We start from the raw sequence: 57,332 nt of genomic DNA, 5'->3' as shown, positions 1-57,332 counted from the left end.
TACCTTTAGCTTCTAAAGATTGGTAGCTGCTTCCGCCCATCTGGTCGTTATCAGATCGCATGTCTTTCAGTTGAAGCATGACTGCCTCACCATTGTCTGCACCAATTTGGAATGACTTAGTACCGTGAGTACCGTTAAGCAGCTTGTTACCACCAAAAGAGGTTGTTTCAGCGATACGGTTCAATTCATCATTAAGCGCCGTTACTTCTTCTTGGATTGCTACACGGTCAGCTTTTGTATTTGACCCGTTTGTTGATTGCAGAGATAAGTCACGCATACGTTGTAGAATGTTCGATGTTTCATTCATCGCACCTTCTGCTGTTTGAGCGATAGAGATACCATCGTTCGCGTTACGTACAGCAACATCAAGACCACGACTCTGAACGTTCAAACGGTTCGAGATTTGTAGGCCAGCAGCGTCATCTTTTGCGCTGTTGATTTTAGAACCTGAAGATAGGCGTTCCATTGATGTTTGTTGAGCGCTGTTTGCACTGTTTAGGTAACGTTGTGCTGTCATTGCTGAAACGTTGGTATTTACATTCACTGCCATGGTGATTTCTCCAATTGATTTTCCGGTATAGCGGTTTCCGACGTCTCGGAAAACCAAATAGTTATCTCTAAGTTACTTTTAATAACGGCTCAAAATTCAGAAGCTTTAGAAAAACTTTCAAAAAACCACAAATTAAATATTAAAATCAAATTTATCAGACACTTAAAATCTCACATTTTTTATAACAGTGGCAGCCTTCAATTGAGAATGCATTTAAAAGTGTTCAAAAAACACACTAATCACTATTTGAGTTATCCTATATAGAGAAATGAATAGTCGCCAAAGAGCTCAGATTGGTATGCTTCTTATACAAAGAGTTGAGTTGTTTGTCGTGAAACAGATAAGTGAGATCGAGGTTTTGCGGATTTGAAAGGTAAACTAGACGATCTAAAAGAAAATAAAAGTGTAGAAATAGAAAGGAAAAAGCCCCTTTTCCTGTTAAGGAAACGGGGCTAGTTGGCGTGTCAGAGCCTGTGCGGAGATCATCGAGAAATGAACACATTTCCGACGCGCCGTTGCATTCTTACCGTAAAAATGGATAGCAGGTGAGAGATGAGAGAGCTAAACACCCGATAGTAAGTATGCTTGCCAGTTTCCCTTGCTACGCAGTTCACGTCTGAACACGAGTAGCAAGTTCAACCAATAACTATTGCAATAGTGATATTGCAGAGTTAGGCAACTGTTTTGCTTGAGCAAGTATTGATGTACCTGCCTGTTGCAGAATTTGAGCTTTGGTCATTTGCGTTGTCTCTTTCGCAAAGTCTGTATCTTTGATTCGGCTGTTTGAAGCGTCTACGTTCTCTTGAACATTTGCCAAGTTATTAATACTGTGGCTTAAACGGTTCTGCTTCGCACCCAAATCAGCGCGCTGTGAATCGACATACTGCATCGCAGAATCAATTACACCGATTGCGTTTTGTGAACCAGCAACGGTATTCAAGTCGATATCCTGAACCAATGAAGTTCGACCTTCACTTTTAAGGCCTAGCTCAGAGGCTAAACTGCCCGAGATCGACATCGCGCCTTCTAAATCAGGTTCCGCAACAAATATTTGCATGCGACCTTCATCCGTCACAGACGCATTCACTAGATCAGATTGGCCGTTAATGTAAGTTGCTAGTTCTTCGATATCTTCACCCACTTTGGCGCTTATATCGAGAACAATGGCTTCACCCGCTTTAGTTTTAAATTCAAACTTAAGGTCTTTTGCTGTTGGTGGAACTTCCCAACTATTGTCTTTAGCGTGTTCAGAGTCGAACGTCGTTCCTCCCATGCGGAAGTCATCAGCACGAATACTGGTTAACGCCATGATCATAGCTTCACCAGAGTTTGAACCAATCTGGAATGAAGCTTCACCGAATGAACCATTCAATAGACGACGGCCACCGAAAGCAGTGGTCTCTGCGATACGGTTAAGCTCATCTTGAAGTGCCATTGTCTCTTCGTTTAGCGCTTGACGCTCTGCCGGAGAGTTGGTGCCGTTTGATGATTGAATCGCCAAGTCACGCATGCGTTGTAATACGTTCGTTGATTCATTCATCGCACCTTCTGCTGTCTGAGCAATCGAAATACCATCATTAGCATTACGCATTGCTACATCCAGACCACGTGATTGCGCGGTTAAGCGGTTCGAGATTTGCAGGCCTGCCGCATCATCTTTTGCGCTATTGATTTTATGACCTGATGACAAACGCTCCATAGAAGTCGCTAAGTCATTAGACGATTTATTCAAGTATCGCTGTGCTGTCATAGCAGATACGTTAGTGCTTACATTAATAGCCATATTGCTCTCCTTATGAGTTCGCAAAGTCACTGCGAAGCGGCCAGCTTTACTCTCATATGGATAAGCACTGACCGTGTATTACGCGATAAACCCTAGAGTAAGGTTTAAGATCTGTATTAATCATTTATGAAAATTATAAAAGCATGTTGTGTGCCAACTTTTATTTTAATTCCGATAAACTTAAAATAAACATAAAAAACAAAAACTTAAACCATACCCCCCCCCATAGGAGCTAATTATATCAAGTCGAGAAAATAAGATATTGATATCTCTCGTTGCCGTTTTTTGCCGCTATTTTTCAAACATGCACACTGAACAAAAAAGTGGCAATCCATAGAATTATTCGCACATATGGCATAGCACATACGGCAGAGAATTAACCCCAGATTAACGGCTGTTCATAGCTAAATATAATTAAACAAGGTCAGGTCTTTCGTCTTGCCAAACGCTTGTTGTGAAGCTTGTAGCGCTCGAGAGTTTTCATTGAATTCAATGATGGCTTTCGAATAGTCCAAGTCTTCAAAATTGCTTTTTGCTTTCGCTAAAGACAACTTAAAATCTTCATGTTGCTGCTCTTGAATATCCAATGTACTCAAACGAGCACCGACATCCGTTCTCGCCTTAGTCAAATGAATAAACGCGGCATGAAATTCTTCGGTCATTTGGTGCAACTTTGCCGTTGCCGATGCATCTGATACAGGATTTTCTGCCTGTTCGGCGGTCTCTTTGAACGTATCAAAGATAGAGAATGTCTCTCTCGGCTCTAACGTGATCGAGTCACCTTTCGTGATCTGTCCTTTGAATTGGATATTCAAACCTTCATAAACAACTCCCTTCGAAGGGTCAAAATCTTCTGCAGCAACCACTGCACCGTCTTTTTCAAGCTGATAAGCGAACTTGCCCGTCTGCATATCAACAAAAGTGACTTTATAAGTTGCACTATCGTCAGCTGTATTAGTTGCACGACCTAGCAATAACTCAGAGGCTGGTTCAAGGTCATACTGAGGTTCGTAATCACCGAACGGGTTATCTATTTCCATAAACAACTTACTGCCCGGATCGTTCATTGCCATTTCAAAGCTCGTTGCTACTCGCATCTTTCTTTGATAGTCATCACCTTGATAAGAAACATTCCCTTCATTATCTTGAAAAAATGGCTGGCTCTTGGGCTTGGTTCCTGAAAATGTGTAGTTACCTGACTCATCTTGAGTATTCGCTAAATGTAGAAGATTATTCGATAACTCTTGAATTTCACGTTTCTTCGCTAAGCGGTCTTCCGGAGAAAGTGCACCGTTAATCATTTCCATCACGGTTCGTTTTGCTTCATCCGCGAACCCTTCCGAGTTGGCGACCATGACCTCATGATGTTCAAGGCGGTTTCTAATTAGAGTGATCGCATCGACATACTGTTTAAGTTGCTCAGATTGCTGGCCGATGTTTTGTAAATAATGCGTCGCCAAAGGATCATCACTCGCCGACTGTAATTTCTTACCGGAAGCCAGTTGTGCTTGATTATGATGCACCTTGTTTTCTTGGCGGCGAAAGTCATTTTGTACTGACTGATAATTATGAAAGCTAGAAATACGAGTCAACATTTATCTCTCCTACCTCAAAGCCAAAATAGTATTAAACGTATCATTTGCGGCTTGCATGATGCGTGAAGAAGCCATGTACGCTTGCTGAAATTTCATCATATTTGCCGCTTCTTCATCTAGGTTCACCCCAGAGACTGAAGCAATACGTTCTTGAGCTGACTCTTTTTCTAGCCTAGCAATATCACTCAAGCGATTTGCCGTTGAAGATTTCAAGCCCGTATTGGTATTCAAGTTGTGGTAAAGATCTAAAATAGTAGACTCACCATCATCCAAAACTTTGCCTGTTTGGAGATCTTGCAATTTACGCAAGTTGCCATTGTCACCTTCTGATGGGACAAGGTTTGCCGTAAATTTATCGTTTGCCACCGCGCCCGGTGTAAGTTCAAACGTTGTGCCATTAATTGTCACAGGGCCTTGTGGTGGATACGGTTGAGGCTGCATAAGTATGTTGCCCTTAGGATCGGTAACCGCAAACTGTTCGCCCTTTGGTGACACGATCACTTCAAACTCTCGTAATTGACCTGCCGCCAAAATTTTGAAACCAGCAGTACCTTTGGCAAAGGTAGTTGATGCCTCATAGCTTTGCGCCGCAATATCTTTAGGGTCTTTGGTTTCCATCTGAATCTGCGCGGCAAAGTTGCGGGTTGGGCGTAGTAAGAGCTTCTCACCCAGTTCAGGTGGATTGCGAACTTCCACTCGCATGCCATCTAAATAAAAGGCATTGCCGGTTGAATTGGTGCTAACTTTTACCGTTTCACCATCTGGCTTAATCACCACATAATCGCTGCCATCGTATTTCAGACCATACTCGCCGCCTTTCAGAGCAGAAGTATCATCAATATAGACCGCGACATCCGCTTTTGACTGTCCATGAGCAGTAACACGAGACTTAGCCACTAACTCAGAGTTCACATCGGTAAACAGGTTTTTACCTACATTGCCATTGAGATCCAAACCTTGCGATTGCAGTGCATTGACCTCGTATGAAAACGCGGTCGCCAAACGACCAAGCTCATCCATAACTGCAGGAATATGTTCATCACGCATGTCTAACATCGCGCCGATTTGTCCATCAATATCGCGGTTAGTAATCGCTTTTAATGACTTTCCTTCTACGATAGCAAGACGACGCTGATGTGCATCTGGTACGCCATCGATCATTTTCAGTTGGCTCGCTTCTGTACCAGAAACTAAGGTATGACCATTACCGATGTGGACATTAAACCCTTCATTATTAGCTCGTGGTGTCACCGTCACTTTAGTGTAACCAGAAAGCTCATTAACTAGCTGTTCGTGTTGATCTTGTAGATCATTATGAGGTCCGGGAGTTCGTACCATTAGTCGCTGAAGATCACGGATCTCGTATGCAATTTGGTTAACTCGCTCGATACCCATGTCTAATTTCTTATTCGCAGAATCAGACTGTTGACGAACGGTTTCATGAAATTCATTTAACGTTTTACTTAATAACCCAGCTTTTTCTATGACGACTTTACGTGTACCCACATCATTCGGGGTATCAGCGAGCGTCTTAACAGAATCAAACCACTCATTAAGGTTCTCTGGGATCTTCTTCGAAACAACCGATGACAACATGCTTGACAGCATATCCAGGTTAGCTTCGGTATCCGCTTTGTTAGCGGCATTGGTTGTTGATAAGTTAAGTTCCTTGACGGCAAACTGGTCCCACGAGCGGCGAACATTTTCCACATGCACACCCATACCGTAGGTTTGACCACCGTACTGGCGCGGGTCATTCACACCTTGAACCACAGACTGACGGCTATAGCCTTCTGTGTTGGCGTTAGAAATGTTATGACCTGTGGTGTTTAGCTGTCTCTGAGCAGTAAGAACACTTTGTGCTCCTACATTCAGAAGATCCGACGCCATAATGCCCCCAAAAAACTTAACAAAATCAGCATGAACTGATTAACTACTACAGCTTATTATTAAGATATTTAGCAATATATGTGCCAATAGAAATAACGGAGAGTTAAAAGACAATAATTTATTGAAGTGTAAGGAGAAAACCATGGATGGCGCGTAAGACTGAAGGAGCGGATAAGAAAAGAGCCTGCCGGTGGCAAGCTCTCGAGTGCATTCAATAACGCTATTTCATCTCATCAATCTTAGCTTTAACTCGTAAAACTTTGTCGGCATAGTTAGGGTCGGTTGCGTAACCCGCCTGGTGAATGCCTTTGATGAAATTCTCAGAGTTACCTTGATGCTGCAATGCCGTTTCGTATCTTGGGTTTTCGTTCAAGAACTTCACGTAATCATTAAAGCTATCTTCGAAATTAGAGTAAGAACGGAAAGAAGCAGACTCTTTAACGGCTGTTTTACCATGGAACTCTAGAGTTTGAGTAGCAACCTTATCGCCCTTCCAACTTCTATCGGCTTTGATATTGAATAGGTTGTTGCTGTTGCCCAAAGAGTTCTTAATCATCTTAGAACCCCAACCTGTTTCAAGTGCCGCTTGTGCCAATAGCAGTGATGAATCAACACCGAGTGCGCTCGCCGCTTTTTCAGCGTAAGGCTTCATTGAGGCAACAAACGATTCTGGAGAGTCGAAGGAAACGGGTTGTTTGGCTGATGACACGTCTGTTGCTGACATAGCTTGCGCAGATTGAACATCCGACACTCTATCTTCTGAACGCCCCGAGTATCGCGGTCTTCGCAGTGAAGTATCAAAGCCTTCATTGCGAACCTTATCTTCAGTTGCATCATTTGCTTGGCCAGCACTTAACTGAGCTACGATCATGTCCGCAAGACCGAGTGAACCTGATGCACTGAGTTCACTCGCCATTTGGTCATCTTGCATCTGACGATAAAACTGTTCATTCTGGCTGTTCAACATATCTGACTTAAAGCTCGAGTTCGCATCACGCATCGACTTAAACAACATCGAGGTAAAAATAGATTCAAACTGTTTTGCTGCAGCGGTTAGCGCTTCTTTTTCACTGCCTTCTTCACCGCTTACCGCTTGTTGACGAAGACGGTCTAGGCTACCAATATCGTGAATAAAGCCGATGTCACTGTTATTTTTAATCATGCTTTATCCCTTAAATAATGATCAACTGACCTTCAATTGCACCCGCTTGTTTCAGTGCTTGAAGGATTGCCATTAAATCAGAAGGTGCGGCGCCGACTTCATTGACAGCGCGTACCAAATCATCGAGCGTTAAACCGGGTTCGAACTTGAACATTTTACCATCGGCTTCGGTTACTTCGATGTCCGAATCAGGAACGACTACCGTTTGACCACCAGAGAATGCGTTAGGTTGACTCACGTTTAGATTTTCTTTGATTGCAACTGTCATGCCGCCGTGTGTTACTGCTGCTGCTTTTAAGCGCACATGCTTACCAACAACAATAGTACCGGTACGAGAGTTAACAATGATTTTTGCAGAGCCCTCTGCAGGGTCAAATTCGATGTTTTCGATGGCAGACAAGAAAGCCACACGTTGGCTGATTTCACGTGGCGCACGAACTTTTACAGAAGTCGCATCGACCGCAGACGCCATTTGAGGGCCAAGGAAATTATTAACCGCATCAGCTAAACGCTGAGCCGTAGTAAAATCAGATTGGATTAAGTTGAAAGTGATGTAGTCACCACGACCAAATGGGGTTGGGATTTCTTGCTCTACCGTCGCACCGCTAGAGATGATACCAACGTTAGGGTTGTTACCAACGAGCTTAGAACCATCGTTGCCTTGAGCACTAAAACCACTCACCACCAAATTACCTTGTGCCACAGCGTACACTTGACCGTCCAGACCTTTAAGAAAAGTCTGCAGCAAAGTACCACCACGAAGGCTTTTTGCTGAACCAATAGACGACACCGTTACGTCTACTTCCTGGCCTTGCTTAGAGAATGCAGGAAGTTCAGCGGTAACAATTACCGCCGCTACGTTTTTGGTTTTTGGCTTAGTGCCAGGCGGCAATTGAATGCCAAAATTTTGCAGCATTGCGTTAAACGTTTGATCGGTAAAGGGAGTTGTTTCACCAGTACCCGGCAAACCCGTAACCAAACCATAACCGACAAGTTGGTTACTACGAACACCCGCCACTTTTGCCACGTCTTTAATACGCGCAGCATGGGCACTGGTGGCAAGAAATAGCATGCCGAATAGTACGAGTGTGAGTTTTTTCATTGAGTAACCTGTCTGTATTGCTTTAGTTTATAATAACTTAGCGAAATATTTGTGATTAATGAGGGCTGTCAGTATCCCGACGCCCTATCAAGCTCTACAGAGATACATTAAAGAATCGTGCCAAGAATCCAGGCTCTTGCATATCTTTCTGCACGCCCGTACCTGAATACTGAATTCGTGCGTTAGAAACACGGTTTGAAGCGATGGTATTTTCGAAGTCTATATCATCAGGACGGATGGTGCCGCTTAGGCGGATGTACTCATCGCCCGTATTCAGTGTCATCCACTTTTCGCCACGGACCACTAGGTTACCATTGGCTAATACTTCGATAACTTCAACGGTAATGTATCCGCTGATACTGTTACTTTGGTTGGCTGACGCGTCACCCGCAAAGGTGTTGGTGTTACTCAGATCGTAAGAAAAGTTGTATTTACCAAGTTCTAGATTTTCACCACCTACAGCTAACGGTTCCATCGATGCATCGTTCGATTTAGACATATCTGCATTAGCTTTTTTAGTCGCTCGCGTATTCTCATCTAACGCAACTGTAATAATGTCACCAATACCGCGAGGTTTTGAGTCGTCATACATGCTACCAATGTGGTTAGCATTGAACAGTGAGCCTGTTGCTGCCGCATAATGCTCTTGTTTTTTCTTCGGGTTAATTGGCGCCCATGCAGGATCACCAGCAATAGGGTCCGTTCTATCTCGAAGTGTGTCGATAATACCAGAGCTTTCCTGGGCCGACTTGTCGCCTTCTACGGCATCAACCACTGTGGTTGCGTTCTCTTGCGCCGGAGTTTCAATTGGAGCCAATGGGGCGCAGCCAGTCATAGACAAAAATAGGGCTAAACAAACAATACGTTTCATGGCGACATACTCTCAGCGGGCAATGGTAAACAGAACGATCAAAAGAAATAAGTAAACAGCGAATTAACTAGCTACAGTTGTTGGTTAACGAAGCTCATCATCTTATCTACCGCCGAGATAACTTTTGAGTTCATTTCGTATACACGTTGAGCTTCGATCATGTTAACCAACTCTTCAGTTACGTTTACATTGGATGCTTCAAGCATAGACTGACGAACATTACCTAAGCCGTTCAACCCCGGAACACCCTCTTGCGGGTCACCACTTGCACCTGTAGGCAAGTAAAGGTTTTGGCCAATAGGCTCTAAACCACCTGGGTTTACGAAATCAGTAATGGTGATTTGACCAACCACGACGTTGTTTTGCTGACCACGTAGACGAACCGACACCTCACCATCGTTACCAACCGTTACCGAGATCGCATCTTCAGGAATAACGATTTCGGGTTGTAGGGCATAACCTTGACCCGATGTTACGATCGCGCCGTCACCGTTCAGTGTGAACTGACCATTACGGCTGTAGCCTGTTTCACCATCTGGCATTTCCACTTGGAAGAAGCCATCACCTTCGATCATCATATCTAAGCTGTTCGAGGTTGTTTGTGCATTACCGTGTGTGTGCACCTTTTGAGTTGCTACTACCTTAGAACCAGCACCCAACATCAAACCACTTGGCAGCTCAGTATTCTGAGACGATTGGCCACCTGGTTGGTTAATATTCTGATAGAACAAATCTTCAAACACCGCACGGCTCTTTTTAAAGCCAATAGTTGAGGCGTTGGCAAGGTTGTTTGAAATTGTTGAGATGTTGGTTTGTTGGGCGTCTAAACCGGTTTTACTTACCCATAATGCTGGATGCATAGCAAATTCCTTTAAATTCTATTAGCTCATACGAAGCAGTGAATCAGACGATTTGTCCATTTCCTCTGCTGTGCTCATCATCTTGACCTGCATTTCGAATTGACGTTGTAAGTCAATTAGGCTGGTCATTTCACCGACAGCATTTACATTACTGCCTTCGATGGCACCTTTTAGCAACGTTACCGCTGCATCTGCTTCGTATGCCTGATCTGGGTTTTTCGAACGGAATAAACCATTCGTGTCTTTAAATAAGCTTTGATTATCTGGACGCACAAGTTTGATACGATCAACTACGGCTAATTCTTCAGCTGGAGCGCCTTGAGGAATCACCGAAATCGTACCATCTGTACCAATTTCTACTTTACTGATTGGGATTGGGATCGTGATTGGTGCGTCGTTTTCACCAAGCACTAAATGACCACTTGCGTTGGTAAGCAAACCGTTTTGGTCAACCCTTAGGTTACCGTTACGGGTTAAACCTTCACGACCAGTGTTGTCCATAACTGAAATCCAACCATCACCTTGAATGGTGACGTCTAGATCTCGGCCTGTAGTAACCACACTACCCTGAGCGAAATTATGACCCGGGCGCTCTGTCATGCTGAAAACACGAGTAGGCATACCTTCGCCATACGCTTGCATTGAACGTGCCTGTGCTAAATCAGCACGGAAACCCGTTGTACTTACATTGGCAAGGTTGTTTGAACGCAGCTGCAAAGCCTGCATATTTTGCTTAGCGCCGCTCATGGCAAGAAACAGTGCGCGATCCATAATTTTGCTCCAAAAATCATCTTCTGGAACTAATAAAGCAAACACTATGCCAATATTTTTAACTGTTATTTATCAAAAACTTAAACGGAGAAACAACAAAAAAAACTGATCATAAAGGATCATTGAGGAAGAATTGTTGCCAGAGGCGTTACCGGGCGGCAATAGGGGCGGCAAATAGAGAAGCAAACAGCCATACGTAATTCATCAACAATACCCAATTCAATAACATTGAATTGGGTATTCGCAGATGATTCAAACGCTCGAAACGATTAACGAATCTGAAGAATATTCTGTTGTAGTTGGTTGTGTACTTCTAGAGAACGAGAGTTCGCTTGGAAGTTACGTTGAGCAGAAATCAAATCAACCAATTCTTGAGTCATATCGATATTCGACTGCTCTAGTGAGCCATTGTTGATACTACCAAATGAACCTTTATTTGATTCACCCCAGATTTTATCACCTGAAGCGTTAGTAGAATCCCATTGAGTGCCGCCTTTCTTATCTAGACCATGCTCATTAGGTACACGAACTAAACCTACGCGGCCTAGTATCACATTTTCACCGTTTGAGTAACTGCCTAGGACACTGCCGTACTCATCGAAATCGATTTTCGTTAAGAAACCAGTTGTCGCGCCATCTTCATCAAACCTAGACAGTTCGAATGGAGCGGCAAACTGAGTTGAAGAATCCAGACCAAAGTTAAGTACCTGTGTCGGATCTGCACCGTTCAAATCAATTGCGTTCTCACCAGCACCGATAGGATCAGATAGAATTGGCTGACCACTGTTAAGGCTTGCTAAGGTACCGTCATTGTTGAATTTCATGGTGTGACCAACATGACCTGCTGAATTCGTCGCGTCGCCACCAGTAATGTTTACCGGCTTCTCACCCGTTTCATCTGACATGGTGTAGTACGTTTGCCAAGTATTCGGTTGAGTCTGATCTTTTAGGTAGTAAGTCGTTAACTTGTAAGACTGTCCCATAGAATCGTAGACCGTCGAAGACGTTGCACGGTTGTAGGTATCTGGATCTTTGAAGTCAAATGTTGCCGGGTCTTTAAGATCACCGTTCGCAGGAAGGTTAACCCCTACTTCAATGTTTTCTGTCTGTTTAGGCTTACCAAACTCAGCTGGAATGTCGAGAGGCTTTGGTGCATAAGAAAGAACTTCACCCGAGTTTGGATCGACATCATAACCTAAAAGAAACTCATCATTGGCCGTAACCATGTAGTTGTCTTTATTTAGGTGAAATGCACCATTACGCGTTAGTTCATTGATCTCTGGCACCATACGGTCTTTCGATACTGCAAAGAAACCTGTACCACTTACACGCAAGTCCATTGGGTTATTCGTATAGATACTTGAACCTTCATGGAACTGTTGTGCCACTTGGCTAGCTTGCGCACCGCCTCCTGGCGTCGTTTTTGCGTTAGTGAACAACGAGCTTGAGTAAACATCCCCGAACTCCGCACGAGACTCTTTAAAGCCAAATGTGTTTGCGTTCGCAATGTTGTTACTGGTTGTATTCAGGTCTAACTGTGCAGCGGATAGACCGCTTAAAGATACATATGACATTCCAATATTCTCCTAATCTAGCTAGCATAATCACTCTAAAAAGAGCTACGCTTTACCAACTTCTAGTACTTCAGCAAGTCGTACTGGCGATGTAAAACCAGCCAGATTGAGTAGTACGTTGCCATCGCCTTTACCAAGAAGCACACTGTTCACGTTCGCATAACTCGACACTTGGAACTCTGTGTTCTCACCTTCCAATAAACCCGACGCTTTCACGTTGTATTTACCGGCCGGCAATGGATTACCGTCTTCGTCTTTTCCGTCCCACTCAACACGCGTGTCACCAGATGGTTTTGAGCCGATATCAAAAGTGCGAACCAATTGGCCAACTTCATTCTCAACACGGACCATTACATTGTCCATTGCCTGAGGAAGCTTAACCATTGACGCCATACCGCCATCACCTTGTTTCACACCTGCCGCTCCAGGAACCAATACATCGCGTCCAACCAAAGAAGATGCCTGCAGTGCTTGGTTAGAAGTCATTGATGAATTCAAGCTTTCAAACTGTGTATTCATTTTGCCAATGCCATCTACGGTCGCAAATGAAGCCATTTGCGCAATCATCTGGTCATTGCTAACCGGCTTAAAAGGGTCTTGTTGTGCAAGTTGCTTAGTCAACAACGATAAGAAGTCATCTTGTTTAAGATCTTGCTTACCTGTTGTTTCATCGGGCTTCTTAGCACCATCTTGAAGACTCTTCAGCTGGTCAACATAGGACAAGCCGCTTTGACCAACATTGTTGATTCCAGCCATTTGCTACCTCCTTATCCTTATTGACCCATCTGCAGCGTACGCAGCAGCATTTGTTTACTCGAGTCAGCAACCTGTACGTTTGTTTGATACGCACGTGATGCTGAAATCATGTTAGCCATTTCTTCCATAACGTTAACGTTAGGCTTATAGATGTAGCCTTCGTTGTTCGCTAACGGGTGATCTGGGTTGTACTCCGCATTCAGCGGTTTATCGCTTTCTACGATACCTAATACTTTTACTGGCACAGTGTGACCACTATTACGCGCCTGATTTAACTCAGCGCCAAACACTGCGTGGCGAGCCTTGTAAGTGTCTTTAGCAGAGCTACTTACACTGTCTGCGTTAGCAAGGTTACTTGAGGTAGTATTTAGACGAACAGATTCAGCACTCATCGCAGAACCAGTCACATTGAATACATTAAATAAGCTCATCTAGTTATTCCCCTTTTATCGCTTTAGTTAAATTCTTGAACTTACTTCCTAAGAAGTCGAGAGAGGCTTGATGCCTAATTTGGTTTTGCATGAAAAGATTTCGTTCCAAATCCAAATCAACCGTATTGCCATCTCCAGTATCAGGTTGCGTAGGAATTCGATACTTCGTTTCCCCATTCACCGTTGTTGAGGCAGAAATATGCCGACCGTCTGTTCGGCTAAGACCAATGCTTGCCCCAGAACTTGCCGCCTGCAGTGATTTATTAAAGTCTAATCCCTTTGCTTTATACCCAGGCGTGTTAGCTTGCGCGATATTGGTGGAAAGCACCTCAGCGTTACGCTCACGTACACCAACTGTGTGCTGGTGAATGCCTAAAGCATTGTCAAAAGAAATAGCCATGTAAACCTCAACTCAAGAACTGACTGTTATGAAATAACCTAAGCAATATATATACCAACTTTAAAAACAAAGTGGCCGACCATTACTTTTACAGGTTACTCGTGGGTAAACTTGCAATATACAAGCCAACAAATAGAGTAAATTGGAATGTCACTCTGACTTAAAGATATAGATTAAATTAGAAAAAGAAAACCCAGCACTTGGCTGGGTTTTAAATTTGGACAGTAATATTGCACCTTAAAGTGGTGACACTAATTACTTTAATTTGTAGATGATGCCTGGATTACAGCGAACCATTTCAAAACGATCCGTTAAGCCGGTTAACGATTCAGACGCACCCAATAACAGGTAACCACCAGGGTTCAGGCTATTTGCCATCTGGTTAAGAACTTTTGACTTCATATCCGGAGAGAAATAAATCAACACGTTACGACAAAATATAATGTCGAATTTGCCTAACAGTGCATAACTCTCCATCAAGTTCTGAGGACGGAAGTTTACCATTCGCTTAACGTTGTCTTTCACTTTCATACGACCATCGCCAGCATCTTCAAAGAAAGTGCGACGGCGCTCAGGAGAAAGTCCTCGGCCCAAGGCAAGGTTGTCATAAGCGCCGGTGCGGCACATATCCAACATACTTGCTGAAATATCAGTAGCGGTAATCGATACATTTGGCAACATACCCGGCTTACGTGCTTGGGTCTCAAGTATCGTCATAGCCATTGAGTATGGTTCTTGGCCTGAAGAGCTTGCCGCAGACCAAATCTTGATAGGACGTTTATTTGCCGCTATTTCCGGTAGAAGTTTATCCGCTAGTACAGCAAACGGATAAGTATCTCGGAACCAAAGTGTCTCGTTAGTCGTCATAGCATCCACTGCCGCCACTCTCAACTCACGGTTTCGACCTGTCACTACATCTCTTAGCAAATCAGACAATGAAGCTACATTAAACTTCGTTACTAATGGGCTTAGACGACTGCGCACTAAATACTGCTTACTGTCACCTAATACAATGCCACATTGAGATTCTAAGAAACGGCTGAAATCGCGATACTCTTGATCACTTATTGTTATAGCAGTCATTAATGTCTCTTTTAGTTAGTTAACGCAGCTTTAACCGCGCCACCAAGCTCATCAGGATTGAATTTCGCGATGAAGGAGTTAGCCCCTACACGCTCAACCATGGCTTGGTTAAATACACCACTCAATGATGAGTGCAAAATTACGTATAAATCTTTTAGTTCTGCGTGACGACGAATCTCAGCAGTCAGCGTGTATCCATCCATTTCAGGCATTTCGATATCTGAAATGACCAATGAAATTTGATCGTAAATACTGCCTTCCGATGCCATTTTCATCAGAGTCTCATAGGCTTCTTTACCATCTTTAACAGCAATGACCTCAAAACCAATAGATTCTATAGCACGTTGAACCTGCTTACGAGCAACTGTCGAGTCATCAGCAATCAAGATTCGGCGAACCAATTCTTTCTCTTGTTCAACTTCTGCAATTTCCTCTGCGATTCTGCTATCCATGGTTTCATCAACAGGTGAGATCTCAGCAAGGATCTTTTCAACATCCAGAATTTCAACCAATTCATTATCGATGTTGGTTACCGCTGTTAGGTAATTATCTTTACCTGAACCATCTGGTGGTGGAAGAATAGCTTCCCAGTGCATATTAACAATTCTATCTACAGAGCTTACGAGGAATGCTTGGATAGTACGGTTAAATTCAGCAATCACCACAAAGCACTTATCGATATCAGATGTAGGACGTCCGCCTACCGCTAGGCTCAAATCAATGACAGAAACTGTCTGACCACGAATATGAGCCACACCTTTTACGAGATGATGTAAATTTGGCATTAAAGTCAGACGAGGGCATTGTAAAACCTCCTTCACTTTAAATACATTAATACCGTAACGCTGACGCCCCATTAGGCGAAAGGTTAGTAATTCTAATCGGTTTTGACCGACGAGTTGCGTACGCTGATTCACTGAATCAAGAATACCCGTCATGAGCTCATCTCCATATCAAACTTTTTGGATAGAAAGTGTTAGTCTACTGCAGGCTACGAACCACTAGAGAAATAAAATGACATATCATAAAGCAAACATATATCTTTTTTCCATAGCTATGTGTAGAACTATTTTTAAAACTGTCGCTAAGTTTATCGGCATTCTAACAATATTGTTTAGTTTTTTTACACACGCGGCAACGCCGGAACAAATTGACATGATCCAATCAGCGGCTGAGCAACACATCCTTGACTCGGTGGAGCAACCGCGAGGCGGTGAACTTTTTGTTAATTCCGCTAATGTAGACTCTAGAATCAAAGCCACAAATTGTCCTATCCCCCTCGAGACAAGTGCCTCGACAACAACCAACACTCGTAGCAGCATTACAGTTTTAGTTCGTTGTGTTCCTGATGAATGGCGTGTTTACGTGCCAGTGCGCCTTTCAATGTCAGTACCACTTGTCACAACGACTCGCTCACTGGCGAGAGGCGAAATTGTCGGTCAATACGACGTCACGACTGCGATGATTTCTCTCAACAAATTTCGTCGCCAAGGCTTTACCACCCCACAACAAGTCATCGGTGCTAAGGTAAAAAAGAACCTAAGACCCGGTGATGTTGTCGAAAGAGGCGATATTTGTGTCGTATGCCGAAATGAGAAGGTTATCATACAGGCAGTAAAAGGTGGCATGACCATTACCACCAAAGGTACTGCACTTACCGATGGCTCAATGGGTGATCAAGTTAGGGTGAAAAATGACAAATCACAGCGTATAATCGAAGGTATTGTTACCAGCATGTCTGAAGTCACGGTTTACTTTTAACACTTCACTTTAAAGTGTCGGTATCGTTAGCGCTTTTATTCTCAACTCTAACATCCAATTATAACGGTTGAGGTGTTTGGTTCGTTTTCGACTATTGAGCTAAAAATTGCTAAAGTATTCTCACCCATGGTCGATATTGACTGTACAGGTTCCCATTTTGAAGAAAAAGGCTTAACTATGGCAGGTATTGATAATATTCGTTCAGGGCAAACCCTAGCGAGCACTAACCGCTCAGCAGTGCGCTCTGATTCTAAGTCTGAGGCATCAAGATCTGATGCATCATCTAAATCACCAGCAAGCAAAGATGCGGTTTCACTAAGCCAACAAGGCAAGGCGATTGGTCAACTCCATCAAGAGATGGCAGCACAACCAAGTTTCGATTCAGTGAAAGTCGCGGCAATAAAAGAAGCGATCGCAAATGGTTCATACACTGTTGATCCAGAAAAGTTGGCCGACAACATGATGAAATTTGAAAACGAATTAAAAGGTCTTTAAGCAAACATTAGCTTTAAAATAAAGTTATTATCTTAAAGTACACGAGGTTATTAGTAGGTTACATTATGGCGGCACTAGCAGATTTAGTTAATTTCCAACTTCAAAATGCCAAAGCCTTATCTGAATTATTGAGTTCAGAGAAAATCGCTATTACAAGCCGACAATCAAGCGATATTGAGCGAATAGCCAAAGAGAAAGTGGTTCTTGTTGAACAACTAAAATCAACCGATCAACGAATCGCTGCCCATACTAATATATCTGAACTGACCGAGAACCCTGAACTTGCTCAGTTAGTCACAACCATCAAATCCATAGTGCACGACTGCCATCAAGCGAACTTGGTAAATGGCGAAGCCTTGAATCGAGCACACCTTAGCTTCAAAAAACTCAGCAATATGATGCAGCAAAGTCACGGCAAAATTGGCATGACCTACAATGCCGGAGGCCAAACGCATACAATTTCTACGCTAGGAACCAACGTTAAAGCCTAGTTAGGTAAACCACCGCCCTCTCATATCTGTATCTGTATCTGTATCTGTATCTGTATCTGTATCTGTATCTGTATCTCAGCCTACCCTTCTCGTTACACTAGTCAAATCTCCCACTAAACCTGTGAATGTACTCCCCAAGCCGATAAACAAAAAAGCGGCAAGCACTTTAATACTTACCGCTTTCTTATTCATAACCGTTACTGGTTGCCGTTACGCCATCTGGAAAGCGAATAGCAGCCAATATAACAGGAGAAACCTATAACTAGACGCCCCTTAAACTAGAACAACGTTTGTTGCCTCTTCTCAGGCACTGGCTGAACTTCGCCATAATTACGCAGTTGTTCCATTTTTTGGATGTCTAACCGCAGTTCAGTCACATAGCTGTCGCCAACAGGGTAACTGCGCACCACTTCGGCACCACGGATAACACCATCAACCGCGCCTGAAGTTCTCTCAGTACCAAGACGCTGATCTTCAAGCTCAGCTCGACCACTCACGCGCATACCATACACTTGCTCGGCAAGTTCACGATACGCATCAATTTTAGAGGCTCTCATTGCTCGAATACGTTTCTCTTCGTCATTACGACCTTTCTGCTCGCTGACACTCGCGTAGCCAACCGCAACCAAAAAGTCATTAGGTCTCATGCTTTGTAATGGTTGGCAGCCGACAAGCAATAAAGCGGCAACAACAAATATTAACTTCTTCATCACGAACTCCTAAGGGCGAAGAATAACAGTATGAGGCTGACTGATCGTTGGATCAGAACGAATAATAACCCCATCTTGAGTTCGAATACTGTTCAGAGTATCTAAGTCACGACCAATACGGTCTGCAGGTAAAAAGCCTTGTGCGGAAGCAACAACGATGCGAGTTTGCATTCCGACCACACGAGCATTCACTAGAACACCGCCTTCTTGACGAAGCATAGTTCCAGTCAAAACATACTGGACGTCTTGCTCTTGGGCTAAGTCTTTCCAATCGCGGCTAATAGCAAAATCCCCCTGGTGGGTCACTTGGATAGAGCCTGTGGTTTTAAAATCAACCACTTTAAAACCTCGACGTTGAAACTGATGAATGAAACCTTCTGATACCGAGTTTCCTAACCAACTGGTTGTGTCCATGTGTTGCAGATCGACAAACGAGGTAATGGCAATGGGTGTTCTGGCTGAAATACTCGTATTCGACAAGATCAAATCTTCGGTCATGCTTTCCACGAAAAAATCCATGGTATGACGCGGGCTGTCCATCAACATAAACGGACTACCTGAATACTCAGATTTACCGTTATAGATTGGCGAATAAGCGCATGATGTCATTAACATGACACTCATTACTACGAGCCATTTTTTCATTCTCTTATCTCCAGATATATTTAGTGCTTGCTGTTCCAATATGTTCTCGCCATGACTCTTTTCAATGGATTACAATGTTGGAACAATCTTTGCTTTTCATTAATGGTTCAGATTATGAAAAACGCACTTGAGTCAGCTTTAAGCTTATAGATATTTGTTAAGCAATATTTATACCCAACTGGTAACGAATAGATGAAAAAAATAATTTATTACTTATTTTCAATAAGTTTACTGACAACCATCAGCTTCAGTACTCATGCCTCTTGGTATGAAGTTACCGGTACTGCAACCATCGTATCGTCAGAGGATGCGGCAAGGGTTCATGCCCTAGAGGATGCCGTTTACAAAGCCATACAGTTCTCTGGTGCTGACATCGGCAGTATTGCAAACCTCACCCCCTACTTAGATGCAAAAAAGAAAGAATTTCAATTTACCAATCATGAAGTGCGCTACATCTTAGTAGAAAAAGAGAAGAAACGCGGTGGCAATATAATGGTCACTGCAAGGATAGACATCTACCCTTCGGCAAGTGCTTGCCATGAAAGCCAATATAAGAAGACGTTTTTGGTCGGTAATATTGATGTAAGCTCTCCACAACAAGCTGTGATGGGCCGAATCTATAACATTGGTGATGATTTTGGCCATGTTGTTAACCGACAACTGGCGCAAGAATCTCGCAGTTTTGTCTCTGTTGGCACAACAAATTACGACATTGACAAGCGTCGACCGGAAGTGATCAAAATGATCGCACAAGATACGGGGGCACAGTACATCATAGGTGGTGACATCACCGACTTAACCGCAACCATTGAATCGAAGCTTTTGAAAGACGACATTATCAATCGCCAATTTGCGTTAGAAATGCAGGTATTCGATGGTAAAACAGGTCATCAGGTTTACAACCGAAGCTATCGTGAAGTAGCAAAATGGCCATTTGCGAAGACCAGTGAAATCGACACCCGCAGTGCTCGTTTCTGGGCATCAACCTATGGCAGCATGATGCTTCGTGTCAGTCGTAATATTATGTTGGATTTAGAATCGGAAGTATCTTGTAAAATCACGCTTCCTGAAGTTGCTGCTGTGTTTGGGAATATGGTGACCATTGATTTAGGCCGAATACACGGTGTAGAACAAGGCGACAAACTTCAGCTTTGGCACACAGGTTCATTTATCGACCAAAGAGGCTTGCCACGCAATAAGGTCTCTCAAAGCGATATCACCCTGACGGTTTCTCGCGTTTATGAAAACGAAGCTGAACTCACCATTGATCAACCAAGCCTTGCGGGAAGCATTCAAATTGGTGATGTAATGCAGAAAATCATGTAGTTAGCAGCACCATCAACTCATATTTTCTAATAAAGCCTTAGCAAAAGTACTAAGGCTTTATTTTTTTCATGAGGATTAGTTTCGGTTTCGCGGTATTTGTCGTAATCTTATTAATAACATAATCATCATTTAGCGAACTATGAGCCAGAATAATCTAATTGGTGCTACCGGTTACCGCTTTATCTCGAAAGGTAAGACCGCTTTTAAGATCCACATTCATACACCCGACGATACGGTATTACATCGTTCAGTTGGCTTTGTTCGTATGGGGGAAGACAAAGCACTCAAGAAAACCATCAAATTAAGAGATGAGCTAGGTAGACAGCTTTGGGGCAAGTTTTGGCCAAAGGTCCTCAAAGAACCTTATCTCATGACACGTCTGCCTCATAGTTTAGAGCCTAAAATTGTATTTAAGCCTAATCCAACGCAGAGTGACCCTGAACATCGCGACGAGTGCTACATAGCGAAATGGCGTGTTTTCTCTGAGAATGGTGATTACAAATATAGAACAAAAGTATGCTCTATACGAAAACACGGTCGACTCGCAGCCTACAGCCAAACCAAACGAGCACTGCTTGAAGCTCACAAAGATGTGATTGAGCTGCTTATCTTTATGGGACGATTGAACAGCATTGATCTGAAGTAGTATCAACCTCGATAACTTCGTTAGAAATTTTGGATTCTGACGTACTGGAGTTGGTATTCGAGCTGAGAGGCTGATTATCAGATACAAAAACAGCCGCGCATTGCGGCTGTTTTGATTTATGGCTAACCATAGTGACCATTTAGCATGCTATTACATACTAAATAGACCATCTAGCTTCGGCATATCTCTGCCAGCGTCTTCAATCGACGTTTTGACTCGTTTACATAGGGGTTTCTTTGATCCCATGCGTAGCCCGCCAAAATCGAACATACCATTTGCTTTATCTTCAGGTTTGGTTCTTGATAGAAAATCACATCCTGAAGAGCCCCCGAGTACCACCCTTCAACATACGTTCTAAAAGTATTTACCCCAATCATCAATGGTTCAGCGTATTCACGATCCCAGTCGACTTTCTCACCATTGAGTTGTTTTTCCACACACTCAACCACAAACTGAGCCGACTTCATCGCAATAGTCACTCCCGATGAAAATACAGGGTCAAGAAATTCCCCCGCATTACCCAGTAATGCATACTTATCGGTTGCAAGATGTTTAACGTTGACAGAATAGCCACCAATTTCGCCTGCGGGATTTGGATACTCCGCATTTGCCAAAATCTCGGCCAAGCCCGACTCTTCTGTTGCCAGCTGCTTAATCGCCGAAATCTTGTCTTCTGGGTATGATTCAAAGAATTTAGGTTCCCCTACCACACCGAATGAAGAGACTCCGTTACTGAAGGGAATCAACCAATACCAAACATCAGGATTGGTTGGATGTACCGAGACCAAAATTTTACTGCGATCGTATTCAAGATCAGTATCCGTTGCTGAGATATGATCATTAATATGTGTGAAGATAGCTTTGCGCGGAGGAAGTCGTGATGGCTCTTCTAAATCGAGCATCTTGGGTAACACTCGACCAAAACCACTACCATCAAGGACGTATTGAGCCTCTAGCTGATAACGCTCTCCACCCTGTATTTGTACATCTAGTACAGTACGGTCTTCAGCGAAGTTAATGCCTATCAGTTCATGTTGGTAATCAATGGTAACACCCTGCGCTTCAGCACAGTCTGCCATTACCTTATCAAAAGTACCTCGTTGAACCTGAAACGTCGTTCCCGGCCCAGAAGAGAACTTATCTTCAAAATTAAACGCCGTATAAACACCATTTTTACGAAAAGCCGCGCCATCTTTAAATTGGAAGTTAGCATTAGCCACAGCTTCGCTCATGCCCGCTTGTTCGATCACTTCCATGCACGCAGGTAACAGGCTTTCACCAATAGAAAAACGGGGGAAAAGGCTCTTTTCAATCACTCGAACATCGATGCCTTTTTTATGAAGCAAAGACGCAGCAATAGACCCAGATGGGCCAGCTCCGATGATCACTACTTGAGTTGACAGTTTTTTCATTAATTTAAGCCATGTTTACCATGATTATTTCGCGTTAGCTTTCAGCTCCAGAAGCGTATGCCCAAGACCGATATCGTCGGTACGAGTCACCACATCAAAGCCAGCCTCTTCCACTATCTCTAGGAAATCTTCACTGCGGTAAAAGCGGCTGTTGCCGTTGGCCAAGCAAGTGAAGTAGAGAGACGTCGCATTTAAGCTATAAGAAGCCGCATCGTATTTCTGTGCATCCCAAAACAGTTCAAGGATATAAACAGTCGCGTCTTCTGACATATGAGAGCGAACACGCTTTAATATGCTAAGAATTTCCATTGGCGAGAAACAATCAAGGAACTGACTCATCCACCACACATCCGTACCTGTCGGCAGCGCTTGCTGTTTATCAAGCATGTTAGCGGGGAATGGAGTCACTCGGTCTTGATGACCGTGCTGTGTTGCGTTTGCCATTGCCATTTCTAATTGCTGCGGCAAATCGACAATCGTCACCTCGACATCAGAGTCGTAGTTACAACATTGCATTGCCCACTTACCTGTATTACCGCCAATATCCACCAGCGATTTAGGCTTCTTACTGAAAACTTTCTCAAGTAACACAGGGAACGAACGATCTGAATAGAAATGATCAAACTTAAACCAACTCTCTTTTGCTTTTTCTGGCAATTGAGACAAACCTTGGTAAATCGTTTCCCAGTCACCCAGCTCTTTCAAGCCCGCGGGTGTACCTTCTTCTATTGCTTCGGTTAAATGCATCATCGCGGCGTAACAGACATCAGCCGTGAAATCCATATTTGCGTTGGTCATGCCATCGTGCAATAGATAAAAACCTAGGTTAGCCATTTTATAATGGGGCTTATCCCAAGTAACGATATCAGCACTCAACGCCATATCAAGCAGAACTTTGACACCGTATTCGGATACACCCGTTGCTTGAGAAATAGTTTCAGCGGGTAAACCATCATTGCCCGCGTCATCTAACGCTTTCAAAATACCTAAATCACGAAGTGTACGAGCTGTATGAAAAACAATAGGAGCAAAAGACAATTTTTGCGCTTCTGTTTTTGCTTCTAATGCGTTAAATGGATCTAATTTATATTCCGACACGAAAAACCTAACTTTAAAATAATAGAGAGCTACATAGCAGCCATTTGTGCAAGCTTGCGTTTAATATCAACGTTCAAGTTATTAACCCAACGGTTGTAATTACGGTGTATTTCACCATCGTCGTACTTCAAATTCTCTGATTCGACGTAAAGAATAGAGTAAAACTTATCATTATATGGAATATCAACCACAGCATGATGTGAACGGACATACAGTTCAGCACGGATTAGGCCTGGCTTAATTTCTGAAACCAACCAACCTCGGTTCTCAGCAGACTCATAAATCGCTGATTTCACCTGTTTACTTTGAAGATTCAAAGCAACTGGAGTATCCTCAACATTCATTACAGGTTGGACACGTCCACAGCCTGCAAGAACGAGTATAAATAACATTGAAACGGCTATTTTTAGTAATTTCATTTAAACTCCTTACCCGTGTTTATTTATAAGCATGCATAGTATTAGTTAGACCCAAAGTAAATCAATACTCTATGTCAAATCAATCCCAATTAATGTCGTTTAATATTGAAAAATGGTCAGCAAATTCGCCAGGCCTCTATTCCGTTGCCGAGTGGCAAACGTGGAGCACTCATTTAGATTGGCCGCAAAATGGCTCAACCGAATTTAAAGCCATCCCTCCTATGATGCGTCGCCGAATGAGCCTGCAAAGCAAACTGGCCGTCCAAACCGCATTAACCCTATTAAAAGATACCTCGATTGATTATCTGGTTTTTGCCAGTCGGCATGGTGAGCTCCACCGAACTGTTGCTTTGATTCAATCAATATTAGAAGGTGACGATGCCTCTCCAATGGCGTTTTCCCAATCAGTACACAACACCGCAGCAGGCCTAACAACGATTGCTGCAAAAGCACCGATTCCACTGACCTCTATCGCTTCTGGGCAAGATACCTTTCACAACGCCCTGATTGAAGCTTATCTTTACCTACATCAGTATCCGTCACATCGTGTACTCGTCATTGACTTCGACCAACCTCTGCCTGATGTATATCGAGAATACGAAAATCAGCACTATGCTGACTACGCTCTAGGTTTAGTACTCACTGCAGGCAGTGACTACTCGGTTTCGAGAGCAGTAACAAGTAAACCAATCGCTAGCCCCCCCAAAGTTAGAGACAGCTCAGCCGCTGATTTACCACAAGGCCTACAAACGCTACAACATATCCTATTGGGAACACAGCATTGGACTATTGCTGGTAAGCACCAAAACTGGTCCTGGGTCAATAACGCCCAAGCTGGTGCACAGAAATGAGCAAAGTAGGCCAATGTTGGCGAGTATTCGCGACGGGGCTCTGCTTTACCATCTTTGGTTTGGGAGGCTTAGTCTTAAGCTTCTTAATCTTACCTTCGATCGCCCTAACGACTCGCAACGTCATAGAAAGAGAGCTCAAAGCACAACGATTAATCCGTTTCTCATTCAATGCATTTTGCCAAATAATGAAGTTCACAGGCGCGATTGATTACCGAATTGATGGCGCCGAACTGCTCCGCGAAGATCGCAACTGCATCATTGTCGCCAATCACCCTAGCTTGATTGACTATGTACTGATCGCCTCTCAACTTCCTCAATGTGATTGTCTTGTTAAAGCGGCAATATGGGAAAACCCGTTTATGAAGAGGATTGTCAAAGCAGCGGGATACATACCCAACCAAACCCCTGACGATCTTTTAGAACGCTGTGAAGAACGCTTTTCGCGTGGCAATGTATTGTTAGTTTTCCCTGAAGGAACTCGCACAACGCCAGGAATTGAACCATCCTTACAACGTGGTGCGGCACAAATTGCCACTCGAACACAAACCGACTTACGCGTGATTCATATTACAGTTTCTCCGACATTCTTAACAAAAGAGAAAAAATGGTATCAAGTTCCTGCCACTAAACCCTTTTTTCATATCGCAGTGAAAGGTAAAATAGACGTCGCACCCTTTATTGAGAATTCAAACAACTTAACTTCGGCAGCAAGGCGCCTCAATCAACACCTTGCACAGACTATTTTTCCTTCCGAAGAGAATATTTAGCTCATCAATAAAACAACTGGTGATATCAGCGTTTCGAAAATACATCACATAATGTAGAATCGCCCCCCTTGAAGTAGCATTTAGATAAAGTACTAAGTAGGCCTAAGTGGAAACATTACACAACGAACTAAAACAACTGATTATCGACGCACTGAATCTTGAAGATATGAGCATTGATGAAATTGAAACGGAAGCACCACTGTTTGGTGATGGACTTGGATTAGATTCTATCGATGCCCTTGAGCTCGGCCTTGCTATCAAGAAAAAGTACAACATTGTTATCGATGCCGACGATTCAAACACTCGCCAGCATTTTGCATCGGTTGAAAACCTAGCTAACTACATTTCATCTAAAACAAACAACTAGACAGATCTTTATGACACAAGCTAACCAACAAGAAGTATTCAACCAGGTTAAAGATGCGCTTATCGAGCTGTTTGAGCTTGATGCTGAAGATATCACTCCAGAAGCACACCTTTATCTCGACCTCGATCTCGACAGCATTGATGCCGTTGATTTGGTCGTTCACTTACAGAACGTTACAGGTAAGAAGATCAAGCCTGAAGAGTTCAAAGCAGTACGCACCGTTAATGACGTTGTCGAGTCTGTGGTTGAACTATTGAAGGACGCATAATGCGTCCTCTGCTGACTTTACTGTCGGCAATCATACTTTTCACTTATCCAATAGCGGTTTACTTTGGACTCAACAAGTTTGGCCTACAAACCGTTGGTATCGTCTTAGCCGCTATTTTTGCTGTCCGCATTTTCACCGGTGGTCAGGCTAAAATCAAAGAGCTAAAACACCTAGCTTGGATCAGCGGAAGTGCCGGAATTGTTCTGCTGGCATTAGGGTTAACCTTCAAACAGCACGGCTGGCTAACTTATTACCCCGTCATCGTTAATGTTTGTATGCTGGTTGTGTTCGCCTCGAGCCTATGGCAACCGCAAACGATTATCGAGCGGCTTGCTCGCCTCCAAGAGCCAGAGCTTCCACAAAGTGGCGTTGATTACACACGAACAGTCACCAAAGTTTGGTGTCTGTTCTTTGTTATCAATGGCTCTATTGCCCTTTACACCTGCTTCCAACCTCTTGAAATATGGACCCTATACAATGGCTTACTCAGCTATCTGTTTGCAGGGTTGCTCTTTGCAGGAGAGTGGGTAGTAAGACAGCGCATTCGTCAGAGTTAAATTGTTATGACCCAAACCGTCTCTTACACTTCCTTGTCTGAACTTCTCAGTCAGAACAGATCGCCTGATTCTATTGTCTGCTTTGACGACAATAGCGAGATTTCGTGGCAAACATTTAACGACGACTTATCTCAACTCGTACAGCTTTTATCTTCATCCCCTTTTCAACGAGTTGCGATTTGCACCCAAGACAGCTACCTATTTTCAGTGGCCTTTTTAGCGTGCGCAGCCAGCAACAAACACATCATTTTACCGGGCAATTATCAACCGTGTGCGCTTTCTGAGCTGAGTGAGCATTTTGACTATCTGTTGGTCGATGATGCGATTGGTGCAGTGGAAATAAATGAAGTTCGCAATATCCAAACCTTATTAGACACCGAAATACGAGAACCTCTAACCGATAATCTTCCCGCCATTGAGTTAGCAGCAATCCAATTGACCTTGTTTACTTCAGGCTCAAGCGGTACACCAAAAGCAATCCATAAGACCTTAGAACACCTAGATATTGAAATCGCTCAGCTAGATAAAAACTGGGGCGCCTTGCTTAAAGACAACCAAGTCCACAGCACCGTCTCACACCAACATATCTATGGTCTGTTGTTTCGAATCTTATGGCCGCTTTGTTCTGGAGTTCCATTTTCTCGAAACAATCTTGAGTACCCGGAACAGATCCTGTCTCACGCTAACAAGCAGAGCGTGCTGATCAGCAGCCCTGCGCTACTCAAACGATTAAAACACGAGACAAAGTCTACGCATCTAGCGGGGGTGTTCTCTTCTGGTGGCCCTTTACCTACCGAGTCGGCTCATCAATCACGAGATCTGCTTGGGCATTTACCTATCGAGGTGTTTGGCAGCACAGAAACCGGCGGCATCGCGTTTCGTCAGCAACAGAGCGTTCAAACACCTTGGCAGCTTTTTGACTGTATTAAGGCTAGTCTTAATAGTGAGAATTGCATTAAGTTATTGTCGCCGTACATCGACAAAAACAACTGGTATCAAACCGCAGATGAGTGCGAAATGGTCTCAGAGAATCAATTTATATTGAAAGGCCGAACCGACCGAGTGATCAAGATAGAAGAAAAACGAGTATCACTGGTTGAAGTTGAAAAGCGACTGGAGCAACTACCTTGGATAAGCGAGTGTGTGGTCATTCCCTTTGAAGAGCCTGAACGCTTAATTTTAGCATCGGTTTTGGTATTATCAGAGGAAGGCCAAGTGACTCTCGCAACCATGAGTAAAGGTAAATTCTGGTTAATGTTACGTTCAGAACTCAGAAAATGGTTAGAGCCAATCGCTATTCCAAGAAAGTATCGTGTTGTTGATGAGATCCCCCTCAACAGCCAAGGCAAGCGACTAACCTCTCACATAGAGCAGCTCGTCAAATCATAAAAATCACTGGTCGCATTTTATACTGAGATTATCTTTTATATTTTTGTCAGAAGACCCATTTTAGCCCAAGGATTCTAAGCACACGCTATGGATAAGAGAAAACCAAACGTCATTGCTGTTGACACTGTAGAGAAAGAATCGACCCTGACACTCCATGTTACCGGAGACATCACCGATTTTAAGGGGCACTTTAAGAGCTTCCCTATTCTTCCCGGTGTGACACAAATTGACTGGGCACTTCACCATGCTGTCCAAAAGTTAAATGTCCCTGGTTACTTTAAAGGTATGGAGGTCATCAAATTCCAAGAGCCTATCCTTCCTGACGCCACAATCCAGCTATCACTCAAATGGGATGCTGACAAAGACAAGCTGAGCTTCAGCTACACCTCAAACAACGGTGAACAGACCCACTCTTCAGGAAAAATGAAGCTGGGAGAGAAAAGTGAATAGCGCTCCTGCTGAGGCTGCTTCTCAACACGTAACAAAAGAAAGCGACTACAAAGCTTGCTTCCTAATTCCGTGCTTTAACCACGGCGAAACCATGCCTGCAGTGGTGTCGTCACTCCATCATTTTGAGTTGCCGATCATCATCGTTGACGATGGCAGTGAACTCACCACGAAACAGTTTCTGGCTCCCCTAGTAGAGAATTCGAACGTAACCTTGGTGACGCTAGAGCTGAACCAAGGCAAAGGAGGTGCCGTAAAGGCTGGCATCAAGCGAGCACAGGAGCTCGGCTTTAGTCATGCCATTCAGATTGATGCTGACGGTCAACATGACCTAGACGCCCTACCCGCATTAATCGAAGCGTCACAAGCTAAGCCCCAGCGCCTGATCTCAGGTCAGCCTGTCTATGACGATAGCGTACCGAAGGCAAGGCTCTACGGGCGCTACGCGACACATATTTGGGTGTGGATAGAAACTCTATCTCTCTCAATTAAAGACAGCATGTGTGGCTTTAGAGCGTATCCAATCGATAAGACACAAACAGTACTGAATAAATACGATGTCGGTTCGAGAATGGACTTCGATATCGAGATTCTGGTTCGCTTATACTGGGAAGGTTGCGACATTGACTTCATTGAGACGCGAGTCATCTACCCTGAAAATGGTGTCTCTCATTTCGATGCGCTGTGGGACAACGTAAAAATCAGTTGGATGCATACTCGACTGTTCTTCGGCATGCTGCCAAGAGCCCCTAAGCTGATTGCTCGTCACTTCAAATCAAATTCTGAAGATCACCTAACAAGTTCGACACAATTTTCAGAAAGCAATCAGGCGCAGCAGACACCAAATAGCACTGAACAGCCTCATTGGTCCAGAACTCAAGAGCGCGGCACAGTTCTCGGTATCAAACTGTTGTTAGCTGTGTACTCACTATTAGGCCGAGGTGTATTCAACCTAATTTTGCGCGGTGTGATGCGTTACTACCATTTGACAGGCAAGCGCGCGCGAAACGCTTCTGAGCAATACCTATTCCAGCTTAAGACATACGCAGAGCAACAGAATATTGAGTTACCCGCTGAATTAACCAGTTATAACCACCTGCTTTCGTTTGGCCACACCATGCTAGACAAATTAGCCGCATGGAAAGGTGATTTCTCAGTCGATAACCTGACTATTCATGGTCAAGAGCAATTCGAAAGTATGGTGGAAAACCAGCAAGGTGTGCTAATCCTAGGTTCTCACCTTGGTAATATCGAATTGTGCCGCGCTTTGGGACGTCGACACTCACACATCAAAATCAATGCGCTGGTCTTCACGGAACACGCCGAACGCTTTAATTCGGTGATGAAAGCGGTAAACCCACAGTCTGATTTAAACCTGATTCAGGTGACATCGATGGGCCCTGATACCGCCATCTTGTTGCAACAAAAATTGGAGCAAGGTGAATGGATTGTGATCGTTGGCGATAGAACCTCCACCAGCAAAGAGAGTCGCTCAGTATGGGCAGAGTTCTTGGGTAAAGAAGCTCCCTTCCCTCAAGGGCCATTTATGTTAGCCTCTGTTCTCAAAGCGCCAGTATTCTTATTGTTTGGCCTACGAGATGACTCACAAACCAAACCGCATTTTAATGTCTATTTTGAGCATTTCAGCGACAAGATAGAGCTACCAAGGAAGACTCGCGAACAATCTTTACAGCAAGTCGTGCAGAAATACGCAGACCGACTTCAGCACTACACACTGAAAGCACCGCTTCAGTGGTACAACTTTTTTAACTTTTGGACATTGAGCAAGCACCATGACGAAAAAAAATCCAAATAGCATCACCTTTGGTGCCGAACGCCTCACGATTGAGGATGTTGTCGCTATTTCACAAGGCGCAAAAGCCTCGATGAACTCAAGCAATGAGTTCACATCAAAGATCAACCGCGGTGTCGCTTTTTTAGAACGCCTATTGAAAGAAGAAGGCGTGATCTATGGTGTGACAACGGGCTACGGTGACTCATGTACCGTTGCAATTCCGCCAAACCTTGTTGATGAATTACCACTGCATCTAACGCGCTTTCATGGCTGTGGTTTAGGCGAAATACTGTCTCACGAACAATCTCGTGCAGTATTAGCGACACGTCTTTGTTCATTGTCACAAGGTGTCTCTGGTGTGACTCACGATTTGCTCAACCAGATCGTCACTCTGATCAACCAAGATATCTCGCCGCGCATTCCTCAAGAAGGATCGGTTGGTGCCAGTGGTGATTTAACGCCGCTGTCTTATCTGGCAGCTGCACTGATTGGTGAGCGCGATGTCATCTACAAAGGTGAAGTTCGCCCTACTAGTGACGTTTACAAAGAGCTAGGGATTAACCCTATCAAGCTTAAGCCAAAAGAAGGCTTAGCATTGATGAATGGCACATCAGTAATGACGGCTTTAGCTTGTATCGCCTACAAACGTGCAGAATACCTAGCTCAGCTGTCGACTAAGATCACCGCAATGGTGTCTGTAGGTATGCAAGGCAACGATTTCCATTTCGATGAAGCGCTGTTTGCAGTGAAGCCTCATCCGGGTCAACAGCAAGTTGCTGCATGGCTACGTGATGACTTACAAGCGGATCGTCCGCCACGTAACAGTGATCGCCTACAAGATCGTTACTCACTGCGTTGTGCCCCACATGTGATTGGTGTGGTTCAAGACTCTCTGCCTTGGCTACGCCAAATGATTGAGAACGAGCTTAACAGCGCTAACGATAACCCAATTATCGATGGCGACAATGAGCGCGTACTGCACGGTGGACATTTCTACGGTGGTCATATCGCAATGGCAATGGATACACTAAAAACAGCGGTAGCCAACCTTGCAGACCTACTTGATCGACAAATGGCGCAGTTGATGGATTACAAGTTCAACAACGGCTTGCCATTTAACCTAACCGGTGCTGAAGGCGAACGTAAACCAATCAACCACGGTTTCAAAGCGGTACAGATTGGCGTTTCAGCTTGGACAGCAGAAGCATTAAAACACACCATGCCAGCAAGCGTGTTCTCTCGTTCAACTGAGTGTCACAACCAAGACAAAGTCAGCATGGGCACTATTGCGGCTCGTGACTGCTTACGCGTTCTTGAACTGACTGAACAAGTAGCGGCAGCATCACTTCTGGCGGGGACACAAGCGCTTGAACTTCGTAAACGCCATAATGAGCTTGATGAGCACCACATGAGTGAAAACCTAAAGCACATTCGCGACGAAGTGCTTAAAGAGTTTGAATTTATCGTAGAAGATCGACCACTTGAAGGCGATCTACGCCACTTCATTGCTCGTATTCAAAGTCAACACTGGTCACTTTACTCCTAGAGTAGCTAACCCTTTATGCAATATTGTTGAGAGCGATTTATGTCTGAAATCCTTCATCCATTAAAATCAGAGGTTACTTTAGTAACCTCATTCCAAGATGCCGACCCAATGGGCGTGATCTACCATGGCAACTACTTCCGATTTTTTGAAGAAGTTAGGCGCATCATGATGGATAAGATTGAGTACAACTACCATGAGATGAAGAATTCGGGCTACATGTGGCCGATCATCGACACGCGCGTAAAGTACATCAAAGCGATACCGTTTAATCATCAGATCACGGTATCCGCTAAGTTAACTGAATGGGAAAACCGCTTGCGTGTTGACTACGAAATTCACGATGCCAACACCGGTGCTCGTATGACACGCGCTCACACCATGCAGGTTGCAGTAACCATTGAAGAACAAGATATGTGTTTTGCTTCGCCGAAAGTGTTTACCGATAAAGTCGAACACTGGCATCAATTTGGCTGCTTACCCCAATCAATTGAGCAGCAATCAAACGATCACCAATCAGAGCAACCGCAAGTACCTAACACACAGCAGCAGGTGAAACATGAGTCTGTTTAAACACGGGCGTAAGCAAATCAGTATCGCACTGCTAGGGCTTGCCTCAATGATGGCGAGTCACTTGGCTGGCGCTAGCGAGAACACGAATGCTGTCGGTTCTATTACAGAACTACAAGCCGTGTTAAGCGAAAATAGTATCGTTCGTGGTCAATTTACTCAAACGCGCAACATGGAAATGTTCGCCCAACCTCTAACATCACAAGGTACTTTCCTGTTAGACAAGTCGCATGGTTTGCTTTGGACACAAGTGACCCCCTTTCCTGTGAGCTTGGTGCTAACCGATAACAAACTGAGCCAAAGGTTTGCCGATCAACCCGCTAAGATCATTACCGATAAAGAAAACCCAATGGCATTTTATTTCAGCCATATATTCCTGTCGGTGTTTCACGGGGACACGCAAAAACTTCAAGAGCAATTCTCACTGTCATTTGAACCAACGACTGCGACAAATTCTGATGAAAGTGCAAACTCAAGTTCACAAGACACACGATGGACTCTCACTCTAAAGCCAAAGAATGCGCCAATGAACGCGGTGTTTGAAGCCATCACACTGCAAGGACAAGGTGACATTGAACGTATCGAACTTAGAGAAGTTCGTGGGGACAGCACAGTGATCGAATTTAGCCAGTTAAGTCATCTACCGGAAGTATTATCAGATGCTGAAGCGCAACAATTCCAATTCTAGCCTAGCCCTTGCTTGGCTTGTTGTCGTAATACTGTTTAGCGGATTGTTGATCAAACAATTCGCTTTTTCTTCGTCGGTACCCATTGAAAGCAACATCATGAAATTGCTGCCAGAAAACCAGCAAGATCCCATGGTAGAGCAAGCCTTTCAGCAAATATCCAGCTCGATGAGCGAGCAAGTGGTCTTTATCATAAGTGCCTCCGACGTCGAACAAGCCATGACAGCGACTGACGCTTTTGAAAAAAAACTTAACCAAAGAGCTTTCTCAAGCCAGCCAACTCTGTTTAAGCAAGTTCAAGGAAAAATCAACGCCAGTACTCAAAGCCAGTGGAGCGACTTCTATTTTCGTCACCGAGCTCAACTGCTGACCCAACAACAAAAAGAGACGCTGACACACTCGCCGGATTCGCGAGCTCAATATGTCATTCAGTCTCTGTACAATCCGTTTTCAGGCGTCACTGCAGCAGAGCTATCTCTCGACCCATTTCTGCTATTTCGCGACTACATCAGTGCAGTTGGCGTTCAATCAAGCAACTTTGTTCTGAAAGAAGGCTACCTCACAGCCCAGTCTAATGAGCAAACTCATATTTTGGTGACGGCGACTCTGGCAGGTTCGCCTTATAGTTTAGCGATTCAAGAGCAACTTCCCGATCTTGATTCAATTGAGCGCGAGATCGAAAAGCAGTTTGGTGTCAAAGTGAAGCATACCGGTGTGGTGTTCTACGCCAATTACGGTACCGAAAGTGCGAAATCAGAAATCAGTACCATTGGTTTGGGCTCATTGGCAGGTGTAATTTTATTGGTGTGGCTAACATTTCGTAGCGCCCTCCCACTTGCCTTATCCTTACTTTCCATCAGTACTGGATTATTGGTTGCGCTGGCAAGCACCGTCGCTATCTTCGGCAAGGTTCACCTGTTTAGTTTGGTGTTCGGTGCCAGCTTAATTGGCGTATCCATCGACTACTCCTTTCACTACCTGACTGATCGCTTGGCGGCAGGTAATCAATGGCAAAGCGACAAAGGGTTGAAACATATTATCGTTGCGATCACCTTGGGTCTGATCACCAGCTTGATTGGCTACCTAGGCTTGTTGGTGGCGCCTTTCCCGGGGTTACAGCAACTTGCTCTTTTTTCGTCGATTGGACTGATCGCAGCTTACGCCAGTGTGGTGTGTTGGTATCCGGTTTTAGCGGCAAAACCAAGCCAAGAACGCCCTCTTCCTCTGTCGAAGCTTTGGCATACTTGGTTAAGCCTCTGGAGCAACCAAAAATTTAAAATTGGCTTACCGTTAGCTGTGACTGTCTTGAGCCTGATATCAGTCAGTCAAATTCGCTACGACGACGATATTCGTCAACTTCAAGCGATGCCTGATCAACTCAAACAGCAAGAACAAGCCATTACTGAGATATCAGGATTAGGCAGTGGTCAAAATATGCTTCTGGTGACTGCCAAGAGCGACCAAAAGCTACTCAAAAAACTGGCAGAAATCACCACAAGCTTAGATTCTTTGGTCGATAGCCAAGGTATCTCTGGATATCGCAGCATCAATCAACAGTTGTTAAGCAAACAACAACAGCATGATAACTATCAATTGGTTAAACAACTTTATAGCCAGCAAAGCCATATCTTACAGAACACTCTTGGTTGGCCTAGCTTTCCAGATCTTCCTAAGTTCGAGGCAATCACGGTATCTGTATTTTTAGAATCACCAGTGTCAGAACCTGTTCGACCACTTTGGTTAAAACCGATCGATGGGCAAGCCGCGTCGGTCATTTTGATCAAAGACGTCACAGATTCAGAACAGTTCTCTCAATGGCTCGATTCAAGCTTTGCTCAGCAACAAGGTGTTAAATACCTTAATAAAGCCGATGAAATCTCTGCTCTCTTTGCGGAATATAGAGTCAAGATCACCGAGTTGTTATTGATAGCATTAGCGGCTATTGGCATGGTGTTGGGTTGGCGTTATGGTGTGAAGCAAAGCCTATTAATGCTGTTGCCTTCATTAATTGCCGGAGTCGCTGGTTTAGCGGTCACGGGAATTTTAGGCTCGACACTGAATCTGTTTAACCTGCTTGGACTGATTCTGATTCTAGGGATTGGTATCGACTATACCCTGTTCTTTGCTGAGCAGAAGAAATCACTAAGCACCTTATTGGCGATTACTTTGTCAGGCCTCACAACGCTACTCTCATTTGGCTTATTGTCACTGAGTCAGACTCATGCCATTCATAGCTTCGGTGTTACCGTCCTAACTGGTATTTTCGTCGCGTGGTTGCTTTCGCCACTTGCAATCAACAACCAACAAGCAGCGGAAAAATCAAACTCTCGAGAGGCTTTTAGATGAACAAAACAATCAAGATAGCGCTCGCCGTTGGATTGGGCTTACTACTCAGCGCTTGTTCGATGGTGTCTCAACAGCCTACAGGCGCAAGTGTCGCAATCGACAAAGACACAGAGCTCGCCTTGCCGCTGCCTGCTGAACTGGGATACTCATTTACGGCAAGTCAGCTGATCAGCGCAACATGGCAAGATGATACGCAGCAACTTCCTGTTCAAGTCGAAGTCACATCAGACAAAGTCGTGTTGGCGGGTTTCTCCTCTTGGGGTACTCGCATTCTATCGCTGCAATACCAAAACCAAACGATTGATACTCAAGTTCTATCTGGTCTTGGCGCTACCCTGCCGCTACCCGAGCAAGTACTATTTAATTTGATGCTGACTCTATGGCCAGTTGAAGCATGGGCTCAACCTTTACAAGACATCGGTTGGTATTTGGTCGATACCGAAAACAGCCGCACCGTATTTGATGAAAACCAACAGCCAATCATTAAAATTGATTACCAAGCAGAGCCCGGAACACACAAAACCGCAGGCAACATTGTTTTCAAGCATTTGATTCAAGGCTACACCATCACGATACAAACGTTGAACTCAACGATTGTCGATAACCCAAGTAAGAGCTAAACATTATGCCTATTTATATCCAAGACTGTGGTTTCCACTCCGCATTAGGCTCAAGCGTTGCTGACATTCATGGCTGCCTCAAAGGCGAGCATGAATCAAGCATGGTTGAAGTGAGCGACATGCTAAACGACGGTAAGCCGACGGTTGTTGGTAAGGTCGCAGGTGATTTACCGGAAATTCCATCAGAACAAGCGGAATACGCCACTCGTAACAATCAACTGGCGTTATCGGCTGTTAATCAAATCAAAGACTCTATCGAGCAAGCAAAATCACAATTTGGTGCCGATAGAATTGCTGTAGTTATCGGCACAAGCACCTCGGGAATTTCTGATGGTGAAACGGCATTTAAACACAAACTCGAACATGGCTCTTTCCCCGAAGATTTCCACTATTCCAAACAAGAGCTAGGGAACACCTCTGAGTTTGTTAGTCAATATTGCTCATTAACCGGGCCAAGTTATGCGATCTCGACCGCTTGCTCATCAAGTGGCCGTGTATTTATTACTGCCCAACGTTTGTTAGATTCAGGAATGGCTGATGCTGTGTTGGTTGGAGGTGTCGATACACTATGTAAACTGACACTCAATGGCTTTCATGGTCTTGAAGCGCTATCAACCACACATTGTAAGCCCTTTAGCGCCTCTCGTGATGGCATCAACATCGGAGAAGCTGCGGCATTTATGTTGCTTAGCAAGACAAAACCAACCGCTACCAATACAACTCAAAGCACTTCGAATATAGCCCTATTAGGCTATGGCGACAGCTCCGACGCACACCATATTTCCGCGCCCCATCCAGAAGGGAACGGTGCAGAACAAGCAATGAGAAAGGCGTTAGATTCTGCACAGTTACGAGCAAAAGACATCGGTTATATTAATGCCCATGGCACCGCAACTCCACTCAATGATTCAATGGAAAGCAAAGCCATCCATCGCATTTTTGCAAACAAGGTTCCCGTCAGTTCAACCAAGCCTCTAACAGGACATACTCTTGGAGCGGCAAGTGCGATAGAGGCTGCAATTGCGTGGCATATTCTAAAATATGACTTACCACTCCCCTTACAAAAATGTCAGTATAAAGCTGAAGATATTGAGATTGATTTGGTAAACTGTTCCCAGAAACTTAAAGTAAAGAACATCTTAAGCAACTCGTTCGCTTTTGGTGGCAACAACATTAGCCTGATTTTTGGTGTAGTAAATGACTGATATCCCTTCTGTAGACCAACTTCTCCCACACGATGACCCGATGATATTAATCGATCGAGCTATCAACGTTGAGGCATTGTCGATTCACTGCCAGGTCGATATTGGCGCGCACAACCTATTCTTTGACGTCGAATCTCAAACGGTCCCAGCTTATGTTGGCATCGAGTTTATGGCGCAGTCTGTTGCAGCTTGGTCTGGATACCATGCGCTGAAAAACGGCACTACTCCTCCAATCGGCTTCTTACTCGGTTCTCGTCGCTACAAGTCACTGTGTGATGAATTTACTCAAGGTCAAACCCTTGATATCTATGCTGAACAACTCATGGAAGACAGTGGCATGGCCGTGTTTACCGCCCGAGTCGAAGACCAAGGCGAGTTAGTGGCTCAATGCCAACTCAACGTCTACGTGCCGACCGAACAAAAATTACAAGAAATGAAAACTAGGAGCCCATCATGAGCCGTCAGGTTTTAGTCACTGGTGCCAGTAAAGGCATTGGTAAAGCGATCGCTATTCAACTCGCGAAAGACGGTTTTGAAATCGCCGTTCATTACATGGGTGACAAGCAAGGTGCTGAAGACACATTAAAGTCGATCACTGAGCTCGGTGCTGCAGGACGTCTGATCCAATTTGATATCAGCAATCGCAGCGAATGTCGCGAAACGCTTGAGTCAGATATTGCCGAACACGGCGCTTACTATGGTGTAGTGAATAATGCGGGCATTACTCGTGACACGGCATTCCCAGCTATGACTGAAGAAGAGTGGGATGGTGTTATCCATACCAACCTCGACAGCTTCTACAACGTACTTCACCCGTGCGTGATGCCAATGGTTCAAAAACGCAAAGGCGGTCGAATCGTTACTCTGGCTTCTGTATCCGGCATCATGGGTAACCGCGGTCAAACCAACTATGCCGCAGCAAAATCAGGTGTGATTGGCGCAACTAAGTCTCTGGCTCTAGAGCTCGCAAAACGCAAGATAACGGTAAACTGTGTCGCACCAGGTCTAATCGATACCGGGATGGTTGATGAGCATGTAAAAGAGCATGCGCTGCCTCAAGTTCCATTACGCCGCATGGGTGAACCAGAAGAAGTAGCAGGCCTAGTCAGCTACCTAATGTCGGATATTGCCAGCTACGTAACTCGCCAAGTGATTTCAGTTAATGGAGGCTTAGTATGACCCGCCGCGTTGTTGTAACTGGCATGTCAGGCGTTACCGCTTTTGGCAACGATTGGCAGCACATCGAGCCAAAACTAAAAGCATGTGAAAATGCGACCCAGTACATGCCTAGCTTTGAGCAGTACGATGGCCTCAACACAAAGCTTGCCGCACCTATTGATGACTTCCAACTACCTAAGCACTATAAGCGCAAACAGGTTCGTGGCATGGGCCGCGTGTCTCGCCTAGCAACAGTGGCGACCGAAAATGCACTAGAGCAAGCAGGACTGATTGGCCACGACGTTTTGACTAATGGCGAAACAGGCATTGCCTATGGTTCTTCAACCGGCAGTACTGATGCGGTTGGTGCATTTGGCGTGATGCTTAACGAGAAATCGACACGAGCTATCACCGCAACGACTTACGTTCAGATGATGCCACACACCGCAGCGGTCAACGTCGGGCTATTCTTTGGCTTACGTGGACGTGTGATTCCCACCAGCAGTGCCTGTACTTCAGGTAGCCAAGCGATTGGCTACGCCTATGAAGCAATCAAACACGGTTACCAAACCGTGATGGTTGCCGGTGGTGGTGAAGAGCTATGCCCAACCGAATCTGCCGTTTTTGATACCCTTTTTGCTACCAGTTTAAAAAACGACACGCCAGAAAAATCCCCTAGCCCTTACGACAGTGAGCGCGATGGCCTGGTTATCGGTGAAGGTGCTGGTACGCTTGTTCTTGAAGAGTATGAACATGCGGTTGCTCGCGGTGCAAAGATCTACGCGGAAATCATCGGTTTTGCCAGCAACTGCGATGCCGCCCATGTGACCCAACCTCAAATGGAAACCATGCAAATCTGTATGGAGAAAGCGCTGAAAGATGCACAGCTTCCTGCTGAAAAAATTGGTTACGTTTCGGCGCACGGAACGGCAACAGATAAAGGCGATATTGCAGAAAGTAATGCGACCGCGAACATTTTTGGTGAAGTGCCAATCAGCTCATTAAAAAGCTACTTTGGTCATACGCTTGGAGCGTGTGGTGCCATTGAGGCTTGGTTGAGCCTAGAAATGATGCATTCCGGTTGGTTCAGCCCAACATTGAACCTTGAAAACATCGACGAACGCTGCGGTAAACTCGATTACATTACAGGTTCTGGTCGCGAATTGGATGTTGAATACCTGATGAGCAATAACTTTGCCTTTGGCGGGATCAACACCTCCATCATATTCAAAAAAATCTAGGATAGAGAATGAAAAACTGGCTAGCTGTTGCTGTTGTCGTTTTACTCGCAGGTTGTAGTGCTCCGAAATACTCGGGCAATGCACTTCCAGAAGCAAATAACATTGAAAATATCACTATCGTGGAAGACGTGAAAACTCGCAGTATCTTCCTCGATTCAATGCTCGATTGGTGTCTGAACAATCAGGTCAAATGTAAAGTCGTTGCAGACGGTTCAGAACATAAACCAGAAGATATTACGTTCGATTATGTCTCTCGTTGGAGCTGGGATTTCAGAACCTTTGTTGCAGACGCTAAGATCTCGGCTTATCAAGATCAACAACGCGTAGGCAATGTCGAATTCAAAGCGCCAAACAGCGGAAACTTTTCTAAGTTTGGTGACGATATGGAACGCATCAAAGCAATGATGGATATCTTGTTCGATAAGAAAACAGCCGCGCAAGCGACTCAAATGATTGCTGAAGATAAGCTTTAATCAACCAAGATCAAAACAAATAAAAAGGGTCAGTAACCAAGTTACTGACCCTTTTTTGAATCTAGCATTCGCTCAATTAAGCGTTAGCTTCACGCTCAGCGATGAACTCAAGAGCCATCTTGATACGAGCGATTACGCGCTCTTTACCAACAAGCTCCATCACAGCATCAACAGAAGGAGACTGGCCGCCACCTGTTACTGCTACGCGAAGTGGCATACCGATTTTACCCATGCCGACCTCTAGCTCTTCACATACTGCTGCAATCACACCATCTTTGATGTTTGTAGTAGTGAAATCTTCAAGCGCTTCAACCTTAGCAAGAGCAAGCTCTAGTGGGCCTTTAGCAACACCACGTAGGTGCTTCTTCGCTGCGCCAGCTTCAAACTCAGAGAAATCTTCGTAGAAGTAACGAGACTGTTCAGCAAGTTCGATAAGCGTATTACAACGCTCGCCAACTAGCGTGATCACTTCAGTGATAGCCGGGCCATTTGTTGTATCGATCTTTTGTGCATCTAGGTGCCATTGCAGGTATTTAGCAACGTACTCAGGCTCAGAAGTCTTGATGTAGTGGTTGTTCAACCAAAGTAGCTTATCAGTGTTGAATGCAGAAGCAGACTTGCTGATAGCGTTCAGGCTGAAGAATTCAATCATCTCTTCTTGAGAGAAGATCTCTTGGTCACCGTGAGACCAACCTAAACGAACTAGGTAGTTGTTTAGTGCATTTGGTAGGTAACCTTCGTCGCGGTATTGCATTACAGAAACAGCACCGTGACGCTTAGAAAGTTTCGCACCGTCATCACCAAGAATCATTGCACAGTGAGCGAAAGTTGGAACTGGCGCGCCTAGTGCTTCATAGATGTTGATTTGACGAGGTGTGTTGTTGATGTGGTCTTCACCACGTACAACGTGTGTAATACCCATGTCCCAGTCATCCACTACAACAACGAAGTTGTATGTTGGTGCACCGTCTGTACGACGAATGATTAGGTCATCAAGTTGGCTGTTAGAAATTTCAATGCGACCACGAATTTGGTCATCAAATACTACGCTGCCTTCTTTAGGGTTACGGAAACGGATAACGCACGCATCACCTTCTTTTGCTGCTTCGTTTGCTGCAACAATTTTAGGGTGGTTCGCATCGTAACGAGCCATCTCTTTGTTTTCTTCTTGCTCTGCACGAATTTCGTCAAGCAGCTCTTTAGACGCATAGCATTTGAAAGCTTTGTCTTCAGCAAGTAGCTTATCAACCATTTCATTGTAACGGTCAAAACGCTTAGATTGGTAGTAAGGACCTTCATCCCATTCCATACCCATCCATTGCATGCCTTCTAGAATTGCATCAACCGCTTCTTGAGAGTTACGCTCAAGGTCCGTGTCTTCGATACGCAGAACGAATTCACCACCTTGATTCTTAGCGAATAGCCAAGAGTAAAGTGCAGTACGTGCACCACCAACGTGAAGATAGCCAGTTGGGCTAGGAGCAAAACGAGTTTTAACCGTCATTTAAATACCTTGATTATGTAGGTGATTCTTTTAGTGATTGCCATTACAAAGCCTGCAACAGAAAAATATCACTAAATTTTGGGCGCTATTTTATCACCACCGCTTAAATCTACAATCAGTAGTGAATGATTAATGCGCTGATCTTGTACGAAAGCTATCGTAGAAGGAGCAAACCAATAGCTCAAGCACATGTCAAATGCTCTAAAACGGCAAATTCTCGCCACGCTCGCGATAAACCTCATCTATTCCATCACTCAATATTCCAGCAAATATCAAATTCTTGAATTTATGTTTGACCTTACCCTTACGGGAAGGTTTATGTTAGGCGTAGATGAGAATTGGAGTATCGATATGAACTATTACACAGCTATGCTCAACGGCCTAAATTGCATGGGTTGTGCGAAGAAAGTTCGCACACTGTTTGGCGAATTCGACAACACGACGATCAATGATATATCGCCGACCCACATCGATATTTCTACTCCTTTTAATTACGTTCAACTCAACCAACAGTTAGCGACGCTTGGTTATAGCATGGGCAATAAACTGCACCTTTCGTTATCCGGTCTTAGCTGCGGTAAGTGCGTGAACAAGCTGACACAAGCGCTTGAGCAGACCGAGCAAATCTCAGACCTAGAAGTCAGCAAACATGAATTGTCCTTGGTTACTCTGCTTTCAGAATCCGAGCTTATTGAGCTAATCGAAAGTGTGGGTTATCACGCGGCTCCCTACTCTGAGGTTAATGAGCCTTTATCTAATTCAGAAGACGATAAAAAAACAGCGCCAGTGGAGCAGACACAAGATAAACCTGCTGCTAGCCAATATACCTATCACCTTGTTCTTGAGGGAATGACGTGTGCGAGTTGTGTTTCTTCGGTAGAGAAAGCGCTGAAAAAGAATGAGTTCGTCGACCAAGCTCAGATCAACCTCGCTGAACAGACAGCCTTGGTCTTCACATCTGAAACACGTGACGTCATCGAGAGCGCGCTAATAGAATCGGTGAAAAACGCAGGTTACGGTGCCGAGTTCGTTGACGACGCGGCAACTCAACAACAAAAACAGCAAGAACAACAACTTCGTACCCAAAAAGCTTTCCTAAAGAATTCAGTAAGCGCGCTGCTGATCGGTGCTCCACTGATGGCGTGGGGTCTGTTCGGTGGCAGCATGACCATTGCTACATTTAACGACCAATTGGCTTGGGGATTGGTCGGTGTCGTCTGTTTGGTACTGCTAGCCACTTCAGGACGCAGCTTCTTTACTAACGCTTGGCAATCACTGATGCACAAGCGTGCAACCATGGATACCTTGGTCGCTCTAGGCACTGGCGCCGCGTGGTTCTACTCAATGCTGGTTGTGCTAATTCCATCATGGTTCCCAGAACCATCGCGCCATGTCTATTTTGAAGCGAGCGCCATGATTGTTGGCCTTATATCTTTGGGTCACTACATTGAAGCCAAAGCCAAGGCACGCACCACCAAATCTTTGCAGGCACTGATTAATTTACAACCTCAAAAAGCCGTGGTTATCGTCGATGGTAAAGAACAAACCATCGCCCTCGAAGCTATTCAAGTCGGTATGCAAGTTCGAGTGAAACCGGGAGAAAAAGTCCCTGTCGATGGTGTCGTGGTATCTGGCGAATCTTATATCGATGAATCGATGCTGACTGGCGAACCGCTTCCTAACGTTAAATCGATTAATGATGGCGTTTCAGCAGGTACCATCAATGGTGATGGCAGCCTGATCATTGAAGCCACGGGAATCGGCTCAAGCACCATGTTGGCTCGAATCATTCAGATGGTTCGCCAAGCTCAAAGCAGCAAGCCTGCGATTGCGAAGCTTGCCGACTCTATCTCTGCCGTTTTCGTACCAGTTGTGGTCGCGATCGCAGCCATTGCCGCCCTAGTTTGGTTTTTTGTTGGACCACAACCGAGTGCAAGTTACATGCTCGTGGTATCAACCACTGTACTGATCATCGCCTGTCCATGTGCCTTGGGCTTAGCGACACCGCTCTCTATTACTGTCGGCGTGGGCAAAGCCGCTGAGTTTGGTGTTCTGATCAAGGATGCCGATGTGTTGCAATCTGCAAGCAAAATCGATGCTGTCGTATTTGATAAAACAGGCACCCTAACCCAAGGTAAGCCAACCGTTCAGCAGGCCTTTTATGGCGACTTATCAGAACAAAAACTGCTGGCTTACGCCTATTCGGTAGAGGTAGGCTCAGAACACCCATTAGCGAAAGCCGTTTGCCAATATGCTGAGAGCTTACAAGTTTCAGCGCTCCCCCAAAGCGAATTCGAAAACCAAAGAGGGCTTGGAGTACAGGCAATAATTAGCGGCAAAAACGTTCAAGTAGGCTCACTTAAGTACCTCACCCAACTCGGCATCAATACAGACATTGGCGCGGACTTTATCGAGCTTTGTCGAACACAAGCATGGACACCCATCTTCGTTGTAATCGATCAAAAACTGGAAGGCATATTTGGCATTTCAGACGCGTTAAAAATAGATAGCAAACAAGCCATTACTCAACTAAAATCCGCCGGAATTCACACGGTGCTATTAACGGGCGACAACGACTCTGTGGCTCAAGCAATAGGTAAAAACGTCGGTATCGACGAGGTTATCTCGGAAGTACTACCAGAGCAGAAAGCTCAGCATATTGTTCAGCTTCAACAACAATATAAGAGCGTTGCCATGGTAGGAGACGGTATTAACGATGCACCAGCTCTTGCTCAAGCGGATATAGGAATCGCAATGGGTAGCGGCAGCGATGTGGCGATTGAAAGTGCGCAAATGACGCTGCTGAACTCGTCGCCACTGTCTGTGAGTAATGCGATCGAGCTATCCCAGGCAACCGTGAGAAATATGAAGCAAAACCTGTTTGGTGCCTTCATCTATAACTCGTTAGGTATTCCAATTGCGGCTGGTGTGCTCTACCCATTCTTCGGATTTTTACTTAGCCCTGTCGTTGCAGGCGCTGCGATGGCGATGTCATCAATCACCGTAGTCAGCAATGCCAACAGATTAAGATTGTTCAAACCCACTCATTATAATATCAACAAAAACCATATTCATGAGGTTCACCATGATTCGTAAAGTTATGACTCTTACTGCACTCGCTGCAATTTCAGGACAAGCTCTCGCTACTAATGTACTAAACCATAAGTCTCCATATTGTGGCTGCTGCACAGAATGGACAGAACACATGCAAGACGCAGGTTTCGATGTCACAGAGAAACTCCATGATGACATGAACCCAATCAAGCAGAAGTTAGGAGTAACGCCAGAACTGGCTTCTTGCCATACGGCAGAGATCGACGGTTACGTATTTGAGGGGCACATTCCTGCAGAGGACGTGAAAGCCTTTTTAGAGAACCCACCACGCAATGCGATTGGCTTGGCGGTTCCAGGCATGCCAATGGGCTCTCCGGGCATGGAGTATGGCGATAAGAAAGACGAGTATTCTGTGTATGCGTTTAACGAGAAAGGTCAGGTGTTTGAATACCGTCATTACAACGGAAAATAGAGCGTAATTAGACCTACGAACAGCAATAAAAATAGAGCCTAGCATTAAGCAAACCCAAGACTCTGGTTTACTTACTAGGCTCTTTGCTTTTGGACAGTAAAGCAAATCTTGTCGCGGCACCAACCGGGCTGTTAGTACCACTATGTTTTCGTCGCTAGTTAGCAAAAACTCTATTTAACAAAAAAGCTAATTAGCGAAGAAACTCACTTGGCTAATAATCTAATCGATTAAGCAGCCAAGTGAATCAGCTTAGAAGCCGTAAGATGCACCGAATACGAATGCGTTGTTTGTTTTAGACGCGCCGTTCGCGAAATCAACTCCGTTAGCTTGGCTACGGAATTCGAAGTAAGGTTGAACACCTTGACGAGTCCATGTTGCACGAAGCTCGTGATCCATAGCTTCAGCATCAATCATGTATACGTTGTTGTAGCTAAGCGCTAGGTCTTCGTTTACAGAGTAAGCAATGCGGTTATCCATGCGGTAATCAGTGTCAGCATCTGCAGAAGTGTCATCGATGTGTGCACGAGTACGGTTACTAATAGAGATACCGTTGTCGAAGTTGTAACCAATTTTAACCAGTGGACGGAACTGAATGCTCTCGCCAGCAGAGAAGACATGTTGGTAACCCGCTGCAACCCATAGGTTGTCAGTGATATTGAAAGCTTGCTCACCACCAACAGTGATGAATGCATTTGCTTGACCAGTTGTTGCGTCGCCACCAGTTTCAGCAGCAGTTAGACCTTCAAGGTCGCCAAGTTGGATGCCATCAAACTCAGTGTAAACAGTTAAACCGCCTAGAGAGTTGTCAAACGTGTGGCCAGCTTCTAGAGTCGAAGTCATATCAGAACCGTGGATACGGCCATCGTCGTGAAATTGGATATTACCTGTAACGTAAGATGAACCAGCGAAAGCACTAGAAGCGAAAGCAAGAGAAAGTGCACTTAGAGCGATAATTTTTTTCATAGTAAACTGCCTTAGTTTAAATTTTTCAGCGACATATCTTCGGTATATCATTCACCTTCGCCGCTTGAGTAATTGGTAGCCTCCCTGGCATGAAATCTATCTTGCTCGATTTAATTTACGTTTCAAAATAAAAGGACAAACAGAGTGATCTCTCTCACCATCAAAAAAAGGAAAGTTATTTAACCCAAACAAATCAATAGCTTAAAAACATAAAAATAGATAAAAAAAGAAACCCAATAATCAAAACGGATCAAGATCACGTTATTTCACGGCATAAAATTAGATTCAGTTGTTTCAATCACACCTGATTTATAGTTTTTTATGGCGGACTTATTTTTTTAAGAGAAGAATGAGAAGTGCGTCACTTTTTTGATGAAGCTCACCTTATGTGCATTGTTGACGTTATAAACAAAGGTTATTTCTATATGTTTCAGTTTAACGAATGTACCGAACTTAGTTTGGACGAAAAAAAAGCTCCCACTTTTATCTGAGTAAGATAATAGTTAGGGAGCTCATCTATTAATGTTGCTTATCGATTATTTCACCGAAGTCACTCGACTTACTTTCTCGCCACTTTCAGAGATAGAGCGGATGTAAGTTTCGCCTGAAACCGAAGGACGTTGTTGCTCATCGTACGTTAACCAGTTTTCACCATCCGCTGAGTATTGAAGCTCTACGCCAGGGAATTGAACGTTCATCGCTAGCTTGCCATCAATAACTTTTGCCCCCGGAACTGGTAGTCGGTAATCAATACCCGCTTTCTCAAGCTTAGCCAGTTCACGTTGACCAACAATATTCGCGAAGCGATTAAAGTCGTTGTTTAAAGACTGCTTATTTACTAGGTCGGTATCTTGAGAGTATTCAACGCCCACTTTGTAGTCGTTTTCCCAATCAGCTCTGTGCCATGCGCGCTCTGCTGCTGCAAGTACGCGAGGGAACACCATGTATTCATACTGCTCGTCGGTACGTACTGTTTCAGACCAAAGCTGTGCAGACAAGCCGTAGAAAGGTTTTGCTTCAATCTCGCCTTTACCAGTGAAGCCATTGCCGTCACGGTCTAATGAGGTTTCCGCGTTTTGTGGCATGTTTTCTGGTGCGAAGCCAAACATCTTACGAGTATCCGTTGCACGCGTTGCCCAGTAGTAACCGCGCTCTGCTGCGTCAACTTCGTATGGCATATCCATGTATACGTAATCTGGGTTAGAGACAATCACGTCATAACCTTTCGCTGACCAGTCGTACACTGATGAAGTGCCGCCCCAGTAAAGAACGTCCCAGAAGTTAACGCGAGTAGTTTCAGTAGCGAAGCCAGATTCACCCTCTTCCACATACTTCAAGCCATCTTGCCAAGCTTGGAAGTGAGGAATGCCTTTGTCTGCAACAATTTTTGATACTTCTTTTGCAAAGTAGCCAGGCAGGTGACCAAAATCACTCACTGAACCATCAGCAATCAAAGACTGACATTGTGGAGACTGTTGGAATGGCTTGTCTTGCTTGTCTAGCTCAATGTTACCTTTCCATGCCACTTTGTCTTGAGCATCAACATCTTGAAAGCCTGCGCCTAGCTTGATGTTTTTCGCTTCATCACCACCAAAGTGCCAAGTCGTTAGCGGCATACCCGCTTCATTGTGCATTGCTGCAATTTCAGTAATCACTTTATCAACAAAGCGAGTCGATGATTCCATACATGGGTTGATGAAGCTGTGCTTATCGTAGAACTGAATAGTCGTCACGTTTGAAGTATCTTGTGGATCCATCAAGCGATATTCACTTGCTTCAGCTTCTTTGCCTTCCGCCATTAGGCGAGTGTAACGCGCTTCCATTGATACCACAGCAGAACGAGCGTGTGCTGGCATATCAATTTCTGGAATTACTTCGATGCTGCGCGCTTTTGCGTAGCTTAAGATCTCGACGTAATCCGCTTTACTAAAGAAACCAGAGCCAAAGTTGTCTGTTGTTGGACCTAAACCTAGCTGAGGCAGTAAACAGCTTTGCTCTTCCAAATCAAAACAACGATTAGACCCTACATCCGTTAGCTCTGGTAAACCTGGGATTTCTAAACGCCAACCTTCATCATCAGTTAAGTGAAGGTGAAGTTTATTCATCTTGTATGCAGCCATTTGATCTAGCGTCGCTAGGATGGCATCTTTTGAGTGAAAGTTTCGAGCAACATCCACCATCACACCACGGTAATCAAAGCGTGGTGCATCTTTGATCGACAGTTGTGGTAGTGATTCAGCGTTCTGACTGTCTATTAGGCCAAAAATAGACTGAACTGCGTAGAAAGCACCTGTTTTATCAAACGCTTTAATCGCAATCCCCTCTTCCGAGATGCTTAGTTCATAAGCGCCAGATTTTGCTAAATCACCCGTAAACTGAGTAGGAACAACGGCAACACTAACAGGTAGGTCGCCACTCACATCTACGTTTACCACATCTGCACGTTCTTCAATTGCAGCGAACTGCTCAGCATCGAATGCCTCTTTCGGTAATGCAATACCACCAGCAATGCTCACTGAACCTTCACCCGCTTCTACCGACATTGGGGTTGGTAAAAGCGTTGTTGAAACGTCTTGCGTTGCTAGATCCGCATTCTTTTCGAAACGCGTAACAGCAGTCGCCATGACATTGTTGTCATCAGGTGTACGCTTAAGGTTGTTTCCTTCCAAACCTGTTACGAACGACGCGACATCTTCAGTATTCAATGAAGCAATCATCTTAGGTTCTGCGTTTGGCGCAGTTACGAATGCACCCGGCATAAAGTCAGTTTCAAACAGTTGCCAGTACTCACTCGTTAACGGAAGAATCACTTCTTCACCAGCGGCAAAACCATCGAACTTATCTGTTGGTTCTAGTTTGTGTAGGTCACCTGTTACACGAGTGATTTTAAATTGTTCGTTATCAACATCTAAAATAAGGCGAATACTATGGAAGTAGATAGTCCAATCTTTCGAATCAATCGCTTCACCGTCATTGGTCAGAGTCATGTTCACTTTATTACATGACGCCCACTCAGCACCTAGGTCCTGACAAGCCATGCCTTCATTCGCACCGTGATTGGTTAGAATTTCATATTGCACATCAAGGTTATCAGCCAGTGCATTAACCACCTGTTGCTCAGGTGCTTGCGTTACAGCACAACCCGTCAAACCAGCCAGTACCGCTACAGATAGTAAGTTTCTCTTCAACATCGTATTCACCCATAAATTTAAAATTGAGTCAGAAGCAAAGTGGAGCGCTTCGAAAGTTAGATAAACTATATGGGCTTATTTTTTGCCGTGAATTAAATCAGGTTAATAAAGTGATCAGCTTCAAATCTCAAAAACACTGATAAAATTAATTATATTAAAATCATTAAGTTACAACCTACGGCACTTCCGTCATTTTTATTTTGACGTAAAAACTGAGAATTGAATCACAATCTTTTTAAAGGATTTCATAAAATCGTGTTGTTGGTAGGGAGAAAGGTTTAAGAGTTTATTCGTGTTGTTATACTTTTCGTACAAACAACGTGACATCGTTCTCAAAAAAAACCGTTAAAAAACGCCGTCAAAATCAATTTTAACGAGTTCATATCTTTTAATAGGAGCTTTCCTTGCGCACATTTTTGTACGTAACTTTATTCGTTCTCGCATTTTCAGCCAAACAAGCTGCGGCCGAGCCTCTTTATTGGCAAGCCAAAAAGGATGATCTGACGCTTACTATCTTAGGTTCTGTGCACGTTGGGGATAAAAGTATGTACCCACTTCCTTCGGCAATCACCGACGCGCTAAAAAACAGTGATGGCTTAGTTATCGAAACGGATATAAGAAAGACAGAGGGTGTCGTTTATCCGACGACCAAAGTGACCACCGCTGATGTATTAAACAAACAACAAAAACAATTATTAACCGACATATCAAAATCATTGGGTATGCCAACGCAACAACTGCTTAACTCACCGCCTTGGGCAACCTCTCTATCGATACAGATGCAGCAGTTAAAAAAACTTGGTTATGGCTCCGCCGGCGGCGTTGATGCGACGCTAGCTTACAAAGCGACTATCCAAGATGTTCCCGTTATCAGCTTAGAGCCGCTTCAATTCCAAATAGACCTGATGACAAAACAAAAGGACGACGGTAAGGAGTGGTTAGTCAGTAGCCTTGAAGAGTTTGACCAAACTGATCGTGTGGTTCATTGCTTAATCGAAAGTTGGAAAGCGGGTGATTTAGCGAAGCTGGAAGCTTTCGCAGAGCTGTCTGAGATGTCACCTGAACTAGAGAAAGCATTTTTAACCGATCGCAATATAGACTGGGCAAACAAACTATCCGCCAATGATTGGAAACTTGACTCGAAAGAGAGCTACTTAATTGTGGTTGGCGCCTTGCACCTAATAGGAGAAGGTAACTTATTGCAGTTGTTAGAAGAGAAAGGTTTCAATGTCACTCAACAATCACAAAGCCAACAGGCCCGGTGTCAATTTGAGACTAGTGACGACAACTAACTAAATTCGATACCATGACCTTCTCATAATATAACCATTACCTAATAACTGAATCATTACACTTAATCGCACCATAACGGTGTTATTATCTTTCGCTCTTTTTATATACGGTGTTGTTCTCATGAAACTAGTACTCTTTGCTTTACCTTTAGCCCTAGCGATCCTCATGCCTACGGTAGTGACGGCTAAAGAAACTTGTACCATCGAACAGTTTCAGGCGATAGACATTCAACCGGATACAAAAGGCGGTGTGTTAGATAAAGAAAGCGGCCAGTTTCTGATCACTGAGAAGCCACCGATGCGCTGCGCCAATATTACGTTCATTACATCGACGACACGCAACCGTATCGCGAGCCAAATGAATAGAAAATTTGAAGCGAGCTTTTACGATGGCCAAACGAGTAACTCTCACTCGGTGACGTTTAATGAAGATGAAATACAGGCGGGTTACATTCGAATTGGTCGAAATAACCCTGTTGAAGCGTATGTTTGCTTTGTTACTTCAGAGACGCCAATCAAGAACATCACGTGTGATGTGAAGTAAACAGATTTTCGGCTGGCTTATTGAGTCAATCCTTTCTCTATGCGGGATGTTTAGAACAACAAGAGATTTCCGACTCACTCCTTCGTCGCTCTAGGGAATGACACATATACCAAAATGCAAAAAAGCCGTAGCCCCCTCTATTACGAGAGTGCTACGGCTTTCTTCAATGTGGCAGTGAAGATCTTATTTTGAACATCAGGCGAACCCGTTGACCAAGTGATTATCTTTATCCTGAAATGCAAAAAAGCCGTAGCATTTCTGCTACGGCCTTCTTTAATGTGGTCGGTGAAGAGGGATTCGAACCCCCGACCCTCTGGTCCCAAACCAGATGCGCTACCAAGCTGCGCTATTCACCGAGATATCTAACTGGCTGATTGCCTGTCGATGAAGCGTATAATACGGATTCTGAGTTTATCCGCAAGGGCTTTTTTCACTCTTTTTTACAATATCGAATCGTTCGAACAAAAGACGTACAAGTGAAATGCCAATGTGACGAAAAACACACAGTTACCAACAAGTATTTAACTTATGAAACAGGATTGATCCAGATCAGTGAATTGATAACACCAGTTAATACACTAACTCGTGTCATATAACTTTGAGGTATACACATGGACTTTTGGCTAGAACTCCTATTTGGTAATGCGGTGGGGCTATCTTCAATGATAGTAATATTCGGGGCTCTGGGTCTCATGATGTTCTATGGAGGCTTCTTCATCTACAAAGTTATGACTGAAAAATCTCCTCACTAGAATCGCTCAGCCTAAATCATCTACTTTTAAGTATCATTTTCTTTAGGTAGATGTAAAAACGCTTTGCACCGGAGCCGACTTATTGTCTTCTCCGGTTTTTTCATTTTTAAACCCGGCCTCAACTTAGGTATACTTACCTTATCCTTATCCAACTTGAGATACACACTATGTCTCATGATGACGACTTAGATCTATTCCAAGAAATGATGGGCGATGTTAAACGTATCGACCATAACACCGCCGAACACCAGAAAGTACACCGAGTCACAGAATCTCACCTTGCTAAGCGTGAAGCCGCTATGTGGCTGTCTGACGACGAGAAAGACTACTTATCATTAGACTACTCTCCAATGATCAAACCTGACGATGTCATTGCTTATAAGAAAGATGGTGTACAAGAAGGCGTATACAAAAAGCTGCGCTTGGGCAAGTATCCAATTCAAGCCAAACTCGACCTTCACAGGAAAACACTGAAAGACGCTCGTAACGAAGTACTCTCATTTTTACGCCAGTGTTTAAGAATGGATGTTCGCACCGTTATCATTGTCCACGGTAAAGGTGAGCGTTCGAATCCACCAGCAATGATGAAAAGCTACGTGGCAAATTGGCTAACACAAATTAACGATGTTCAATGTGTTCATTCAGCTCAGCAATTTCACGGTGGTACAGGCGCGGTCTATGTCATGCTCAGAAAGAGTAATGACAAAAAACTAGAAAACAGAGAGCGCCATCAAAAGCGCAGCAGTTGATAAGTTGAGATTGATAAGTAAGTTGATAGGTGTCTTGCATCAAGAGCGATATTTCGTGCCTAGACTCACACCAAGTGCTAAAATTGTCCTCAGTTAACGAATCCCAACTCAAAGCAACTATCCAAAGGTTGCTTTTTGTTTATCTATATTTCCGTTGTGAAACGCTAAGAGAATATCATGTCACAAGAATCCCAAGCTAAACGCCTTAATAAATACATCAGTGAAACTGGTTTTTGCTCACGCCGTGAAGCCGACAAACTCATTGATGCAGGCCGAGTTACTATTAACGGTAAGATCCCTGAAATGGGTACTAAAGTCTTGCCCGGTGATGATGTTGAGATCGACAATAAACCTGTTCGCTCAAAAGAGAAGCCGATCTACATTGCTCTTAATAAACCAACAGGCATTACCTGTACTACTGAGCGTGATATTCCAGGCAACATCGTCGACTTTATCGGCCACCACAAGCGTATCTTCCCAATTGGTCGCCTAGATAAACCCTCTGACGGCCTTATCTTCTTGACCAACGATGGCGACATCGTCAATAAGATTCTGCGTGCAGGTAACAATCACGAAAAAGAGTACGTGGTTCGTGTAGATAAGCCGATTACTACTGAGTTCTTGAAGCAAATGGGCGCTGGCGTTCATATTCTCGATACTGTTACCTTGCCATGTAAGGTAGAGAAAGAGACCAAGTTCTCGTTTCGCATCACATTAACGCAAGGCCTTAACCGTCAGATTCGCCGTATGTGTGAAGCGCTCGGTTACGAAGTATTTAAGCTACGCCGTGTTCGTATTATGAACATCTCATTAGACGGTATTCCTAACGGAAAATGGCGCTACCTGAGCGACGAAGAGATTACTGAAATCTTGGCGATGTGTGAAGGCTCAGTAAGTACTGAAGATGCGTCAAAAATGAACGCGAAAGGTCAACGCATTCGTAAAGCGACTGACGCGAAACTTTTTGATAGCCGTGAAGAGAACCAAACTTCAACAGCGCGCCGTAATCAAAACGAGAACCGTACTCGCACTTATCGCGGTAACAATGCGGATGAATTCCGTCATGCGCCTAACTCAAAGCGTGGCCGTAACTCATCGAACGGTGAAAGCGGTGGCGGTGGCAATACCGAGAACTGGAAATCAAACTCTCGTTCAGAGCGTTCTAATTCAGATAAAAACCGTTCGGATCGCAATCGCACAGATCGCGACAATAACGAACGTAGAAGCGGTAAACCGACAAACCGCAGTCCAGATTCAAACAGACCGAACAAGCCTGTAACGAAACGTGTTGGTGGTACTTTAGGTTTGAAAAAGTAGTCAGAACCCTTTCAAACGGGACTGTCGATAAAGAAACGCCCGCTAGATTAGTCTAGCGGGCGTTTTATTTATGATCATGTACGTTTATCGTTATGGAAAGCACAAGCTACAGGCATAGTTCAGCAAACTGACCACGCGTAAGTAGTACTAAGTCTTTCGGATCTAGCTCGATCTCTAACCCTCTCTTCCCTGCACTCACACATATCGTTTCAAAATCGGTAGCACTGAAATGAACAAAGGTAGGCAATGCTTTTTTCTGACCAAGAGGACTGATTCCTCCCACCACATAACCTGTCGTTTTCTGAGCAATATCTGGATCAGCCATCTCTGCTTTTTTACCTTTCGCCGCTTTTGCTGCAAACTTTAGATTTAGCTTCTTATCGACGGGAATAACGGCAACCGCCAAATCTTTCGCCACACCATTCAAGCTGAACAAAAGCGTTTTGAATACACGTTTGGGATCTTGACCAAGCGCTTCGACAGCCTCTAATCCATAATTCGTGTTATTTGTATCATGATGATACTGATGCACACTGTGAGCGATTTTCTTTTTCTTGGCGAGATTGATTGCAGGGGTCATAACAAATCCAAACGATAGATAAACAAAAAGCGACGCCGAGGCGTCGCTTTAGTTAAATTTATCATGGTGCTAGAGTCAATCTAATTTAGCACCTAATGATTCAATTAACTGGATTCAATTACTTGTAAACCATTTGACCTGAAGGCGCGTACTTGTTCACATCAACAGGGCTGTTTGCTTCTAGGTACTCTTTTAGTACTTCAGCGTCAACAAAACCTGTGTTCACAAAGCCAGGGTGATCAGACAGTTTAGGGTAACCGTCACCGCCAGCAGCGTTAAAGCTTGGTACCGTAAAGCGGTATGTTTCATCTAAACGAAGCTGCTTGCCACCGATGAAGACATTCGATACTTCACCGTCAGCGACAGTCATAGAAATACCTGCAAACTGTGCATAAGCACCTGAATCAACAGGTTTAGTCGCCACTACGTTTAGGTAATCTAGAACTTCTTTACCAGTCATATCAGTGTAAGTCAGGATGTTTGCAAAAGGCTGTACTGTTAGTACATCTTTGTACGTCACATCGCCGGCTTCAATTGAGTCACGAACGCCGCCGGAGTTCATCACAGCGAAGTCTGCTTTTGCACGCTCCATGTGAGAAGTCGCAATCAAACGACCCAGGTTAGTTTGTTGGAAGCGAACTACGTTGCGGTCACCTTCAAGCTTGCCATTTGTCTCAGCGATTTGAACTTCTAACTGAGCTTGGCCCTGTTCTTGGAAAGGACGTAGGAATTCAAGCAGCTCTGGATCTTGTGCGATTTCATCTTGAATAAGAACGCGTTGCTTCTTGCCGTCAATCTTAACTTTCTTCTTAAGGTTAACGGGAACCAAGTCGTAGCTCACCATCTCTAGTTCGCCGTTACGGAATTCGTAATCAGCACGGCCTACGTACTTGCCCCACTCGTGAGCTTGAACGATGTAAGTACCGTTTTGAACGTCTGGTTTACACTCATCACCCGGCTTGAAGTTTTGCTTCGCAACGTTAGGGCCTTCCATACATACAGGCTCTTGAGAGTGACCACCAACGATCATATCTAGATCGCCTTCATTTAGGTAACGAGCTAGTGCTACATCACCCGGAGCATTAACACCACGCTGACCATTTTCGTAGTGACCCATGTGAGTCACAGCGAAGATTAGGTCTGGTTTTTCTGTTTCTTTAAGTTCAGCGATCAGTTTCTTCGCTTCTTCTTTAGGATCACGAAAATCGATACCAGCAATAAATTCTGGGTTACCAATTTTCGCAGTATCTTCAGTCGTTAGACCGATAACAGCAATCTTGATACCTTGCTTTTCAAACATCTCGTAAGCTTGGAATTTACGCTCGCCTGTCGCTTTGTCGTAGATGTTTGCAGATAGCATTGGGAAGTTTGCCCAGTCGATCTGTTTTTGCAGTACGTCTAGTGAGTTATCGAACTCGTGGTTACCTAATGCCATTGCATCGTAACCAATTTTATTCATACCTTTAAAATCAGGTTCTGCATCCTGAAGGTCTGACTCTGGTACACCAGTGTTGATGTCACCGCCAGATAGAAGCAACACGCTACCGCCTTCTGCTTCAACTTCTGCACGAAGTTGGTCAACAAGCGTTTTACGTGCAGACATGCCGTATTCGCCGTATTTGTTCTGCCAAAAACGACCATGGTTGTCGTTCGTATGCAGGATAGTTAGCTTATAAGTTTCGTCTTGGTTCCAATCATGAGCTGATTGAGACGCACATCCAGCCAAAGTAGCTAGGATTGCAGCACTTAGTGCTGTCTTTAGAATAAGGCGTTGCTTCATTGTCATACCTTTGAACTTTTTAGGGGAATCCACTGCTTTCTATAATCCATTGCGACTCCTTGTCTGGAGTTCGAACAATAAGACTTCAACATGACTAATCTTAAATTAACATTCTAAATGTAACACGACGATTTCATATTTATGTCGAATTGGTCACGCATAGATCAACAGTTAAGTGTAACAAAATTATGAGATTACACTCAAACTTCCCCTGCATCACAGGCAATCGTTTACTTATAAAGTGTGATGAACGTCAGCAATTCACTACAAACAGGACAGACCTCACACACCTATACCGCTTTCTTAGGGAATCAGAGGCTCTGTTAACAAGGATTTAATCGCCTATCGTAGATTGACGCACTGCAAAACAAGTTCGTGAACAACCAGACAGCTTAGTCATAGCCCAAATAGGCCGAGGCTTCGGTGAACTAAACGGATGTTCCATTAAAAAACGCCCAACTCTAAGAGTTGGGCGTTTGTCTATTACAATCAAATAACGAGTTAATACTAGTGACTTAACATCAGATAAAACTATTTGATTTCGATGTGCTCGAAGCCTTTGATAAGGTCATCAAGTGCTTTCATCTGCTTCAAGAACGGCTCTAGCTTATCTAGTGGTAACGCTGATGGGCCATCACAACGCGCTTGATCTGGGTTCGGGTGTGCCTCAAGGAATAGACCAGCAATTCCAGTAGCAATACCCGCTTTAGCAAGCTCAACAGTTTGCTCACGACGACCGCCAGATGCAGCACCTGAAGGGTCACGCATTTGAAGCGCGTGAGTCACATCAAAGATGATTGGGCTGCCGTTTGATGATTTTTTCATTACACCAAAACCAAGCATATCAACAACTAAGTTGTCATACCCCATGCAAGAACCACGTTCACAAAGAATGATGTTGTCGTTGCCGCACTCAGCAAACTTATCAACGATATTACCCACTTGATCTGGGCTCATGAACTGAGGCTTCTTCACATTGATAACCGCGCCAGTCTTAGCCATTGCTTCAACAAGATCAGT

At 44.3% G+C, this 57,332-nt stretch carries 54 protein-coding genes, 1 tRNA gene and 3 pseudogenes (1 of these 58 running past the window's edge); 31 read left to right on the top strand and 27 right to left on the bottom strand.

The features are described 5' to 3' along the window. The 15 genes and pseudogenes from AB6D07_RS02820 to AB6D07_RS02750 all read right to left on the bottom strand — a co-directional run. Positions 1 to 550: pseudogene (locus AB6D07_RS02820) on the bottom strand (flagellin); the annotation flags it as partial. Between the two features lie 646 nt (positions 551 to 1,196). Further along, on the bottom strand, positions 1,197 to 2,333 hold the full coding sequence (locus AB6D07_RS02815; protein WP_017100665.1) for a flagellin: 1,137 nt from the start codon (positions 2,331 to 2,333) through the stop codon (positions 1,197 to 1,199). Positions 2,334 to 2,737: 404 nt separating this feature from the next. Further along, complete coding sequence (gene flgL, locus AB6D07_RS02810) at positions 2,738 to 3,928, bottom strand: flagellar hook-associated protein FlgL (protein WP_017100666.1); 1,191 nt, start codon at positions 3,926 to 3,928, stop codon at positions 2,738 to 2,740. Positions 3,929 to 3,937: 9 nt separating this feature from the next. Next, positions 3,938 to 5,818, bottom strand: a complete 1,881-nt coding sequence (gene flgK / locus AB6D07_RS02805; RefSeq protein ID WP_009848566.1) for a flagellar hook-associated protein FlgK — start codon at positions 5,816 to 5,818, stop codon at positions 3,938 to 3,940. Positions 5,819 to 6,038: 220 nt separating this feature from the next. After that, positions 6,039 to 6,980, bottom strand: a complete 942-nt coding sequence (flgJ, locus tag AB6D07_RS02800) for a flagellar assembly peptidoglycan hydrolase FlgJ (RefSeq protein WP_017103997.1) — start codon at positions 6,978 to 6,980, stop codon at positions 6,039 to 6,041. A gap of 10 nt (positions 6,981 to 6,990) precedes the next feature. Further along, positions 6,991 to 8,082, bottom strand: coding sequence for a flagellar basal body P-ring protein FlgI (locus AB6D07_RS02795; protein WP_017056857.1), 1,092 nt, complete (start codon positions 8,080 to 8,082; stop codon positions 6,991 to 6,993). A 94-nt stretch (positions 8,083 to 8,176) separates the two neighbouring features. Then, positions 8,177 to 8,953 (bottom strand): flagellar basal body L-ring protein FlgH, encoded by a 777-nt coding sequence (gene flgH, locus AB6D07_RS02790; RefSeq protein WP_009848569.1) that lies wholly within the window; start codon positions 8,951 to 8,953, stop codon positions 8,177 to 8,179. A gap of 71 nt (positions 8,954 to 9,024) precedes the next feature. Further along, positions 9,025 to 9,813: a flagellar basal-body rod protein FlgG gene (flgG, locus tag AB6D07_RS02785; protein WP_017103996.1), complete on the bottom strand. Its 789-nt coding sequence runs from the start codon at positions 9,811 to 9,813 to the stop codon at positions 9,025 to 9,027. Positions 9,814 to 9,834: 21 nt separating this feature from the next. Further along, positions 9,835 to 10,584, bottom strand: coding sequence for a flagellar basal-body rod protein FlgF (flgF, locus tag AB6D07_RS02780; protein ID WP_017103995.1), 750 nt, complete (start codon positions 10,582 to 10,584; stop codon positions 9,835 to 9,837). Between the two features lie 269 nt (positions 10,585 to 10,853). Then, complete coding sequence (gene flgE, locus AB6D07_RS02775; RefSeq protein ID WP_009848572.1) at positions 10,854 to 12,158, bottom strand: flagellar hook protein FlgE; 1,305 nt, start codon at positions 12,156 to 12,158, stop codon at positions 10,854 to 10,856. Positions 12,159 to 12,203: 45 nt separating this feature from the next. Beyond that, positions 12,204 to 12,914, bottom strand: coding sequence for a flagellar hook assembly protein FlgD (flgD, locus tag AB6D07_RS02770; protein WP_009848573.1), 711 nt, complete (start codon positions 12,912 to 12,914; stop codon positions 12,204 to 12,206). A gap of 17 nt (positions 12,915 to 12,931) precedes the next feature. Next, entirely contained in the window at positions 12,932 to 13,345 is a 414-nt protein-coding gene (flgC, locus tag AB6D07_RS02765; protein ID WP_009848574.1) for a flagellar basal body rod protein FlgC, read from the bottom strand. A gap of 4 nt (positions 13,346 to 13,349) precedes the next feature. Next, positions 13,350 to 13,745 (bottom strand): flagellar basal body rod protein FlgB, encoded by a 396-nt coding sequence (gene flgB, locus AB6D07_RS02760; protein ID WP_009848575.1) that lies wholly within the window; start codon positions 13,743 to 13,745, stop codon positions 13,350 to 13,352. A 255-nt stretch (positions 13,746 to 14,000) separates the two neighbouring features. Beyond that, on the bottom strand, positions 14,001 to 14,828 hold the full coding sequence (locus tag AB6D07_RS02755; protein WP_009848576.1) for a protein-glutamate O-methyltransferase: 828 nt from the start codon (positions 14,826 to 14,828) through the stop codon (positions 14,001 to 14,003). Between the two features lie 11 nt (positions 14,829 to 14,839). Then, positions 14,840 to 15,766 (bottom strand): chemotaxis protein CheV, encoded by a 927-nt coding sequence (locus tag AB6D07_RS02750; protein ID WP_009848577.1) that lies wholly within the window; start codon positions 15,764 to 15,766, stop codon positions 14,840 to 14,842. 76 nt (positions 15,767 to 15,842) lie between these two features. On the opposite strand from AB6D07_RS02750, the gene flgA reads away from it, so the two are divergent. From flgA to AB6D07_RS02735, 3 genes are all read left to right on the top strand, one after another. Then, positions 15,843 to 16,589 carry a flagellar basal body P-ring formation chaperone FlgA gene (gene flgA / locus AB6D07_RS02745; RefSeq protein ID WP_012603426.1) on the top strand — a complete coding sequence of 249 codons (747 nt, stop codon included), beginning with the start codon at positions 15,843 to 15,845 and terminating at the stop codon, positions 16,587 to 16,589. A gap of 177 nt (positions 16,590 to 16,766) precedes the next feature. After that, entirely contained in the window at positions 16,767 to 17,084 is a 318-nt protein-coding gene (flgM, locus tag AB6D07_RS02740; protein WP_029223115.1) for a flagellar biosynthesis anti-sigma factor FlgM, read from the top strand. A 65-nt stretch (positions 17,085 to 17,149) separates the two neighbouring features. Further along, positions 17,150 to 17,575, top strand: coding sequence for a flagella synthesis protein FlgN (locus AB6D07_RS02735; protein ID WP_017103993.1), 426 nt, complete (start codon positions 17,150 to 17,152; stop codon positions 17,573 to 17,575). Positions 17,576 to 17,853: 278 nt separating this feature from the next. Here the strand turns inward: AB6D07_RS02735 and flgP are convergent, their stop codons facing one another. Both flgP and AB6D07_RS02725 read right to left on the bottom strand, forming a co-directional pair. Further along, on the bottom strand, positions 17,854 to 18,285 hold the full coding sequence (flgP, locus tag AB6D07_RS02730) for a flagellar assembly lipoprotein FlgP (protein WP_012603423.1): 432 nt from the start codon (positions 18,283 to 18,285) through the stop codon (positions 17,854 to 17,856). 9 nt (positions 18,286 to 18,294) lie between these two features. Continuing rightward, entirely contained in the window at positions 18,295 to 18,930 is a 636-nt protein-coding gene (locus AB6D07_RS02725) for a FlgO family outer membrane protein (RefSeq protein WP_012603422.1), read from the bottom strand. A 192-nt stretch (positions 18,931 to 19,122) separates the two neighbouring features. Here AB6D07_RS02725 and AB6D07_RS02720 point away from each other — a divergent pair, with 192 nt between their 5' ends. Further along, positions 19,123 to 20,256, top strand: coding sequence for a flagellar assembly protein FlgT (locus tag AB6D07_RS02720; RefSeq protein WP_017099160.1), 1,134 nt, complete (start codon positions 19,123 to 19,125; stop codon positions 20,254 to 20,256). A 139-nt stretch (positions 20,257 to 20,395) separates the two neighbouring features. Beyond that, positions 20,396 to 20,902: a hypothetical protein gene (locus AB6D07_RS02715; RefSeq protein WP_009848584.1), complete on the top strand. Its 507-nt coding sequence runs from the start codon at positions 20,396 to 20,398 to the stop codon at positions 20,900 to 20,902. A 170-nt stretch (positions 20,903 to 21,072) separates the two neighbouring features. Here AB6D07_RS02715 and AB6D07_RS02710 read toward each other — a convergent pair whose 3' ends face one another. From AB6D07_RS02710 to AB6D07_RS02700, 3 genes are read right to left on the bottom strand one after another with little or no spacing between them, the layout of a single operon-like run. After that, positions 21,073 to 22,314, bottom strand: a complete 1,242-nt coding sequence (locus AB6D07_RS02710) for an NAD(P)/FAD-dependent oxidoreductase (protein WP_017103992.1) — start codon at positions 22,312 to 22,314, stop codon at positions 21,073 to 21,075. Between the two features lie 24 nt (positions 22,315 to 22,338). Further along, positions 22,339 to 23,412 carry a methyltransferase gene (locus AB6D07_RS02705; RefSeq protein ID WP_017103991.1) on the bottom strand — a complete coding sequence of 358 codons (1,074 nt, stop codon included), beginning with the start codon at positions 23,410 to 23,412 and terminating at the stop codon, positions 22,339 to 22,341. 29 nt (positions 23,413 to 23,441) lie between these two features. After that, positions 23,442 to 23,831 (bottom strand): hypothetical protein, encoded by a 390-nt coding sequence (locus tag AB6D07_RS02700; RefSeq protein ID WP_017103990.1) that lies wholly within the window; start codon positions 23,829 to 23,831, stop codon positions 23,442 to 23,444. Between the two features lie 71 nt (positions 23,832 to 23,902). Here AB6D07_RS02700 and AB6D07_RS02695 point away from each other — a divergent pair, with 71 nt between their 5' ends. The 19 genes and pseudogenes from AB6D07_RS02695 to AB6D07_RS02605 all read left to right on the top strand — a co-directional run bounded on the left by AB6D07_RS02695 (position 23,903) and on the right by AB6D07_RS02605 (position 40,114). Then, entirely contained in the window at positions 23,903 to 24,682 is a 780-nt protein-coding gene (locus AB6D07_RS02695; RefSeq protein ID WP_017103989.1) for a beta-ketoacyl synthase chain length factor, read from the top strand. Beyond that, positions 24,679 to 25,449: a 1-acyl-sn-glycerol-3-phosphate acyltransferase gene (locus AB6D07_RS02690; RefSeq protein ID WP_009848589.1), complete on the top strand. Its 771-nt coding sequence runs from the start codon at positions 24,679 to 24,681 to the stop codon at positions 25,447 to 25,449. The genes AB6D07_RS02695 and AB6D07_RS02690 overlap by 4 nt, the downstream gene beginning before the upstream one ends. 106 nt (positions 25,450 to 25,555) lie before the next feature. After that, complete coding sequence (locus AB6D07_RS02685) at positions 25,556 to 25,816, top strand: phosphopantetheine-binding protein (RefSeq protein WP_009848590.1); 261 nt, start codon at positions 25,556 to 25,558, stop codon at positions 25,814 to 25,816. Positions 25,817 to 25,826: 10 nt separating this feature from the next. Further along, positions 25,827 to 26,084: an acyl carrier protein gene (locus tag AB6D07_RS02680; RefSeq protein ID WP_009848591.1), complete on the top strand. Its 258-nt coding sequence runs from the start codon at positions 25,827 to 25,829 to the stop codon at positions 26,082 to 26,084. Then, positions 26,084 to 26,641, top strand: a complete 558-nt coding sequence (locus AB6D07_RS02675; protein WP_017103988.1) for a septation protein IspZ — start codon at positions 26,084 to 26,086, stop codon at positions 26,639 to 26,641. Before AB6D07_RS02680 ends, AB6D07_RS02675 begins: the two co-directional genes overlap by 1 nt. 6 nt (positions 26,642 to 26,647) lie before the next feature. Then, entirely contained in the window at positions 26,648 to 28,030 is a 1,383-nt protein-coding gene (locus AB6D07_RS02670; RefSeq protein WP_017103987.1) for an AMP-binding protein, read from the top strand. Positions 28,031 to 28,117: 87 nt separating this feature from the next. After that, a complete protein-coding gene (locus AB6D07_RS02665; protein WP_017103986.1) occupies positions 28,118 to 28,480 on the top strand; it encodes a 3-hydroxyacyl-ACP dehydratase in 363 nt (120 codons plus the stop codon). Further along, a pseudogene (locus tag AB6D07_RS02660) lies at positions 28,473 to 29,265 on the top strand (glycosyltransferase family 2 protein); the annotation flags it as partial. The gene AB6D07_RS02665 and the pseudogene AB6D07_RS02660, both read left to right, overlap by 8 nt. A gap of 62 nt (positions 29,266 to 29,327) precedes the next feature. Continuing rightward, a pseudogene (locus tag AB6D07_RS02655) lies at positions 29,328 to 30,293 on the top strand (glycosyltransferase family 2 protein); the annotation flags it as partial. Next, a complete protein-coding gene (hutH, locus tag AB6D07_RS02650; protein WP_017103984.1) occupies positions 30,271 to 31,818 on the top strand; it encodes a histidine ammonia-lyase in 1,548 nt (515 codons plus the stop codon). The pseudogene AB6D07_RS02655 and the gene hutH, both read left to right, overlap by 23 nt. A 39-nt stretch (positions 31,819 to 31,857) precedes the next feature. Next, positions 31,858 to 32,388, top strand: a complete 531-nt coding sequence (locus AB6D07_RS02645) for a thioesterase family protein (protein WP_017103983.1) — start codon at positions 31,858 to 31,860, stop codon at positions 32,386 to 32,388. Continuing rightward, on the top strand, positions 32,375 to 33,073 hold the full coding sequence (locus AB6D07_RS02640) for an outer membrane lipoprotein carrier protein LolA (RefSeq protein ID WP_017103982.1): 699 nt from the start codon (positions 32,375 to 32,377) through the stop codon (positions 33,071 to 33,073). The genes AB6D07_RS02645 and AB6D07_RS02640 overlap by 14 nt, the downstream gene beginning before the upstream one ends. After that, the gene (locus AB6D07_RS02635) at positions 33,045 to 35,417 is read left to right on the top strand and encodes an MMPL family transporter (RefSeq protein WP_017103981.1); all 2,373 of its coding nucleotides are present in this window, start codon (positions 33,045 to 33,047) and stop codon (positions 35,415 to 35,417) included. Before AB6D07_RS02640 ends, AB6D07_RS02635 begins: the two co-directional genes overlap by 29 nt. Beyond that, the gene (locus AB6D07_RS02630) at positions 35,414 to 36,037 is read left to right on the top strand and encodes a DUF3261 domain-containing protein (protein WP_017103980.1); all 624 of its coding nucleotides are present in this window, start codon (positions 35,414 to 35,416) and stop codon (positions 36,035 to 36,037) included. Before AB6D07_RS02635 ends, AB6D07_RS02630 begins: the two co-directional genes overlap by 4 nt. A 5-nt stretch (positions 36,038 to 36,042) precedes the next feature. Continuing rightward, positions 36,043 to 37,242, top strand: coding sequence for a beta-ketoacyl-[acyl-carrier-protein] synthase family protein (locus AB6D07_RS02625; protein WP_017103979.1), 1,200 nt, complete (start codon positions 36,043 to 36,045; stop codon positions 37,240 to 37,242). Beyond that, positions 37,235 to 37,699 (top strand): hotdog family protein, encoded by a 465-nt coding sequence (locus tag AB6D07_RS02620; protein WP_017103978.1) that lies wholly within the window; start codon positions 37,235 to 37,237, stop codon positions 37,697 to 37,699. The genes AB6D07_RS02625 and AB6D07_RS02620 overlap by 8 nt, the downstream gene beginning before the upstream one ends. Next, entirely contained in the window at positions 37,696 to 38,421 is a 726-nt protein-coding gene (locus tag AB6D07_RS02615; protein WP_017103977.1) for a 3-ketoacyl-ACP reductase FabG2, read from the top strand. The genes AB6D07_RS02620 and AB6D07_RS02615 overlap by 4 nt, the downstream gene beginning before the upstream one ends. Next, positions 38,418 to 39,641, top strand: coding sequence for a beta-ketoacyl-ACP synthase (locus tag AB6D07_RS02610; RefSeq protein ID WP_017099147.1), 1,224 nt, complete (start codon positions 38,418 to 38,420; stop codon positions 39,639 to 39,641). Before AB6D07_RS02615 ends, AB6D07_RS02610 begins: the two co-directional genes overlap by 4 nt. 8 nt (positions 39,642 to 39,649) lie before the next feature. Further along, entirely contained in the window at positions 39,650 to 40,114 is a 465-nt protein-coding gene (locus AB6D07_RS02605) for an Sbal_3080 family lipoprotein (protein WP_017103976.1), read from the top strand. Between the two features lie 76 nt (positions 40,115 to 40,190). On the opposite strand, the gene gltX is transcribed toward AB6D07_RS02605, so the two are convergent. After that, entirely contained in the window at positions 40,191 to 41,618 is a 1,428-nt protein-coding gene (gene gltX / locus AB6D07_RS02600) for a glutamate--tRNA ligase (protein ID WP_017099633.1), read from the bottom strand. Between the two features lie 318 nt (positions 41,619 to 41,936). On the opposite strand from gltX, the gene AB6D07_RS02595 reads away from it, so the two are divergent. Together AB6D07_RS02595 and AB6D07_RS02590 are read left to right on the top strand one after the other, a co-directional pair. Then, positions 41,937 to 44,714: a copper-translocating P-type ATPase gene (locus AB6D07_RS02595; protein WP_029223114.1), complete on the top strand. Its 2,778-nt coding sequence runs from the start codon at positions 41,937 to 41,939 to the stop codon at positions 44,712 to 44,714. Continuing rightward, positions 44,704 to 45,144: a DUF411 domain-containing protein gene (locus AB6D07_RS02590; RefSeq protein ID WP_029223113.1), complete on the top strand. Its 441-nt coding sequence runs from the start codon at positions 44,704 to 44,706 to the stop codon at positions 45,142 to 45,144. The genes AB6D07_RS02595 and AB6D07_RS02590 overlap by 11 nt, the downstream gene beginning before the upstream one ends. Positions 45,145 to 45,393: 249 nt before the next feature. Here the strand turns inward: AB6D07_RS02590 and AB6D07_RS02585 are convergent, their stop codons facing one another. Then, a complete protein-coding gene (locus AB6D07_RS02585; protein WP_009848608.1) occupies positions 45,394 to 46,107 on the bottom strand; it encodes an oligogalacturonate-specific porin KdgM family protein in 714 nt (237 codons plus the stop codon). A gap of 536 nt (positions 46,108 to 46,643) precedes the next feature. After that, the gene (locus AB6D07_RS02580) at positions 46,644 to 49,298 is read right to left on the bottom strand and encodes a beta-N-acetylhexosaminidase (protein ID WP_372092055.1); all 2,655 of its coding nucleotides are present in this window, start codon (positions 49,296 to 49,298) and stop codon (positions 46,644 to 46,646) included. Positions 49,299 to 49,702: 404 nt separating this feature from the next. Here AB6D07_RS02580 and AB6D07_RS02575 point away from each other — a divergent pair, with 404 nt between their 5' ends. Further along, a complete protein-coding gene (locus AB6D07_RS02575; protein WP_017103973.1) occupies positions 49,703 to 50,590 on the top strand; it encodes a TraB/GumN family protein in 888 nt (295 codons plus the stop codon). Positions 50,591 to 50,711: 121 nt separating this feature from the next. Further along, complete coding sequence (locus AB6D07_RS02570) at positions 50,712 to 51,134, top strand: hypothetical protein (protein WP_017103972.1); 423 nt, start codon at positions 50,712 to 50,714, stop codon at positions 51,132 to 51,134. Positions 51,135 to 51,413: 279 nt separating this feature from the next. Here AB6D07_RS02570 and AB6D07_RS02565 read toward each other — a convergent pair. Beyond that, positions 51,414 to 51,490 (bottom strand) — tRNA-Pro (locus AB6D07_RS02565). A gap of 255 nt (positions 51,491 to 51,745) precedes the next feature. Here AB6D07_RS02565 and AB6D07_RS02560 point away from each other — a divergent pair. The 3 genes from AB6D07_RS02560 to rluF all read left to right on the top strand — a co-directional run bounded on the left by AB6D07_RS02560 (position 51,746) and on the right by rluF (position 53,952). Next, a complete protein-coding gene (locus tag AB6D07_RS02560) occupies positions 51,746 to 51,886 on the top strand; it encodes a DUF3149 domain-containing protein (protein WP_004736246.1) in 141 nt (46 codons plus the stop codon). A gap of 167 nt (positions 51,887 to 52,053) precedes the next feature. Then, positions 52,054 to 52,635 carry a DNA endonuclease SmrA gene (smrA, locus tag AB6D07_RS02555; RefSeq protein ID WP_017103971.1) on the top strand — a complete coding sequence of 194 codons (582 nt, stop codon included), beginning with the start codon at positions 52,054 to 52,056 and terminating at the stop codon, positions 52,633 to 52,635. Positions 52,636 to 52,812: 177 nt separating this feature from the next. Beyond that, on the top strand, positions 52,813 to 53,952 hold the full coding sequence (rluF, locus tag AB6D07_RS02550) for a 23S rRNA pseudouridine(2604) synthase RluF (RefSeq protein ID WP_017103970.1): 1,140 nt from the start codon (positions 52,813 to 52,815) through the stop codon (positions 53,950 to 53,952). A gap of 106 nt (positions 53,953 to 54,058) precedes the next feature. On the opposite strand, the gene ybaK is transcribed toward rluF, so the two are convergent. From ybaK to kdsA, 3 genes are all read right to left on the bottom strand, one after another. Continuing rightward, positions 54,059 to 54,532 carry a Cys-tRNA(Pro) deacylase gene (gene ybaK, locus AB6D07_RS02545; protein ID WP_017103969.1) on the bottom strand — a complete coding sequence of 158 codons (474 nt, stop codon included), beginning with the start codon at positions 54,530 to 54,532 and terminating at the stop codon, positions 54,059 to 54,061. 118 nt (positions 54,533 to 54,650) lie between these two features. Beyond that, entirely contained in the window at positions 54,651 to 56,312 is a 1,662-nt protein-coding gene (gene ushA, locus AB6D07_RS02540) for a bifunctional UDP-sugar hydrolase/5'-nucleotidase UshA (protein WP_029223112.1), read from the bottom strand. Between the two features lie 531 nt (positions 56,313 to 56,843). Then, a protein-coding gene (kdsA, locus tag AB6D07_RS02535) for a 3-deoxy-8-phosphooctulonate synthase (RefSeq protein ID WP_017103968.1) crosses the window boundary here: on the bottom strand, positions 56,844 to 57,332 show its 3' portion. Its footprint extends 366 nt past the window's final position; the window shows 489 of its 855 coding nt (coding positions 367-855); its start codon lies off the right edge, out of view — the gene reads right to left on this strand; it ends in the stop codon at positions 56,844 to 56,846.

The sequence above is a fragment of the Vibrio sp. 10N.239.312.C11 genome, from assembly GCF_041466065.1.
In the GTDB taxonomy this organism is placed as follows: Bacteria; Pseudomonadota; Gammaproteobacteria; order Enterobacterales; family Vibrionaceae; genus Vibrio; species Vibrio tasmaniensis_A.
The sequence above is the reverse complement of the archived record's forward strand: the minus strand, read 5'-3'. Positions and strand labels throughout refer to the sequence as shown.

What these genes read in the sequence shown, in the direction of transcription:
- AB6D07_RS02700 (WP_017103990.1), bottom strand. Translation starts at nt 23,831, where the DNA reads ATGAAATTACTAAAAATAGCCGTTTCAATGTTATTTATACTCGTTCTT.
- flgG (WP_017103996.1), bottom strand. Translation starts at nt 9,813, where the DNA reads ATGCATCCAGCATTATGGGTAAGTAAAACCGGTTTAGACGCCCAACAA.
- flgB (WP_009848575.1), bottom strand. Translation starts at nt 13,745, where the DNA reads ATGGCTATTTCTTTTGACAATGCTTTAGGCATTCACCAGCACACAGTT.
- AB6D07_RS02585 (WP_009848608.1), bottom strand. Translation starts at nt 46,107, where the DNA reads ATGAAAAAAATTATCGCTCTAAGTGCACTTTCTCTTGCTTTCGCTTCT.
- AB6D07_RS02605 (WP_017103976.1), top strand. Translation starts at nt 39,650, where the DNA reads ATGAAAAACTGGCTAGCTGTTGCTGTTGTCGTTTTACTCGCAGGTTGT.
- flgJ (WP_017103997.1), bottom strand. Translation starts at nt 6,980, where the DNA reads ATGATTAAAAATAACAGTGACATCGGCTTTATTCACGATATTGGTAGC.
- AB6D07_RS02635 (WP_017103981.1), top strand. Translation starts at nt 33,045, where the DNA reads ATGCTGAAGCGCAACAATTCCAATTCTAGCCTAGCCCTTGCTTGGCTT.
- flgA (WP_012603426.1), top strand. Translation starts at nt 15,843, where the DNA reads ATGACATATCATAAAGCAAACATATATCTTTTTTCCATAGCTATGTGT.
- flgK (WP_009848566.1), bottom strand. Translation starts at nt 5,818, where the DNA reads ATGGCGTCGGATCTTCTGAATGTAGGAGCACAAAGTGTTCTTACTGCT.
- AB6D07_RS02595 (WP_029223114.1), top strand. Translation starts at nt 41,937, where the DNA reads ATGTTAGGCGTAGATGAGAATTGGAGTATCGATATGAACTATTACACA.
- AB6D07_RS02710 (WP_017103992.1), bottom strand. Translation starts at nt 22,314, where the DNA reads ATGAAAAAACTGTCAACTCAAGTAGTGATCATCGGAGCTGGCCCATCT.
- AB6D07_RS02665 (WP_017103986.1), top strand. Translation starts at nt 28,118, where the DNA reads ATGGATAAGAGAAAACCAAACGTCATTGCTGTTGACACTGTAGAGAAA.
- AB6D07_RS02670 (WP_017103987.1), top strand. Translation starts at nt 26,648, where the DNA reads ATGACCCAAACCGTCTCTTACACTTCCTTGTCTGAACTTCTCAGTCAG.
- flgL (WP_017100666.1), bottom strand. Translation starts at nt 3,928, where the DNA reads ATGTTGACTCGTATTTCTAGCTTTCATAATTATCAGTCAGTACAAAAT.
- AB6D07_RS02570 (WP_017103972.1), top strand. Translation starts at nt 50,712, where the DNA reads ATGAAACTAGTACTCTTTGCTTTACCTTTAGCCCTAGCGATCCTCATG.
- rluF (WP_017103970.1), top strand. Translation starts at nt 52,813, where the DNA reads ATGTCACAAGAATCCCAAGCTAAACGCCTTAATAAATACATCAGTGAA.
- flgE (WP_009848572.1), bottom strand. Translation starts at nt 12,158, where the DNA reads ATGTCATATGTATCTTTAAGCGGTCTATCCGCTGCACAGTTAGACCTG.
- AB6D07_RS02720 (WP_017099160.1), top strand. Translation starts at nt 19,123, where the DNA reads ATGAAAAAAATAATTTATTACTTATTTTCAATAAGTTTACTGACAACC.
- flgM (WP_029223115.1), top strand. Translation starts at nt 16,767, where the DNA reads ATGGCAGGTATTGATAATATTCGTTCAGGGCAAACCCTAGCGAGCACT.
- AB6D07_RS02610 (WP_017099147.1), top strand. Translation starts at nt 38,418, where the DNA reads ATGACCCGCCGCGTTGTTGTAACTGGCATGTCAGGCGTTACCGCTTTT.
- flgF (WP_017103995.1), bottom strand. Translation starts at nt 10,584, where the DNA reads ATGGATCGCGCACTGTTTCTTGCCATGAGCGGCGCTAAGCAAAATATG.
- flgD (WP_009848573.1), bottom strand. Translation starts at nt 12,914, where the DNA reads ATGGCTGGAATCAACAATGTTGGTCAAAGCGGCTTGTCCTATGTTGAC.
- AB6D07_RS02755 (WP_009848576.1), bottom strand. Translation starts at nt 14,828, where the DNA reads ATGACTGCTATAACAATAAGTGATCAAGAGTATCGCGATTTCAGCCGT.
- AB6D07_RS02675 (WP_017103988.1), top strand. Translation starts at nt 26,084, where the DNA reads ATGCGTCCTCTGCTGACTTTACTGTCGGCAATCATACTTTTCACTTAT.
- AB6D07_RS02690 (WP_009848589.1), top strand. Translation starts at nt 24,679, where the DNA reads ATGAGCAAAGTAGGCCAATGTTGGCGAGTATTCGCGACGGGGCTCTGC.
- AB6D07_RS02815 (WP_017100665.1), bottom strand. Translation starts at nt 2,333, where the DNA reads ATGGCTATTAATGTAAGCACTAACGTATCTGCTATGACAGCACAGCGA.
- AB6D07_RS02750 (WP_009848577.1), bottom strand. Translation starts at nt 15,766, where the DNA reads ATGACGGGTATTCTTGATTCAGTGAATCAGCGTACGCAACTCGTCGGT.
- AB6D07_RS02620 (WP_017103978.1), top strand. Translation starts at nt 37,235, where the DNA reads ATGACTGATATCCCTTCTGTAGACCAACTTCTCCCACACGATGACCCG.
- AB6D07_RS02560 (WP_004736246.1), top strand. Translation starts at nt 51,746, where the DNA reads ATGGACTTTTGGCTAGAACTCCTATTTGGTAATGCGGTGGGGCTATCT.
- AB6D07_RS02615 (WP_017103977.1), top strand. Translation starts at nt 37,696, where the DNA reads ATGAGCCGTCAGGTTTTAGTCACTGGTGCCAGTAAAGGCATTGGTAAA.
- AB6D07_RS02680 (WP_009848591.1), top strand. Translation starts at nt 25,827, where the DNA reads ATGACACAAGCTAACCAACAAGAAGTATTCAACCAGGTTAAAGATGCG.
- AB6D07_RS02625 (WP_017103979.1), top strand. Translation starts at nt 36,043, where the DNA reads ATGCCTATTTATATCCAAGACTGTGGTTTCCACTCCGCATTAGGCTCA.
- AB6D07_RS02695 (WP_017103989.1), top strand. Translation starts at nt 23,903, where the DNA reads ATGTCAAATCAATCCCAATTAATGTCGTTTAATATTGAAAAATGGTCA.
- flgH (WP_009848569.1), bottom strand. Translation starts at nt 8,953, where the DNA reads ATGAAACGTATTGTTTGTTTAGCCCTATTTTTGTCTATGACTGGCTGC.
- AB6D07_RS02640 (WP_017103982.1), top strand. Translation starts at nt 32,375, where the DNA reads ATGAGTCTGTTTAAACACGGGCGTAAGCAAATCAGTATCGCACTGCTA.
- AB6D07_RS02580 (WP_372092055.1), bottom strand. Translation starts at nt 49,298, where the DNA reads ATGTTGAAGAGAAACTTACTATCTGTAGCGGTACTGGCTGGTTTGACG.
- AB6D07_RS02715 (WP_009848584.1), top strand. Translation starts at nt 20,396, where the DNA reads ATGAGCCAGAATAATCTAATTGGTGCTACCGGTTACCGCTTTATCTCG.
- AB6D07_RS02795 (WP_017056857.1), bottom strand. Translation starts at nt 8,082, where the DNA reads ATGAAAAAACTCACACTCGTACTATTCGGCATGCTATTTCTTGCCACC.
- AB6D07_RS02725 (WP_012603422.1), bottom strand. Translation starts at nt 18,930, where the DNA reads ATGAAAAAATGGCTCGTAGTAATGAGTGTCATGTTAATGACATCATGC.
- gltX (WP_017099633.1), bottom strand. Translation starts at nt 41,618, where the DNA reads ATGACGGTTAAAACTCGTTTTGCTCCTAGCCCAACTGGCTATCTTCAC.
- AB6D07_RS02735 (WP_017103993.1), top strand. Translation starts at nt 17,150, where the DNA reads ATGGCGGCACTAGCAGATTTAGTTAATTTCCAACTTCAAAATGCCAAA.
- ybaK (WP_017103969.1), bottom strand. Translation starts at nt 54,532, where the DNA reads ATGACCCCTGCAATCAATCTCGCCAAGAAAAAGAAAATCGCTCACAGT.
- AB6D07_RS02590 (WP_029223113.1), top strand. Translation starts at nt 44,704, where the DNA reads ATGATTCGTAAAGTTATGACTCTTACTGCACTCGCTGCAATTTCAGGA.
- smrA (WP_017103971.1), top strand. Translation starts at nt 52,054, where the DNA reads ATGTCTCATGATGACGACTTAGATCTATTCCAAGAAATGATGGGCGAT.
- flgP (WP_012603423.1), bottom strand. Translation starts at nt 18,285, where the DNA reads ATGAAGAAGTTAATATTTGTTGTTGCCGCTTTATTGCTTGTCGGCTGC.
- AB6D07_RS02645 (WP_017103983.1), top strand. Translation starts at nt 31,858, where the DNA reads ATGTCTGAAATCCTTCATCCATTAAAATCAGAGGTTACTTTAGTAACC.
- hutH (WP_017103984.1), top strand. Translation starts at nt 30,271, where the DNA reads ATGACGAAAAAAAATCCAAATAGCATCACCTTTGGTGCCGAACGCCTC.
- AB6D07_RS02630 (WP_017103980.1), top strand. Translation starts at nt 35,414, where the DNA reads ATGAACAAAACAATCAAGATAGCGCTCGCCGTTGGATTGGGCTTACTA.
- flgC (WP_009848574.1), bottom strand. Translation starts at nt 13,345, where the DNA reads ATGAGCTTATTTAATGTATTCAATGTGACTGGTTCTGCGATGAGTGCT.
- ushA (WP_029223112.1), bottom strand. Translation starts at nt 56,312, where the DNA reads ATGAAGCAACGCCTTATTCTAAAGACAGCACTAAGTGCTGCAATCCTA.